At 71.8% G+C, this 57,671-nt stretch carries 40 protein-coding genes (2 of these 40 cut by a window edge); 22 read left to right on the top strand and 18 right to left on the bottom strand.

The window, feature by feature from the left end:
• The 18 genes in view from AC07RM_RS00710 to AC07RM_RS00625 are tightly spaced (at most 59 nt apart) and all read left to right on the top strand, a layout consistent with a single transcriptional unit that may run on beyond the window.
• Positions 1 to 3,604, top strand: partial view of an amino acid adenylation domain-containing protein gene (locus tag AC07RM_RS00710; protein ID WP_495332221.1) — the final stretch only. Its footprint begins 3,626 nt before the window's first position; only the last 3,604 of its 7,230 coding nucleotides appear in the window; its start codon lies off the left edge, out of view; its stop codon occupies positions 3,602 to 3,604.
• Positions 3,601 to 8,610, top strand: a complete 5,010-nt coding sequence (locus AC07RM_RS00705; protein ID WP_495332219.1) for an amino acid adenylation domain-containing protein — start codon at positions 3,601 to 3,603, stop codon at positions 8,608 to 8,610. The genes AC07RM_RS00710 and AC07RM_RS00705 overlap by 4 nt, the downstream gene beginning before the upstream one ends.
• Complete coding sequence (locus AC07RM_RS00700; protein ID WP_495332217.1) at positions 8,607 to 9,392, top strand: 4'-phosphopantetheinyl transferase family protein; 786 nt, start codon at positions 8,607 to 8,609, stop codon at positions 9,390 to 9,392. The genes AC07RM_RS00705 and AC07RM_RS00700 overlap by 4 nt, the downstream gene beginning before the upstream one ends.
• Positions 9,392 to 10,207, top strand: coding sequence for a serine aminopeptidase domain-containing protein (locus tag AC07RM_RS00695; protein WP_296775749.1), 816 nt, complete (start codon positions 9,392 to 9,394; stop codon positions 10,205 to 10,207). The genes AC07RM_RS00700 and AC07RM_RS00695 overlap by 1 nt, the downstream gene beginning before the upstream one ends.
• The gene (locus AC07RM_RS00690; protein ID WP_479669154.1) at positions 10,200 to 11,144 is read left to right on the top strand and encodes an alpha/beta hydrolase family protein; all 945 of its coding nucleotides are present in this window, start codon (positions 10,200 to 10,202) and stop codon (positions 11,142 to 11,144) included. Before AC07RM_RS00695 ends, AC07RM_RS00690 begins: the two co-directional genes overlap by 8 nt.
• Positions 11,145 to 11,171: 27 nt before the next feature.
• A complete protein-coding gene (locus AC07RM_RS00685) occupies positions 11,172 to 12,362 on the top strand; it encodes a polysaccharide biosynthesis/export family protein (RefSeq protein ID WP_495332214.1) in 1,191 nt (396 codons plus the stop codon).
• 59 nt (positions 12,363 to 12,421) lie between these two features.
• Positions 12,422 to 14,713, top strand: a complete 2,292-nt coding sequence (locus AC07RM_RS00680) for a polysaccharide biosynthesis tyrosine autokinase (protein ID WP_495332212.1) — start codon at positions 12,422 to 12,424, stop codon at positions 14,711 to 14,713.
• Positions 14,710 to 15,369, top strand: coding sequence for a sugar transferase (locus AC07RM_RS00675; RefSeq protein WP_093350076.1), 660 nt, complete (start codon positions 14,710 to 14,712; stop codon positions 15,367 to 15,369). The genes AC07RM_RS00680 and AC07RM_RS00675 overlap by 4 nt, the downstream gene beginning before the upstream one ends.
• 51 nt (positions 15,370 to 15,420) lie before the next feature.
• The gene (locus tag AC07RM_RS00670; protein WP_495332210.1) at positions 15,421 to 16,398 is read left to right on the top strand and encodes a GDP-L-fucose synthase family protein; all 978 of its coding nucleotides are present in this window, start codon (positions 15,421 to 15,423) and stop codon (positions 16,396 to 16,398) included.
• Between the two features lie 38 nt (positions 16,399 to 16,436).
• A complete protein-coding gene (locus tag AC07RM_RS00665; protein ID WP_495332208.1) occupies positions 16,437 to 17,747 on the top strand; it encodes a hypothetical protein in 1,311 nt (436 codons plus the stop codon).
• An 8-nt stretch (positions 17,748 to 17,755) separates the two neighbouring features.
• Positions 17,756 to 18,835: a glycosyltransferase gene (locus tag AC07RM_RS00660; RefSeq protein WP_495332206.1), complete on the top strand. Its 1,080-nt coding sequence runs from the start codon at positions 17,756 to 17,758 to the stop codon at positions 18,833 to 18,835.
• The gene (locus AC07RM_RS00655; protein WP_495332204.1) at positions 18,832 to 19,806 is read left to right on the top strand and encodes a hypothetical protein; all 975 of its coding nucleotides are present in this window, start codon (positions 18,832 to 18,834) and stop codon (positions 19,804 to 19,806) included. The genes AC07RM_RS00660 and AC07RM_RS00655 overlap by 4 nt, the downstream gene beginning before the upstream one ends.
• Positions 19,807 to 19,838: 32 nt before the next feature.
• Positions 19,839 to 20,771 (top strand): hypothetical protein, encoded by a 933-nt coding sequence (locus AC07RM_RS00650; RefSeq protein WP_495332202.1) that lies wholly within the window; start codon positions 19,839 to 19,841, stop codon positions 20,769 to 20,771.
• A 22-nt stretch (positions 20,772 to 20,793) separates the two neighbouring features.
• Positions 20,794 to 22,092, top strand: a complete 1,299-nt coding sequence (locus AC07RM_RS00645; protein ID WP_495332200.1) for a lipopolysaccharide biosynthesis protein — start codon at positions 20,794 to 20,796, stop codon at positions 22,090 to 22,092.
• The gene (locus tag AC07RM_RS00640) at positions 22,089 to 23,360 is read left to right on the top strand and encodes a glycosyltransferase WbuB (RefSeq protein WP_495332198.1); all 1,272 of its coding nucleotides are present in this window, start codon (positions 22,089 to 22,091) and stop codon (positions 23,358 to 23,360) included. The genes AC07RM_RS00645 and AC07RM_RS00640 overlap by 4 nt, the downstream gene beginning before the upstream one ends.
• Positions 23,357 to 24,493 carry a UDP-glucose 4-epimerase GalE gene (galE, locus tag AC07RM_RS00635; protein WP_495332196.1) on the top strand — a complete coding sequence of 379 codons (1,137 nt, stop codon included), beginning with the start codon at positions 23,357 to 23,359 and terminating at the stop codon, positions 24,491 to 24,493. Before AC07RM_RS00640 ends, galE begins: the two co-directional genes overlap by 4 nt.
• A complete protein-coding gene (locus AC07RM_RS00630; RefSeq protein ID WP_093350099.1) occupies positions 24,466 to 25,251 on the top strand; it encodes a response regulator transcription factor in 786 nt (261 codons plus the stop codon). Before galE ends, AC07RM_RS00630 begins: the two co-directional genes overlap by 28 nt.
• A 48-nt stretch (positions 25,252 to 25,299) precedes the next feature.
• Complete coding sequence (locus AC07RM_RS00625; protein ID WP_495332194.1) at positions 25,300 to 26,832, top strand: mannose-1-phosphate guanylyltransferase/mannose-6-phosphate isomerase; 1,533 nt, start codon at positions 25,300 to 25,302, stop codon at positions 26,830 to 26,832.
• A gap of 13 nt (positions 26,833 to 26,845) precedes the next feature.
• Here AC07RM_RS00625 and gmd read toward each other — a convergent pair whose 3' ends face one another.
• A complete protein-coding gene (gene gmd, locus AC07RM_RS00620; RefSeq protein ID WP_495315578.1) occupies positions 26,846 to 27,886 on the bottom strand; it encodes a GDP-mannose 4,6-dehydratase in 1,041 nt (346 codons plus the stop codon).
• Between the two features lie 335 nt (positions 27,887 to 28,221).
• On the opposite strand from gmd, the gene AC07RM_RS00615 reads away from it, so the two are divergent.
• Entirely contained in the window at positions 28,222 to 28,893 is a 672-nt protein-coding gene (locus AC07RM_RS00615) for a LuxR C-terminal-related transcriptional regulator (protein WP_495333394.1), read from the top strand.
• Between the two features lie 33 nt (positions 28,894 to 28,926).
• On the opposite strand, the gene AC07RM_RS00610 is transcribed toward AC07RM_RS00615, so the two are convergent.
• Both AC07RM_RS00610 and AC07RM_RS00605 read right to left on the bottom strand, forming a co-directional pair.
• A complete protein-coding gene (locus AC07RM_RS00610) occupies positions 28,927 to 37,155 on the bottom strand; it encodes a glycoside hydrolase family 94 protein (protein WP_495332192.1) in 8,229 nt (2,742 codons plus the stop codon).
• Entirely contained in the window at positions 37,152 to 37,370 is a 219-nt protein-coding gene (locus AC07RM_RS00605) for a hypothetical protein (protein ID WP_398493072.1), read from the bottom strand. The genes AC07RM_RS00610 and AC07RM_RS00605 overlap by 4 nt, the downstream gene beginning before the upstream one ends.
• A gap of 289 nt (positions 37,371 to 37,659) precedes the next feature.
• Between AC07RM_RS00605 and AC07RM_RS00600 the strand changes: the two genes are divergently transcribed.
• The 3 genes from AC07RM_RS00600 to AC07RM_RS00590 all read left to right on the top strand — a co-directional run bounded on the left by AC07RM_RS00600 (position 37,660) and on the right by AC07RM_RS00590 (position 38,656).
• Positions 37,660 to 37,833 (top strand): hypothetical protein, encoded by a 174-nt coding sequence (locus AC07RM_RS00600; protein WP_495332190.1) that lies wholly within the window; start codon positions 37,660 to 37,662, stop codon positions 37,831 to 37,833.
• Positions 37,834 to 37,908: 75 nt separating this feature from the next.
• Complete coding sequence (locus tag AC07RM_RS00595) at positions 37,909 to 38,163, top strand: DUF1488 family protein (RefSeq protein WP_296799659.1); 255 nt, start codon at positions 37,909 to 37,911, stop codon at positions 38,161 to 38,163.
• A gap of 229 nt (positions 38,164 to 38,392) precedes the next feature.
• A complete protein-coding gene (locus AC07RM_RS00590; protein WP_490878715.1) occupies positions 38,393 to 38,656 on the top strand; it encodes a hypothetical protein in 264 nt (87 codons plus the stop codon).
• A 3-nt stretch (positions 38,657 to 38,659) separates the two neighbouring features.
• Here the strand turns inward: AC07RM_RS00590 and AC07RM_RS00585 are convergent, their stop codons facing one another.
• The 15 genes from AC07RM_RS00585 to AC07RM_RS00515 form a co-directional block, all read right to left on the bottom strand.
• Positions 38,660 to 39,370, bottom strand: a complete 711-nt coding sequence (locus AC07RM_RS00585; RefSeq protein WP_495332187.1) for a glycosyltransferase family 2 protein — start codon at positions 39,368 to 39,370, stop codon at positions 38,660 to 38,662.
• Positions 39,371 to 39,569: 199 nt separating this feature from the next.
• Positions 39,570 to 41,567: an acetate--CoA ligase gene (gene acs, locus AC07RM_RS00580; RefSeq protein WP_495332185.1), complete on the bottom strand. Its 1,998-nt coding sequence runs from the start codon at positions 41,565 to 41,567 to the stop codon at positions 39,570 to 39,572.
• Between the two features lie 38 nt (positions 41,568 to 41,605).
• Positions 41,606 to 42,907, bottom strand: coding sequence for an MgtC/SapB family protein (locus tag AC07RM_RS00575; RefSeq protein WP_490878582.1), 1,302 nt, complete (start codon positions 42,905 to 42,907; stop codon positions 41,606 to 41,608).
• A 4-nt stretch (positions 42,908 to 42,911) separates the two neighbouring features.
• Positions 42,912 to 44,516 carry an alkaline phosphatase D family protein gene (locus AC07RM_RS00570; protein WP_495332183.1) on the bottom strand — a complete coding sequence of 535 codons (1,605 nt, stop codon included), beginning with the start codon at positions 44,514 to 44,516 and terminating at the stop codon, positions 42,912 to 42,914.
• A gap of 50 nt (positions 44,517 to 44,566) precedes the next feature.
• The gene (locus AC07RM_RS00565; protein WP_495332181.1) at positions 44,567 to 45,634 is read right to left on the bottom strand and encodes a porin; all 1,068 of its coding nucleotides are present in this window, start codon (positions 45,632 to 45,634) and stop codon (positions 44,567 to 44,569) included.
• 112 nt (positions 45,635 to 45,746) lie between these two features.
• Positions 45,747 to 47,006: an alkaline phosphatase family protein gene (locus AC07RM_RS00560; protein WP_495332179.1), complete on the bottom strand. Its 1,260-nt coding sequence runs from the start codon at positions 47,004 to 47,006 to the stop codon at positions 45,747 to 45,749.
• On the bottom strand, positions 47,003 to 47,803 hold the full coding sequence (locus tag AC07RM_RS00555; RefSeq protein WP_495332177.1) for a phosphodiesterase: 801 nt from the start codon (positions 47,801 to 47,803) through the stop codon (positions 47,003 to 47,005). The genes AC07RM_RS00560 and AC07RM_RS00555 overlap by 4 nt, the downstream gene beginning before the upstream one ends.
• A complete protein-coding gene (locus AC07RM_RS00550; RefSeq protein WP_495332175.1) occupies positions 47,800 to 49,500 on the bottom strand; it encodes a dipeptide ABC transporter ATP-binding protein in 1,701 nt (566 codons plus the stop codon). The genes AC07RM_RS00555 and AC07RM_RS00550 overlap by 4 nt, the downstream gene beginning before the upstream one ends.
• Positions 49,501 to 49,514: 14 nt before the next feature.
• Positions 49,515 to 50,360: an ABC transporter permease gene (locus tag AC07RM_RS00545; RefSeq protein ID WP_057591920.1), complete on the bottom strand. Its 846-nt coding sequence runs from the start codon at positions 50,358 to 50,360 to the stop codon at positions 49,515 to 49,517.
• A 3-nt stretch (positions 50,361 to 50,363) separates the two neighbouring features.
• Positions 50,364 to 51,320, bottom strand: coding sequence for an ABC transporter permease (locus tag AC07RM_RS00540; protein WP_093346069.1), 957 nt, complete (start codon positions 51,318 to 51,320; stop codon positions 50,364 to 50,366).
• 49 nt (positions 51,321 to 51,369) lie between these two features.
• Positions 51,370 to 52,935 carry an ABC transporter substrate-binding protein gene (locus AC07RM_RS00535; protein WP_495332173.1) on the bottom strand — a complete coding sequence of 522 codons (1,566 nt, stop codon included), beginning with the start codon at positions 52,933 to 52,935 and terminating at the stop codon, positions 51,370 to 51,372.
• Between the two features lie 109 nt (positions 52,936 to 53,044).
• Positions 53,045 to 54,490 carry a phosphonoacetaldehyde dehydrogenase gene (gene phnY, locus AC07RM_RS00530; RefSeq protein WP_495332171.1) on the bottom strand — a complete coding sequence of 482 codons (1,446 nt, stop codon included), beginning with the start codon at positions 54,488 to 54,490 and terminating at the stop codon, positions 53,045 to 53,047.
• Complete coding sequence (psrA, locus tag AC07RM_RS00525) at positions 54,487 to 55,584, bottom strand: iron-containing alcohol dehydrogenase PsrA (protein WP_495332168.1); 1,098 nt, start codon at positions 55,582 to 55,584, stop codon at positions 54,487 to 54,489. The genes phnY and psrA overlap by 4 nt, the downstream gene beginning before the upstream one ends.
• Positions 55,585 to 55,594: 10 nt before the next feature.
• On the bottom strand, positions 55,595 to 56,833 hold the full coding sequence (gene phnA / locus AC07RM_RS00520; protein WP_495332166.1) for a phosphonoacetate hydrolase: 1,239 nt from the start codon (positions 56,831 to 56,833) through the stop codon (positions 55,595 to 55,597).
• Positions 56,834 to 57,005: 172 nt separating this feature from the next.
• A protein-coding gene (locus AC07RM_RS00515; RefSeq protein WP_495332164.1) for an amidase crosses the window boundary here: on the bottom strand, positions 57,006 to 57,671 show its final stretch. The gene runs 876 nt beyond the window's last position; the window shows 666 of its 1,542 coding nt (coding positions 877-1,542); its start codon lies off the right edge, out of view; its stop codon occupies positions 57,006 to 57,008.

Raw genomic sequence — 57,671 nt, 5'->3', positions numbered from 1 at the left:
GCCCTTTCGCGTCAACCCGCAACCGAAGCCCTGGCCGCGCGGCGCGACGCTGCGCCGTGCCGGCGTGAGCTCCTTCGGCGTCGGCGGCACCAATGCCCACGTCATCGTCGAGGAGGCGCCCGCGCGCGCGCCCTCGGCGCCCGACGAGGGCATGCACGTGCTGCCGCTGGCCGCGCGTTCCGAGGCCGCGCTGGCGATGGCGACCGAGCGCCTCGCGGCACACCTCGAGATGCATCCCGAGGATTCGCTGGCCGACGTGGCCCACACACTCGCGGTCGGCCGCAAGGCGCATGCATTCCGGCGCGCGGTGGTGGCGGCCCGCGCGGACGACGCGGTGGCCGCGCTGCGCGACCCCGGCTCGCCGTGGCGCGCGAATGGCAGCGTGGGCGCGCGGGTGCCGCAGCTGGTGCTGATGTTCCCGGGCCAGGGCGCCCAGTACGCCGGCATGGGCCGGGCGCTGCACGGTGGCGACCCGGTGTTCGCGGCCGCCTTCGACGACGCCCTCGCGGCCTTCGCGGGCGAACTGGACGTCGACCTGCGCGAGCGCATGTTCTCGGGCGATCCGCAGGCCCTGCTGCCGACCTCCGTCGCGCAGCCGGCCCTGTTCACGCTCGAATACGCGCTGGCGCGCCGCCTGCTGTCGCTCGGCGCCCGGCCGCAGCTGCTGATCGGCCACAGCGTCGGCGAGTTCGTGGCGGCGGTGCTGGCCGGCGTGATGCGGCTCGAGGATGCGGCCCGCCTGGTCGCGCGCCGCGGCGCGCTGATGCAGGCGCAGCCGGCGGGCGCGATGCTGTCGGTGCGCCTCGGCGCGGCCGAGCTGCTCGCGCGGCTCGATCCCTCGCTCTCGCTCGCGGCGGACAACGGCCCCACGGCCTGCGTGGCGGCGGGGCCGTCGGAGGCCATCGCCGCCCTGCAGGCCTCGCTGCTGAAGGAGGACATTGCGAGCCGCGCGCTGCAGACCTCGCACGCCTTCCATTCCTCGATGATGGACGAGGTGGTCGCGCCCTTCGAGGCGCTGGTGCGGCAGGTGGTGCTGCGCGCGCCGCGGATTCCCATCGTCTCGACGCTCACCGGCCAGCCGCTCGGTGAAGTGGAAGCCACCAGCGCCGCCTACTGGGCCCAGCATGTGCGCGGCACGGTGCGTTTCTCGCCCGCGCTGCGCGACACCCTCGCGCGGCTGTCGCAGCCGCTGTTCGTCGAGACCGGGCCGCGCAACACGCTGGCCACGCTCGCGCGCCAGCACACGGGCACGGCGGTGTCGCTGCTGCATGGCGATCCGGCCGACGAGGTGGCGCTGCTGCGGCTGGCCTTTGCGCGGCTGTGGACCTGCGGCGCCGAGATCGAGCTCGCGCGCCTGTCGAACCGAACCGATGCGCGGCGCGTGCGCTTGCCGACCACGCCGTTCGAGCGCCAGCGCTGCTGGGTCGACATCGCGCCCCCTCTTTCCGCTTCCGCCACGGCCGCCACGCCAGCCGCCGCCCCCCTCGTCCCCCCGATCGCCCTGGAGTCCACCGTGACCGTTGCAACGCCCTCGCCCCTTCCTCCCGCGTCCGCGTCCACGCTGGACGCCCGCCTGCGCGCGCTGTTCGAGGACATCTGCGGCCTCGACATGGCGCAGGCCGACGGGCATGCGCCGTTCGCCGAACTCGGGCTCGACTCCTTGACGCTGACGCAGGCCGCGACGCAGATCCGCAAGCACTTCAAGGTCGAGCTGAGCTTCCGGCAATTGATGGAGAAGCACCGCAGCTTCGATGCACTGGGCGCCTTCCTGCGCCAGAGCCTGCCGGACGAGGCGCCGAGCGCCGCCGCGATGCCTGTCATGCCCGCGATCGCGGTCCCGCGGCTCGATGAAAACGCAGGCGCATTCCAGCTGTCACAACTGATTGCGCAGCAAATGGAAATCATGCGCCAGCAGCTCACGCTGCTGTCTGGCGCCGCCTCGATCGCGCCTGCTCCCGCCGTAGTCCCGCACCCCACCGCCGAGGCGGCCCCGGTCGCGAGCCTGCCGCAACGCTACGACGTGGCCAAGGCCTTCGGCGCCATCGCGCGCATCCACACCCAGCGCACGGCCGAGCCCAGCGCGCGGCAGCAGGCGCGGCTCGCGGCCTTCGTGCGCCGCTATGTCGAGCGCACGCGCCGCAGCAAGCAGTTCACCGAGGACAACCGGCCCCACATGGCCGATCCGCGCGTGGTCAACGGCTTCCGGCCGCTGACCAAGGAGATCGCCTACCAGATCGTGGTCGAGCGCTCCAAGGGCTCGAAGCTCTGGGACATCGACGGCAACGAGTACGTCGACGCGCTCAACGGCTTCGGCATGAACATGTTCGGCTGGCAGCCCGACTTCGTGCAGGAGGCGGTGCGCCGGCAGCTCGACGCCGGCTACGAGATCGGCCCGCAGCATCCGCTGGCGGCCGACGTCGCCGGCCTGGTCTGCGAGCTCACCGGCAGCGACCGCGCCGCCCTCTGCAACACCGGCTCCGAGGCGGTGATGGCGGCGCTGCGCATCGCGCGCACCGTCACCGGCCGCAGCACGGTGGTGGTGTTCACCGGCTCCTACCATGGCACCTTCGACGAGGTGCTGGTGCGCGCGGGCCGCAATGCCAAGGGCCTGTCCGCCGCGCCCGGCGTGATGAGCGGCATGTTCGGCGACATCCGCGTGCTCGACTACGGCACGCCCGAGGCGCTGGCCTTCATCCGCGAGCATGCCGACGAGCTGGCGGCCGTGCTGGTCGAGCCGGTGCAGAGCCGGCGGCCCGACTTCCAGCCCCGCGAGTTCCTGCACGCGCTGCGCGCCATCACCGAGCAGCACGGCTGCTGCCTGGTCTTCGACGAGGTCATCACCGGCTTTCGCGTCGCGCTCGGCGGCGCGCAGGCGCTGTTCGGCGTGCGCGCCGACCTCGCCACCTACGGCAAGGTCATCGGCGGCGGCTTTCCGATCGGCGTGGTCGCGGGCCGGCGCGCCTACATGGACGCGCTCGACGGCGGCGCCTGGCAGTACGGCGACGACTCCATCCCGGGCGTCGGCGTCACCTACTTCGCCGGCACCTTCGTGCGCCATCCGCTCGCGCTGGCCGCGGCCAAGGCCGCGCTCATGCACCTGAAGGAGGCCGGCGCGGCGCTGCAGGAGGGCCTGAACCAGCGCACCGGCGCCATGGCCGACGAACTGAGCGCCTGGTGCCTGGAGGTCGGCGCGCCGATCGCCATACGGCACTGCGGATCGCTCTGGCGCGTGCACTGGCTCGAGGAGCATCCGCTGCAGGACCTGCTGTTCGCCATGATGCGCAGCCGCGGCATCCACATCCTCGACAACTTCCCCTGCTTCCTGACCAGCGCGCACGGCGCGCAGGACATCGCGGCCATCCAGGCGGCGTTCAAGGCCTCGGTGGCCGAGCTGCAGGAGTCGGACTTCCTGCCGCGCCGCGCGCCCAGCCCCCTGAGCTTCGACGTGCGCAGGAACGCGCAGGACGGCTCGGTGCTCGCCCGCGACGTCGACGGCCAGCCCTTCTGGTACGTGCCGACCGTCGACGGCGGCGCGCTGCCCGCGCTGCCCGTGCTGGCGGACCCGGCCCCGGCCGGTGGCGCGAACGCGAAGGTGGTTGCATGAACGCCGTGCTTCGCCCCACCCCCGACGCCATCGACACCGCGCCGATCCTCGGCAGCGTCGAGTGCGTGATTCCCACCACCGAATCGCAGCGCGAGGTCTGGCTCGGCGCCATGCTGAGCGCCGAGGCCTCGCTGGCCTACAACGAATCGGTGCTGCTGCGGCTGCGCGGCACGCTCGATGGCCCGGCCCTGTCGCGCGCGCTGGCGCGGCTGGTGCAGCGCCACCAGTCGCTGCGCGCCACCCTCTCGCCCGACGGCCGCAGCATGCTGGTCGGCGGCGGCGATGCGCCGGCCCTCGAGCTGCGCGACCTGCGCACGCTCGATGCGACGGGCCGCGCGCAGGCGCTCGACGCCGCGCACCGAGACGCGGTGTGCACCCCATTCCCGCTCGAGCAGGGTCCGTTGTTCCGGGCTGCGCTGTACCGGCTCGGCGATGCCGAGCATGAACTCGTGATGTCGGCGCACCACGTGGTGTGCGATGGCTGGTCGTGGGCGGTCATCGCCGAGCAGCTCGGCCATCTCTATGCCGACGAGATCGGCGAGGGCCTGCCGCTGCGCGCCGCGCCGAGCTACGCGGCCTTCGCGGCAGAGGAAGCCGCCGAGGCGGCCGGGCCCGCCATGCAGGCGCATGTGGACCATTGGCTGGCGCGCTTCGCCGGTACCCTGCCGGTGCTCGAGCTGCCGACCGACCGGCCGCGCCCGGCGGTGCGCGGCTTCGATTCGCAACGCATCGAGCGCGGGCTCGATCGCGCGCTGATGAGCGCGATGCGCGCCGCGAGCGCGAAGTCCGGCACCAGCCTGTTCGCGGGGCTGCTGGCCGCCTTCGCCGCCACGCTGCACCGCCTGAGCGGGCAGGACGACATCGTGATCGGCATTCCCGCCTCGGGCCAGCTCTCGCGCGACATGCCGGGGCTGGTCGGCCATTGCGTGAACCTGCTGCCGCTGCGTCTCGCGGTGGGTGGGCAACTGCGCTTCGACGCGTTGATGGGCGAATGCGGCACGGCCGTGCTCGACGCCTTCGAGCACCAGTCGCTGACCTACGGCGCGCTGCTCGGCAAGCTCTCGCTGGAGCGCGACGCGAGCCGCCAGCCGCTGGTGAGCGTGATGTTCAACCTCGACCCCGACGTGGCCGGCAGCGCACAGAACTTCGCCGGCCTCGCGGTCACGCAGGACACGGTGCCGCGGCGCTACGAGAACTTCGAGCTGTTCCTCAACCTGCGGCCGGCCGAGGGCGGCCTGTTGGTCGAGGCCCAGTACAACACCGGCCTGTTCGACGAGGCCAGCGTGCGGCGCTGGCTCGACATGTTCGAGTGCCTGCTGCGCTCGGCCGTGCAGGCACCGGACCAGCCCATCGGCCGGCTGGCGCTGCTCTCGCCCGAGGCGGCGCGCGAGCTGCTCGCGCTGCAGCCCGCGCCGAGCCCGCTGGCGGGCCTGCCGTTCGCGCATGCCGGCTTTGAGGCCAGCGCGCTGCTGCAGCCCGATCGCCCCGCGATCCGCGACGGCGCGCGCCGCTGCAGCTACGGCACGCTCGACGCGCAGTCGAACCGGCTCGCGCATGCGCTGCGCGAACGCGGCACGGGCCGCGGCCAGCGCGTGGGCCTGTGCCTGGAGCGCGGCATCGACATGGTCGTCGCGCTGCTGGCGGTGCTGAAGTCGGGCGCGGCCTACGTGCCGCTCGACCCGGGCTTTCCGCAGGCAAGGCTCGATCACTACGCCGAGGATGCCCGCCTCGGCCTGCTGCTCACCACGTCCGACATCGCGACCGCGCCGCGCGGCTGGCGTGCCGATGCCGCCGAGCGCGTGTTCGAACTCGACCGCGACACCGCCTGGCAGCGCGCGCCCGCGGGCGCGCTGCCGCCCAGTGGCGACGATGCCGGCCCCGAGGACGCGGCCTACGTCATCTACACCTCGGGCTCGACCGGCACGCCCAAGGGCGTGTGCGTGCCGCACCGCGCGGTGGCGAACCTGCTGCAGTCGATGCGCAAGGCGCCGGGCCTCGGCGAGGGCGACCGGCTGGCCGCGGTCACCACCTTGTCCTTCGACATCGCGGTGGCCGAACTGCTGCTGCCGCTGGCCGCGGGCGCCGAGATCGTGATGGTCCCGCGCGAGACCGCGATGGACGGCCGCCGCCTGCGCGCGCTGCTCGAGGAGGAGGACGTCACCGTGCTGCAGGCTACGCCCGGCATGTGGCAGCTGCTGCTCGACGCGCAGTGGCCCGGCGCGCCCGGCTTGCGCGGCTGGATCGGCGGCGAGCCGGTGCGCGGGCGGCTCGCGCTCGAGCTGCTCGAGCGCTGCACGCAGCTGTGGAACGTCTACGGCCCGACCGAGACCACCGTCTGGTCCACGGCCTGGAACATGCGACGCGACACGATCGCCGCGCACGGCGTGTCGATCGGGCAGCCGATTGACAACACCAGCGTCTGGATCCTCGATGCCGCGCTGCAGCCCTGCCCCGTCGGCGTGCCGGGCGAGCTCTGCATCGGCGGCGACGGCCTCGCGCTCGGCTACCTCGAGCGGCCGGAACTGAGCGCGGAGCGCTTCGTCAGCGCGCGCATCCTCGGGCAGGCCACCGCCATCTACCGCACCGGCGACCGTGGCCGCTGGCGCAACGACGGCCTGCTCGAGCACCTGGGACGGCTGGACTTCCAGGTCAAGGTGCGCGGCTACCGCATCGAGCCCGGCGAGATCGAGGCGCGCTGCAACGAGGCGGCGGGCGTGTCGCGCAGCGTGGTCGTGGCGCGCGAGGACCGGCCCGGCGACGTGCGGCTGGTGGCCTACCTGGCGCTGCAGCCCGGCGCCGCGGGCGCGGCCTTCGAGCTCGGCGCGCTGATGCAGCACCTGCGCGAAAACCTGCCGGCCTTCATGCTGCCGCAGCACGTGGTCACCCTGCCCGTGCTGCCCACGCTGCCGAACGGCAAGCTCGACCGCGTCGCGCTGCCGCCGCCGGGCGCCATGCCGCGCGCGGTGGTGCAGCGCGGTGCCGGCCCCGCCAACGAGATCGAGCGCAAGGTGCTCGCGGCGATGGAGCAGGTGCTGAGCCTGCCGGGCATGGACATGGGCGACGACTTCTTCACCCTGGGCGGCCATTCGCTGCTGGCCGCGCGGCTGGCCACGCTGCTGAGCCGCGAGTTCGATCTGGCGCTGCCGCTGCGCACCTTGTTCGAGGCGCCGACGGCGCAGCGGCTGGCTGCCGCCATCACCGCCCTGCGCGGCGCGGGCGAAACGCGTCAGACCGCACTGCCCTGCCACTTCGAGCGCGAGCTGGCGCCGATGACGCCGTCGCAGGAACGCATCCGCTTCATGGAGGAGCTGCACCCGGGCCGCTCGGTCTACAACGCGCCCTCGGCGCAGCGGCTGCTCGGCGCCTTCGACGCCGCGCGCTTCGAGGCCATGCTGCGCGAGATCATCCGCCGCCAGCCCGCGCTGCGCACCTGCATGGGCGTGGATCCGGCCAACGGCGCGCCGGTGCAGTCGATCGCCCGCGCGGTCGACTTCTCGCTGCCCGTGATCGACCTGCGCGAGCTGCCGGCCGACCAGCGCGAGGCCGAACTCGCCGAGCGCATGCAGGAGCTGGCCGACCGCCCGATCGACATCCACCGCGCGCCGATGCTGCACGCCGCGCTGTTCCGCATCGACGAGGACGCGCATGTCTTCGTGTTCGTGCCGCACCACCTGGTCTGGGATGGCTGGTCCTTCGACCTGCTGCAGGCCGAGCTGGCCGCGCTCTACGACGCGGCCGAACGCGGCCGCCCGCACACGCTGCCCGCGCTCGCGACCACGCACGGCGACTATGCCGAGTGGCTGGCCGGCTGGATGGCCACGCCCGAGTTCGAGGCGCAGCGCGCGCTGTGGCGCGAGCGCGCCGCCGCCGTGGCCGCGCCGCGCCTGCCGCGCACCGACATGCCGCGCCGCGCCGGCAGGAGCGGCCAGGGCGGTTCGCAATGGATCGCCATCGACCTGCCCGCCACCCAGCGGCTGCGCGAGACCGCGCGCGAACTCGACGTGACGCTCAGCATGTTCACTTTCGCGATCCATGCGCTCGCGATGAGCCGCACCATCGGCAGCGACACCCTCGTGGTCGCCAACCCGGTGCGCGGCCGGCAGCAGCCCGAGACCGAGAACGTGATGGGCGTCTTCAACAACATGCTGCCGGTGTCGCTGCGCATCGACCTCGGCCTGACGCTGCCCGCGTACCTGCGCTACGTGAAGCAGGAGCTGCTCGCGCTGATGGCCTGCCAGCAGGTGCCGTTCGAGCGCCTGGTGGCCGAGCCCGGCGGCCCGGCCCGGGCGGCCGGCGCCTACCAGACGATGTTCTCGTTCCAGGATGCGCGCGAACGCGGTTCGCGCATCGGCAGCCTGCGCACGCAGCAGATGCACCTGCTGCAGCGCGGCGCCACCGACGACATCGGCGTGTGGCTGCTCGACACCCCGCACGGGCTCGAGGGCGCGCTGATCTACAACGCCGACATCTACCTGCGCGAGACCGGCGCCCGGCTGCGCGAGCGCTACCTCGAGCTGCTGCGCCGCGCGGCCGACCGCCCGCACGCGACGCTCGCGCAACTGGCCAGCGAGGAAGGCTCGCCCAGCGCCGCCTACCTGCGCAAGCTCGCGGCCGAGCCGCCCGAAGCGTTGGCACCGCAGGCCGCCGCGGCCGCGCTGCCGCTCGCCGACGTGCTGCCGCCCGAGCATGCGCGGCTGGCGCAGATCTGGGCCGACGTGATCGGCATCGACGTCAACGAGATCCGCGCCAGCGACAACTTCTTCGACCTCGGCGGCGATTCGCTGCTGGTGCAGCGCTCGGTCGAGCGGACCGCGCTGACCCTGGGCCACCGCGTCGAGCCGCGCCGCTACCTGTTCGAGAACCTGGCGCAGCTGGCGGCCTCGCCGCCCTCCGCGGATATCACGCCGGCCGAGGCCGGGGGCCCGAAGCGCGTGCCGCCCCCCGGCCGCACGCTCGGTTTGCTGGGACGCACCCTCAGCGGCTGGCTGCGCGGGGACCGGGCATGAACGTGACAAGCTACGCCCTGTCCATCGACGCGCCCGTGTGCCGCTACGTCGACCTCGACCTGCGGCTGGACCCGGACTGCGAACGCGAGCTGTCCGAGGAGGAGCGCGTGCGCGCCTCGCGCCTGCACTTCGGCATCGACCGCGAGCGCTTCATCGCCGCCCATGTCGCGCTGCGGCGGGCCCTGGCCGAGCAGAGCGCGCTGCGCGCCGACACGCTGTGCCTGGTCTGCGGACCGTTCGGCAAGCCGTGGATGCCCGAGCGCCCGCGCATCCGCTTCTCGCTGAGCCACAGCCATGCGCTGGCGCTGATCGCGGTCGGCACGCGCGGCCCGCTGGGCGCCGACGTGGAACACCTGCGCCCCGTGCCCGACGCGCTGACGCTGGCCGAGCGCCACTTCACGCCCCGCGAGTACGAGGCCCTGCTCGCGCTGCCGGCCGCACGGCGCGGGCTCGCCTTCCTCACCTGCTGGACGCGCAAGGAAGCCTGCCTCAAGGCCATCGGCCTGGGCCTGCGGGTGCGGCCCGACACGGTCGAGGTGGGCCTGCGGCCCGAGCTGCGCAGCGTCGAGGTCCCGCTGGGCGGCCGCATCCTGTGGCTGGTGGTGGGCCCGGCGCCCGCGCGGCCCGGCAGCGTGGCCTCGCTCGCCGAATGGCGCGCGCCCGAGACGCTGTTCGACACGCCCGAGGCGCTGTCGCAGATGCTCGCCATGCAGGCCCTGCGCGCCAACCCGGGCGCGGCCTTCGCCGGCGACCCGGTCCGTGGCGTGGAGGTGGCGCGATGATGGCCCGCCCGCTCATGTTCGGGCCGGCCTCGCGCCAGCTGTTCGGCCTGTTCCATCCCGCCGAACAGGCGCACCCGGGCGACACCGCGGTGCTGCTGTGCCCGCCCTTCGGCCAGGAAGGCCTGCGCACGCACCGCTTCTTCAAGGTGCTGGCCGAGCGGCTCGCCCGCTCGCGCATCGCCACCCTGCGCTTCGACTTCCACGGCACCGGCGATTCGCCCGGCGACGAGCGTTCGGGCGAACTCGACGGCTGGCGCCGCGACCTGTGCTCGGCGCACGAGACGCTGCGCGGGCTGGCGCCCGACGCGCGCATCGTCTGGGTCGGCGCGCGCCTGGGCGCCACCCTCGCCGTGCTCGCGGCGCGCAACGGGCGCTGCGACCCGGCCCGGCTGGTGCTGTGGGAGCCCGTGATCGATGGCCCGCGCTATGCGCGCATGCTGCGCGAGCGGCACGTGGAGGCGGTCGACACCAGCTTCTGCATCCCCGACCTCGGCTGGCGGCGCGGCTACCTGCGCGATGCCCAGGCCGTGCCCGAGGAGGCGTTGGGCGTGTCGCTCTCGACGCAACTGCGCGCCCAGCTCTCGGCGCTCGTACCGGCCTCGCTGCCGCTGACCGCGCTGCACGACACGCTGGTGCTCGCGCGTCCCGACGAGGCCCACACCGCCCAGTGGGCGGCCGAGCAGCAGTCGCGCCACATGCCGGTGCGCCTTGCCTACTTCCAGCACCGGCTCGACTGGACCGCCGATCCCTATCCCAACAGCGCCATGGTTCCGGCCGATGCGCTTCACCGCCTGCAAGGGGCCCTCCATGAGTGACATGACCCAAAGCCCGGTGCGCTTCGGCCACGGCGACGGCCTGCTCGGCATGCTGACCGAGCCCGTGCAATGCCAGCCGCTGCCGGTGTGCTGCCTGATGCTCAACATGGGCGCCAACCACCGCGTCGGGCCGCGGCGCATCAACGTCAAGCTGGCCCATGCGCTGGCCGCCCAAGGCATGAGCAGCCTGCGGCTGGACCTCGGCGGCATCGGCGACAGCGAGGCGCCCGGCGGCGCGAGCGCGGTGCCGCTGGCGCTGCGCGCGGTGCACGACCTGCAGGCGGCCATGGACCTGGTGGAAGCGCGGCTCGGCATCCGCCGCTTCGTGATCGTCGGCATGTGCTCGGGCGCCGAGCATGCGATGAGCGCCGGCATGGTCGATGCGCGCGTGATCGGCCTGTCGCTGTTCGACGGCTTCGCCTTTCCGCAGCGGCGCGCGCGTTGGGAACGCACGCTGCGCCGCGCGCTGGCCGCGCCCGCCCACCCCGCTTTCGCGGGCAAGGTGCGGCGCTGGATCGGGCGGGGCCTGTCGCGCTGGCTGTCGCGCTCCGGCGCGGCGCGGCCGCTGCCGGGCTTCTTCAGCGAGGAGCTGCCGCCGGTCGTCGCCGAAGCCTGGTTCCGCGCCACCATGCGGCGCCTGTGGGCGCGCCAGGTGGCGCTGCACTTCCTCTACTCGGGTTCGCTGCATGTCAGCGACCGCGGACGCGACCAGCTCGGCGCGTTCCGCGACGAACCCTTCCTGCAGGCCGCGCAGTACGACTTCCTGCGCGACCTCGATCACACGGTCTGCACGGCCCGGGGGCAGCAGCTGTTCCTCGGTGCCGTGGGCGACTGGGTGATCGCCCGCGCCCGCGGCACCGCCGCCGAGCGCCGCAGCCCCGGCACCGCCGCGGCCCCGCTCGAGCCGCCCATCGCGGGCGCGCTCGCGCCGCAGTAACCCCTCACGGAATTCCAAGGACACCCCATGACGCCCCTCGTTTCAACCGCCCCCGCCGCACAGCCGGGGCACCGCGCGCGCCTCGGCGTCGCGGCCGTGGCCGCACTGCTCGCGCTCGGCCTGGCCGGCTGCGGCATCCCGGGCTTCAGCTCGCCCGACAGCGGCACCTGGCGCAGCTCGGGCAACGCGGGCAGCACGGGCGGCAGCGGGCCGACCGGCGCGCGCGGCGAACCGCGGATCGTGCCGATCACGCCCGCGCTGGTGCGCGAGCTGGCCGCACGCCAGCCGACGGGGCCGTCGCCCGAGGTCCGCGAACTGTTCGGCAAGTCGCCGGCCTACACGATCGGCGCCGGCGATGTGATCGGCATCGTGGTCTACCGCCATCCGGAGCTGATGCCCAGCCAGGGCGCCGTGATCTCGCAGCAGACCGACGCCACCGGCGTGAGCGTCGCGCCGGGCTTCATCGTGGACGGCGAAGGCGAGATCAGCTTTCCCTACATCGGCCGTACCAAGGTGGAAGGCCTGACCGAGAGCGCCGCCTCCGAGATGATCGCCAGGCGCATCGCGCCCTTCGTCAAGGACCCGCTGGTCAGCGCGCGCATCCAGACTTTCCGCAGCCGCCGCGTCTACGTGGAGGGCGACGTGCGCATGCCGGGCCTGCAGATCTTCACCGACGTGCCGATGACGCTGGCCGAGGCCCTGAGCCGCGCGGGCAGCACCAACGCCAGCGCCGACCGCTCGCGCATCGTGCTCACGCGCGGCGGGCGCGCGCTGACGATCGACCTGCCGGCGCTGCAGGTCCAGGGCTACGACGCGGGCCGCATCCCGCTGCGCAGCGGCGACGTCGTGAACGTCGGCACGCGCGACGACAGCCGCGTCTACGTGATGGGCGAGATCCTGCGGCCCTCGGCCCTGCTGATGCGCAACGGCCGGCTGAGCCTCAACGAGGCGCTCGGCGACGCCGGCGGTCCCGAGCTGCAGACCTCCTCGCCCGGGCAGATCTACGTGGTGCGCAACGCGAGCGGCGACGTGCCCGACGTCTACCACCTCGACGCGAAGAACCCGGTGGCGCTCGCGCTGGCCGACCGCTTCGAGCTGCGGCCGCGCGACGTGGTCTACATCGACCCGGTGCCGCTGGTGCGCTGGAACCGCGTGATCAGCCTGATCCTGCCCGCCGCCCAGGTCGTGAACCTCGGCGGCACGGCGAGCCGCCGCTGATGGCGCGCCGCTCGCCAGGCTCCCCCGCTCCCGCCCCCGACAGACCACGAGGTGAACTCATGAATGCCCGATCGCTCATCGCGGCCCCCGCGCCCGCGGACCCGCCGGCCGATGCTCCCCTGGTGCGCTCGCGCCTGCGGGAACACATCGACCTCTTCCTCGACAACCGCTGGACGATCGCGAAGTTCGTCGCGGCCGCGCTGCTGCTGGGCGCGCTCTACACCCTGTTCGGTCCGCGCGTGTACGAGGCCAACGTGCTGCTGCAGGTGGAAGACGCCGAGCGCTCGGGCGGCACCCTGCTGGGCGAGTCGGCGAGCAGCGCGCTCAACGCCAAGACGCCGACCGCGGGCGAGGCCGAGATCCTCAAGTCGCGGCTGGTGCTGGGCCAGGCGATCGAGGACACCAAGCTCTACATCGAGGCCCGGCCGCTGTACCTGCCGCTGATCGGCGCCTGGCTCGCGCGCGGCGCCAGGGAACTGTCGCAGCCCGGCCTGCTGGGCCTGGGCGGCTACGTCCACGGCGCCGAGCGCATCGTCGTCGCGCAGATGGACGTGCCGCCCGAGCTCGAGGGCTCGCGCTTCCTGCTCACCGCGGGCACGCGCAGCGGCTTCACGCTGACGCATCCGAAGCTGGCCGAACCGATCGTCGGCACGGTGGGGGCGCCGCTCGACGTGGAGACCGCGCTCGGCCCGCTGCACCTGCTGGTGGGCTCGATGGCCGGCCTGCCGGGCGCGCAGTTCGAGCTGGTGCGCCAGTCGAAGCAGCTCACGCTGCTCGCGCTGCAGCGCGACCTGCGCGTGATCGAGAAGGGCAAGCAGTCCTCGGTGATGGACCTGAGCTGGCAGCACGACGACCGCATGCAGCTGGCCACCCTGCTCAACGAGGTGGCGCGGCTGTACGTGCGGCTCAACATCGACCAGAAGACCGCGCAGGCGCAGCGCGCGCTCGACTTCCTGGGCGGCGAGCTGCCCAAGCTCAAGTCGCAGCTCGAGCAATCCGAGGAAGCCTACAACCAGTACCGCAACCAGAACGGCACCATCAGCCTGGACGACGAGGCACGCAATGCACTGACGCAGAACGTGACCCTGCAGGCCAAGCTCTTCGACGCCACCCAGAAGCGGCTCGAGCTGACCGAGCGCTTCACCGCGCGCGATCCCAGCGTGCAGACCATCGACGCGCAGATCGCCGCGTTGCGCAAGGGGCTCGGCACGGTCGAGCTCAGCATCCGGCGCATGCCGCAGCTGCAGCAGAACGCCCTGCGCATGCAGCGCGACATCAAGGTCAACACCGACCTCTACGTGGCGCTGCTCAACAGCTCGCTGCAGATGCGGCTCGCGAAGGAGGGCCGCATCGGCAACGTGCGCGTGCTCGACCCGGCGCTGCAGCCCGAGAAGCCGATCCGCCCCCGGGCGGCGATCGCGATGGGCCTGGCGCTGGTGGCGGGTCTGTTCACGGGCCTGGGCGCGGTGCTGCTGCGCCGCTCGTGGCGCGCCACGGTCGCGAGCCCGGCCGAGATCGAGGCCCACACCGGGCTCGAGGTCTACAGCACGGTGGCGCTGAGCCGGCACCAGCGCCTGCTCGACCGCGCGGCACAGCACGGCCTGCCCGGCGTGCACGTGCTCGCGATGCAGCATCCCGAAGACCCGGCGCTCGAGGGCGTGCGCCGGCTGCGCACCGCGCTCAAGTTCGCGCTGCCGGGCGCGCGCAACAACCGCATCATGGTGTCGAGCGCCACGCCGGGCGCCGGCAAGAGCTTCGTGTCGGCCAACCTGGCGGTGGTGCTCGCCGCCGGCGGCCGGCGCGTGCTGCTGATCGACGCCGACCTGCGGCGCAGCAGCCTGGGGCCGTATTTCGGACTGGCACCGCGGGACGGCCTGGCGGAGCTGCTGCTCGGCGAGATCGACGAACGGGCTGCGATCCACCGCGCCGTGCTGCCGCAACTCGACGTGATGGCCAGCGGCGTGCCGCCGCGCGACCCCACCGGCCTGCTGTGCGGCGATGCCTTCGCGCGGCTGCTCGATCGGCTCTCGCAGCGTTACGACACGGTGATCGTCGATGCACCACCCACGCTGCTGGCCTCGGAGGCGCCCGAGATGGCGGTCCACATGGGCACGCTGCTGATGGTGGCGCGCGCCGGCGACAACGAGCTCGGCGACCTGACGCAAAGCATGAAGGAACTGCGGCATGCGGGCGCGCGCTTCCAGGGCGTGGTGCTCAACGCGCTCGATGCGCGGCAGCGCTACTACGGCAGCCATGCCTACCGCTATGGCGCCTACCGGGTGCGCGCGCACGAGTATCCGGCCCTCACGCCGCCGCTGGCCGCGCCGGGCGCAACGGGGGCGGCCGCATGAGCCTGCTGCAGACCGCGCCGGCCGCGCCTTCGCTCGAGGGGCGCGCGCTGATGGCCGCCAAGCGCGGCGTCGACATCGCCATGGCGGGCAGCTTCTTCCTGCTGTTCGGCTGGGCCTATGCGCTGGTGTGGATCGGCGTGCTGCTGAGTTCGGGCCGGCCCGCGATCTACATGCAGCCGCGCTACGGCAAGAACGGCCGCGTGTTCCGCTTCTACAAGTTCCGCTCGATGGTGGCCGACGCCGACGGAGTGCTGGCGCGCCACCTGCGCGAGGACGCGGCGGCGCGGCTGCAGTGGGCCAAGTACCAGAAGCTGGACCGCGACCCGCGCATCACGCCCTTCGGCGCGATCCTGCGCAAGTACAGCATCGACGAGCTGCCGCAGTTCTGGAACGTGCTCAAGGGCGACATGAGCATGGTCGGCCCGCGCCCCTGCATGTTCTCGCAGAAGGACCTGTACGGCGGCTACTGGGGCCACTACTGCGCGGTGCGCCCCGGCATCACCGGTCTGTGGCAGATCAGCGGCCGCAGCGAGGTGAGCTATCGGCGCCGCGCCGCCATGGACGCCGACTACGTCGCGACGCTGTCGCTGCGCCACGACGTGGCCATTCTGTTCAAGACCTTCGCCGTGGTGGCCGGCGCGCGCGGCTCGGGCTAGCGAAGCCGCCGCAGTCATCGATCCCGGATTCCGAACTTCACGAAAGAACCTATGCGTATCTACGTTGCAGGCCATCGCGGCATGGTGGGCCAATCGCTCTCGAGGCGCTTGCGCGCCATGGGCCACGAGGTCGTCACGCGCGACCGCGAGGCACTCGACCTGCTCGACCAGGAGGCGGTGCGCCGCTTCTTCGCGAGCGAACGCATCGACCAGGTCTACCTGGCCGCGGCCAAGGTCGGCGGCATCCACGCCAACATGAGCTACCCGGCCGAGTTCATCTACCAGAACCTGATGATCGCGGCCAACGTGACGCACCAGGCCTTCCTCGCGAACGTCACGCGGCTGCTGTTCCTCGGCTCGAGCTGCATCTACCCGCGTCTGGCCGACCAGCCGATCGCCGAGGAGGCGTTGCTCGGCGGCCGGCTCGAGCCGACCAACGAGCCCTACGCGATCGCCAAGATCGCCGGCATCAAGCTGTGCGAGAGCTACAACCGGCAGTACGGCGCCTCGCACGGCATCGACTACCGCAGCGTGATGCCGAGCAACCTCTACGGGCCCGGCGACAACTACCACATCGAGAACAGCCACGTGGTGCCGGCGCTGATCCGGCGCTTCCACCTCGCCAAGTCCACCGCCGCGCCCAGCGTGCTGATCTGGGGCACGGGTCGCGCGCGCCGCGAGTTCCTCTACGTCGACGACATGGTCGACGGCTGCATCGCGGTGATGAACCTCTCGCGCGCCGTCTACGACACGCACACCGAGCCGATGCGCGCCCACATCAACCTCGGCACCGGTGACGACCTGTCGATCGCCGAGCTGGCCGAGCACATCCGCGAGGTGGTCGGCTACCGCGGGCGGATCCAGTTCGACACCTCGCAGCCCGACGGCGCGCCGCGCAAGCTGCTCGAGGTGTCGCGCGCCGCCAGCATCGGCTGGCACGCCACGATGCCGCTGACCGACGGGCTGCGGCGCACCTATGCCGACTACAGCCGCGCGGTGCGGCCGGTCGAGACCCTGGCGCCGGCCTGAGCGCCGCCGCCCTCGAACGAACGAACGGCGAGACGCTCATGAGAATCCTGTGCTTCTGGTGCGGCCTCGCCGCGGCGATGCTGTGCGGCCTGCTCGACCCGGTGTGGGGCTACGTGGCGGTGTTCCTGCTGTCGCTGCTGCAGCTTGCGCTGCTCGGCGGCCCGGGCGCGAGCGTGTTCCTGCTCGTGCACTACATCACCCTGCTGACCTACTTCTCGCTCGCGCCGGCGATCCAGATCGCGCAGGACCTGAGCTTCTGGGAAGCCGGCGTGATCGGCACGGTGGCGCACACGCAGGCGCTGATGCTGCTGCTGCTTTACATGGCCGGCGTGGAGGCGGCGCGCTTCGGCGTCGTCGATCCACCGTTGCGCCACACCGCGGGCACCGCGCCGGCGCCCGGCGCGGCGCATCCGCTGCTGTTGCTTGGCCTGCTGGGCGCGGCCTTCGCGGTATTGCTGGCGCGCGCCGACCTCAACTTCGTGGCGCGCGGGCTTCCCGGCGAAATCGAGAATGCGCCGCTGGACTTCATCGTCTATTCGACGCTGCCCAAGCTGGTGGTGCTGATGTGCTTCGTCGCGCTGGCGATCCATGCGCTGCGTCAGCGCACGGCCACTGCCTGGTGCCTGGCCGCGCTGGCGCTGGCCGCGGCCGCCATCGCGGCGAACCCGGTCAACACCGCGCGCCAGATCCTGCTGATCGGCCTGCTGCCGCTGTTGATCCACGGTCTCGGCCGCTCGCGGCGCTGGACGCTGGCCTTTGTGGTCTTCGCCGCCATCGCGGGCCTGGGCCCGGTGTTCAACCTGCTGTCGCGCGGCAGCATGTGGGGCGAGTCGCTGGCGACCTTTCCCTACAGCCCCGACTTCGATGCGATGTACGTGGTGGCCGGCCTGCTGGAGCGCGCGCCGTCGCCCGATCTCGGCTTCGGCCGCTACCTGCTGTCGGGCTTCTCGTTCGTGCTGCCGCGCGACCTGAAGCTGTTTCCCGACTTCGACCCGCTGGGCTGGCCCGCCGTGCTCGGCAACTTCTCGCAGAGCAACCTGTCGCTGGCGCAATTCGCCACCGTCTTCTTCGACTTCGGCCTGCCAGGCCCGCTGGTGTTCGGCTTCCTGCTGTCGAGCCTGTTTCGCCGGGTCGACCGCGCAATCGACACGCACGGCCCGCTCTCGCGCGGCTACCTCGCGGCGCTGGTGCTGCTCGCGGCCTACGTGCCCTTCATGCGCGGGCCGATCCTGGGCTGGGGTCCGTTCGCGGCCTCGGGGCTGATCGCGGCGCTGCTGGTCGGTGCCCTGTGCACCGGCTTCGGTCCCGCGCGCCGCGCGCTCGCACCCCGTCCCGCCACCCAAGCATGAGCCCCACGATGTCCGACTATCTCTTCTACGACACGCTGCGGCTCAACCGCGGCGCCGGCGGCGTGCTCAACGTCTGCGAGGTGCTGCTGCGCAGCATGCGGCTGTCGGCCGGCGAGGCGATCGCCTCGGCCAGCGAGCGGCACCCGCGGCTGTTTGAGCTCGCGCGCCGCACCGGGCTCAGCCGCTTCGTGCTCGAGACGCTGCTCTACAACCTCCACCAGCTGCATGCCTGGCGCGCGGAACGACGGCTGTGCTCGCTGTTCCCGAACTACTTCCTGCCCTTCGCTCTGTTCGGCCGGCACCGCGACGCGATCGTGATCGTGCACGACCTGCAGTACAAGGCCCATCCCGAACACTTCAGCCGCGCCAAGCGGCTCTGGCTCGACTGGAACCTGCGCCGGCTCGCGCGCAGCCACGCGCAGGTGGTGTTCATCAGCCGCAGCAGCCAGCAGGATTTCGAGCGCCATTTCGGGTCTTGCGCGCATTCGACGGTGATCTTCAACCCGGTCGACGCGGTCGCCATGCAGGCCCCGCCCGAGGCCGCGCCCGCGGGCGAGCGCTACCTGATCGCGGCCTACCACTACTACCCGCACAAGAACTTCGGCGGCACCTTGCGGCTGTTCGAGCGCATGAAGCGCGCGGGCCTGGTCGACCGGCTCGACATCACGGGCAACGGCGCGGCCGAGGTGGCGCGCATGGTGGCGGCCGAGACGCCCTCGCTGCGCGGCTGCGTGCGCCACCGCGGGCTGGTGCCGCGCGAGGAGCTGATCGGCCTCTACCGCGGCGCGCAGGCCTTCATCTCGCTGTCGCGCTTCGAGGGCTTCAACCTCTCGGCCGCCGAGGCGGCAACGCTGGGCGTGCCGCTGCTGCTGTCGGACATCCCCGTGCACCGCGAGCTGTTCGGCGGCTATGCCTTCCTCGTCGACGACCAGTGCTGCGACCTGGACGCGCTGGCGCGCCACCTCGCGGCGCACCGGCAGGCACGCCCGGCATGGGCGAACGCGCCGGCCTGCGCGCCCGCGGCGGTGGCGGCGCGCTATCTCGGGCTGCAGCGCACGGCCGCTTCCTTCGAGGCCGCACTGCCATGACCCGCACGCTTCGTTGGTTCCTGGCGCGGATCGTGGCGACGACGCTGTTCGCCGCGACGGCCACCGCCCAAACCACCGTTTCCGCGGAGCCGGCCCTCGCCGCGCCATTGCCCGCGCTGGCACCGCCCGGCTTCGGCGTGATGGTCCACTACCTGCCCGACCGCCGCTCGATCGCCGACATGGCGCGCTTCGACGTCGAAGCCTTCGCGGCCACGCTGGCCGAGATGCGCGCCTCCTACCTGGTGCTCACGCTGGGGCAGAACAGCGGCCAGTACATCGCGCCCAATGCCGCGCTCGAGGCGCTGTGCCCGGCCAGCGCGCGCGACCGCCCGCCGCGCGACCTGCCGCTGGAGATCGGTCGCGCGCTGCGCCGCCGCGGCATCGCGATGGTGCTGTACCTGCCGTTTCGCGCGCCGCAGGACGATCGCTACCTGATGGGCTGCCTCGGCGACGTCTCGGAACAGCAGCCGCCGCCCGCGCGCTTCATCGCCGGCTGGTCGCAGGTGATCGGCGAGTGGTCGCAGCGCTACGGCACGCTGGTGCGCGGCTGGTGGTTCGACGGCACCTACAACACGCGCGACATGACGCCCTCGGACTGGAACGCGCTGTGCGGCGCCGCGCGCAGCGGCGCGAGCGACCGCTGGCTCGCCTTCAACGCGGGCGAAGGGCCGCAGCGCTTCAGCCTCAAGGCCGCGCCATGCCAGAACCTGATGGCCGGCGAGTTCATGGACCCGCCCGCGCAGCTGGTCGCGCCGCCCTCGGACCTGATGTTCCACGTGCTGACGCCGCTGGCCGCCTCGTGGGGCCGCGTCTCCGCGCCGCGCTTCGCCGCGGCCCAGCTGCGCGGCTGGATCGCCGAGGCGGTCGCGCGCAAGGGGCTGTTCACGCTCGACCTGCCGCTCGATGCCGACTTCCGCTTCCTGCCCGCGCATGTCGCGCTGGTGCGCAGCGCGACGGCGCCCACTCCCTGAATTCACCGCTCCCGCCCCAGGCCTCGCCGACCATGACCCAACCGCTTCTTTTCATCGTGGTGGAAGACCGCCAGAACAAGACCCTGGCGCTGTGCCGCGAATCGGCCGCCCGCGCGCGGGAGAACCTGCTGGTGCTCGCGGGCACCGAGGCCGGCGCGGACTACGAGCGCCTGTGCCGCAGCTACGTGCACCTGTCGAGCAACACGCCCGCGTTCGAGAAGATCTGCTTCCGGCGCTACTTCCTGCTGGCGGCCCACCTCGAGGCGCAGCCCGAATGCCGCGAGTTCGTGCTGCTCGACAGCGACGTGCTGCTGTTCCGCGGCCTCGGTGCGCACGTGCGTCGGCTGGTCGGAGAGGCGGACTTCTCGGGCTCGTTCATCGAGCCCCTCGATGGCTGGGACCCGTGCCAGATATCGCCGCACGTGAGCTACTGGAGCGCCGCGGGCCTCGCGGGCTTCGTCGCCTTCGTGCTCGACACCTACACCAGCCGCACGGGGCGCGCGACGCTGCGCGAGATCGCCGCGCGCTTCGCGGCCCGGGGCGAGCGCGGCGGCGTATCGGACATGACGCTGCTGCATCTGTGGGCCCAGGCGAGCGGCAATGCACGGCCGATCAACCGCGTGTTCGGCGGCTGCGTGATCGACCACAACATCAGCAGCGCCCACAACCTGCGCGCCAACGAGTTCCGGCTCTTGGGCGGTGCCAAGCACCTGACCTACCGCGACGGCCAGCCCTGCCTCACGACGCGGGCCGGCGAGACGGTGAACGCGCTGGCCCTGCATTTCCAGGGCCGCGCGAAGCTGGCGATGGCGCATGCGCTGCGCGGCGGCACGCGCCGGGTCGCGCTGCTGACCTACGGGCTGCAGTTCGCGCGCCGGGCCAAGAACCGGGCCTTCGGCATGGGCCTGCTCGCGCGGCGCGCGCCCGCCGCGGATCGGCTCGCCGACCTGCCGCCCTCGAAGTAACGCGCCGATCGCGACACCCACCATGCCGATCCGACCGCTCCGCCTGCCGCCCGCGCTGCGCAGCCTGCCCGCCGCGGGGCTGCTGCGCGCGCTGCCGCTGCACGGGCTGGGCGCGCTGGCGTCGCGCTTCTACGTCTATCTCTCGGGCTTCCTCGCCGTCTTCCTGCTGGCCGCCCACGTGGCGCCCGCGCGCTTCGGTGCCTACTCGATCTACCAGTCGGTGCTCGAGGCGGCGCTGGTGATCGGCACGCTCGGCAGTTCGCTGCTGTTCTCGCGCCACGCCGCCGGCCCGGGCCCGCGCATCCAGCGTGGCGACCTGGTGCGCACGCTCGCGATCGGGCTGCCGATCGCGCTGCTGCTCGCGCTCGGCATGCTGGCGCTGCAGCGCGTGCCCGCGTCCGCCACGGCGCTGGTGCTGGTCGCCGCCACGCTCGCCGTCTTCTCGTTCAACAGCCTGCGGCTCGCCTACAGCCGCGGGCTCGGCCACGCGGGGCTGCTGAATCTCGAATCCGGTGTGCGCTCGAGCATCCTGGTGCTGGGCGTGGCGGGCCTCGCCGCGCTGGGCCATGCGGGCGACGCCCTGGACGTGCCGCAGCTGCTGGCCATCAACCTGTTCGCCTTCGCGCTGGTGGCCGTGGCCATCGTGCGCGCGGGCCGCGCCAGCCGGCCGCCACGCGGGGCCGCCACCTTGGCGCTCTCGGCCCAGGGCGGCGCCACCGTCTATTCGCTGCTGCTGTTCGCGCTGCGCAAGTCCGACCTGCTGGTGGTGGCCTTCTTCATGCCGCTGGGCTATGTGGGTGCCTTCAAGCTCGCGTTCCTGCTGGCCGAGGCGCCCTCGCAGTTCGTGCAGGCCTTCCTCTACACCAAGACCCCGGCGATGCGCACGGCCAGCGCCGAGCAGCTCGACGCCTCGGTGTTCAAGCTCGCACGGCAATCCTTCCTGCTGGGCTGCGGCCTGTTCGCGGGGCTGGCCGCGCTGATCGTGCTGGCCGCGCCGCTGCTGAAGGTCGGCCGCGAGGCGCTCGAGATCTTCCTGTGCATCGCGCCCTACTTCCTGCTGCGCACCTACACCGTGCACCACGAGATGCTGCTCGCGCTGCGCGTGCCGGTGGCCTCGCTGGCACGCTGGGCGCTGCTCGAGGTGGGGCTGCGGCTGCTGTCGTACGCCGTGGTGATCCGGGCCTTTCCGGGCCAGCCGCACTACGTGTTCCTGCTCGCCTGCGTCAGCGACTTCGTGCTCTACGAGCTGCGCATGCGGCTGGAGTTCGGCATATTTCCCATCGCGCGCATGGCGCGCGGCGCATGGCGGAGCCGGCCATGAAGATCCTGCTGCACTCGATGAACTTCGCGCCCGAGCTGGCCGGCGTGGGCAAGTACTCGGGCGAGATGGCGCGCTGGCTGAGCGCGCGGGGCCACGCGGTGCGCGTGATCGCGGCGCCGCCCTTCTTTCCGCAATGGCAGGTGGCCGAGGGCCATTCGGCCTGGGCCTACCGCCGCGGCGACTGGCAGGGCGTCGATGTCTGGCGCGCGCCGACCTGGGTGCCCGCGCGTCCGCGCACGCTGGCCCGCCTCGCGCACCTCGCGTCGTTCATGCTGTCGAGCCTGCCGCTGCTGCTGGCACAGGCGCGCTGGCGGCCCGACGTGGTGATGGTGGTGGAGCCGCCGCTGTTCTGCGCGCCGGGCGTGCTGCTGCTGTCGAAGCTGTTGCGCTGCAAATCGTGGCTGCATATCCAGGACTACGAGGTGGACGCGGCCTTCGGCCTGGGCCTGGTGCGCGGTGGCCGGGTGCGGCGCATGGCGCTGGCGGCCGAGTGCTGGCTGATGGGCCGTTTCGACCGCGTCTCGACGATCTCGGCCGCGATGCTCGCCAAGGCCCGCGACAAGGGCGTGGCGCCGGAGCGGCTCGTGCTGTTCCCGAACGGCGTCGACCTGCGTGCGATCCGGCCGGCCCCACCGCGCGACCCCGAGGTACCCAATCCCGCCGGCGGCTATCGCGCCGCGCTCGGGATCGCGCCCGACGCGGTGCTGGTGCTCTACGCGGGCAGCCTGGGCCACAAGCAGGGCATCGAGCTGCTGGCCGAAGCCGCCGCGCTGCTGGCCGATGCGCCGGCGCTGCACTTCGTCATCTGCGGCAACGGGCCGAGCCGCGCGGCGCTGATGGATGCCTGCCTGCGCCTGCGCCACGTGCACTTCCTCGACCTGCAACCGGCCGAGCGGCTCGACGAGCTGCTCGGCAGCGCCGACATCCATGTGCTGCCGCAGCGCGCCGACGCCGCCGACCTGGTGATGCCCTCGAAGCTGACCGGCATGCTCGCGAGTGGGCGGGCCGTGATCGTGACCGCGCATCCCGACACCGAGCTCGGCCGCGCCGTGACGGGCCGCGGCGTGGTGGTGCCGCCGGGCGACGCGCGCGCGCTCGCCGACGCGATCGCGCAGCTCGCGGCCTGCCGTTCGCGGCGCGAGACCCTGGGCGCGGCCGGCCGCGCCCTCGCCGAGGCCGAGCTGGACCAGGACGCGATCTTCCGGCGCCTCGAGGCCGAGCTGCTGCGCTGCCTCGCGGAACGCAGCGCGCAGCCCGCATCGCCATGAACGCCGCCTTCTCCCCTCCCAAAATCCTCGTGACCGGCGGCGCGGGCTTCATCGGCAGCCACGCCTGCGTGGCGCTGATCGCGGCCGGCTACCTGCCGGTGGTGCTCGACACGCTGGTCAACAGCAGCGCGCGCTCGCTGGAGCGGATCGCGGCCATCACGGGCGTGGCGCCGCTCCTGGTGCGCGCCGACGTGCGCGACGCCGCGGCGCTCGAGCGGGTGTTCGCCGCGCATGCCTTCGGCGCGGTGCTGCACCTGGCGGGGCTGAAGGCGGTCGGCGATTCGGTGGACGACCCGCTCGGCTACTACGAGGTCAACGTGGCGGGCACGCTGGCGCTGGTGCGCGCCATGGACGGCGCGGGCGTGCGCCGGCTGGTGTTCTCGTCCTCGGCCACGGTATACGGCGACACGGCGAGTTCGCCGATCCCCGAGAGCGCGCCGCACGCCGCCGTCAATCCCTACGGCCGCACCAAGGCCATGGTGGAGACGGTGCTGCTCGACCTGGCGCACGCCGACGCGCGCTGGGGCATCGCCTGCCTGCGCTTCTTCAACCCCGTGGGCGCGCACGAGAGCGGCCTGATCGGCGAGCACCCGAACGGCCGCCCCAACAACCTCATGCCCTACATCTCGCAGGTGGCGGTGGGCACGCGCGCGCACCTGGTGGTGCACGGCACCGACTACGACACCGCCGACGGCACCGGCGTGCGCGACTACGTGCACGTGATGGACGTGGCCGAGGGCCATGTGGCGGCGCTGCGCCACGTGACGCGCGAGCCGGGGATCCTGATGGCCAACCTCGGCACGGGGCGCGGCGCCTCGGTGCTCGAGGTGGTCTCGGCCTTCGAGCGCGCCAGCGGCCGCGCGATCGCGCTGCGCCTGGGGCCACGGCGCCCCGGCGACGCGCCGGCCTACTGGGCCGACGCGGGCAGCGCCCAGGCCCGCTTCGGCTGGCGCGCGCGCCGCAGCCTCGACGACATGTGCGCCGACAGCTGGCGCTGGCAGGTCGGCAATCCGCACGGCTTCGACGAGGCCGCGCCGCCGCCGCCATCCCCACCGCTCCCGCTTCCGCTACCCCGAACGCCTTCCACTCAACCAGGGATCCCTTCATGTCCGATACCGTTCCTTCCTCTCTAGAGACGCCGGAGTCCGGCCGGACCTTCGCGCGCCGCGCGAGCTACACCACGGGCGTCTGCCCGCCGGCCGAGCCGCAGTGGCCGCACTTCCTGACCGGGCAGGAGAACGCGCCGGTGCGCGTGCTGCTGGTGGACGACGATGAGTTCATGCGGCGCGTGATCGCGCAGGAGCTGCTGTCGGACATGCGCATCCAGCTGCAGGCGCAGGCCGGCAGCGTGCGCGAGGGGCGGCGCCTGCTGGCGACGCAGGAGTTCGACGTGCTGATGCTCGACCTGCACCTGGGCGACGGCACCGGCTTCGACCTGATCCGCGAGGCGCGCAAGCAGCACAGCTACTGCGAGATCATCGTGGTCTCGGCGCTCGAGGACGACGCCCACGTGATGCGTGCCTTCGAGCTCGGCGCGACCGGCTACCTGCTGAAGAACGCCTGGCTGCAGAGCTTCGCGCAGGCCGTGCTGCAGGTGGTCAACGGCGGCGCAGCGATCACGCCGCGGCTGTCGCGCCGCCTGCTCGCGCGCCTGAGCCAGCAGGCCGGCGATCCACCACCCGATGCGCCGCAGCGCGAGGCCACGCTGACCACGCGCGAGCGCGAGGTGCTGCGCTGCGTGGCACGCGGCTGCGTCTCCAAGGAGATCAGCGAACGGCTCGGCATATCGGGCCAGACCGTCAATGCCCACATCAAGAACATCTACAAGAAGCTGCAGGTGCATTCGCGCGCGCAGGCCGTGAGCTTCGCGACGCACACCGGCCAGCTCTGAGCCGCCGCCCCTCCTCTTCTCCTCCTTTTTCTTTCATCGGACACCCCCATGACCACTTCCATCATCCATCCCGTCGTGCTGTGCGGCGGCAGCGGCACGCGCCTGTGGCCGCTGTCGCGCAAGGCATTGCCCAAGCAGTTCGCGCCGCTGGTGGGCGGCAAGAGCCTGCTGCAGCTCACGCTGGAACGGCTGCGCGGCCTGCATGGCGAGATCACCTGCATCGCCGCGGAGGAACACCGCTTCCTGGTGCGCGAGACGGTGGATGCCGCCCGCGTCGGCGGGTGCCAGATCCTCGAGCCCGTGGGGCGCAACACCGCGGCCGCGATGGCGGTGGCGGCGCTGCAGGCCGGAGCCGACGAGCTGCTGCTCTTTGCACCGGCCGACCATCACATCCCCGATGCCGAGTTGTTCGCGCACACCGTGCACGCCGGCGTCGAGGCCGCGCGCGCCGGTCGCATCGTGACCTTCGGCGTGGCGCCGACCTTCGCGAGCACGGCCTACGGCTACATCGAGGTGGGGGCCGCCTCGGCCGACGGACGCAGCCACGCGGTCGCGCGCTTCCTCGAGAAGCCCCAGGCCGAGGTGGCGGCGGCGCTGCTCGCGCACGGCGGCTTCTGCTGGAACGCGGGCATCTTCCTCGTGCGCGCCGGCACGCTGGTCGCGGCCCTGCGCACGCATGCGCCCGACGTGCTGCTCGCCTGCGAGCGCGCGCTCGCGACTTCGTCGATCGACGGCAGCTTCCGCCGCCTCGGCGCCGAGGCCTTCCAGGCCTGCCGCAGCGAGAGCATCGACTACGCGGTGCTCGAGAAACACCCCGACATCGCGATGGTGCGCTTCGAGGGCGCGTGGAGCGACGTGGGCAGCTGGAACGCGGTCGCGACCCTGCATCCCGCGGACGAAGCAGGCAACCGCACGAGCGGCAAGGGCCGCAGCCTGCGCGCGCGCAACACCTTCATCCATGCGCCGCACCGTCCGGTGGTGGCGCTGGGCACCGAGAACCTGATCATCGTGGACACGCCCGACGCGCTGCTGGTCGCGAGCGCGGGTTGCGTGGAGCAGGTCGCCGAGGTGGTGCGCATGCTGGCGCTCGAGGGCCGGCCCGAGGCCACCGAGCACCGGCGCACGGTGCGGCCCTGGGGCGCGTACGACAGCATCGACAACGGCGAGCGCTTCCAGGTCAAGCACATCACGGTCAAGCCCGGCGCCAAGCTGTCGCTGCAGATGCATCACCACCGCTCGGAGCACTGGATCGTGGTGCAGGGCACGGCCAAGACCACCTGCGACGGGAAGGTCAGGCTGGTGCGCGAGAACGAATCGATCTACCTGCCGCTGGGCTGCGTGCATCGGCTCGAGAACCCGGGCAAGACGACGCTGGAGGTGATCGAGGTCCAGACCGGCAGCTATCTCGGCGAGGACGACATCGTGCGTTTCGACGACAGCTACGGGCGCTGCGGCATCGTGGCGGATCGCGGCGATGCACAGAACCAGGCGCTGCTGTCGATCGCCGGCGAAGGCGCCGTCGCGACGCCGACGGTGGAGTGGAACAGCCCGCGTCCCCTGCCCGAAGCGCAGCCCGCCTGAGGCGGCGCGGCGCTCAGAACGAGAAGCCGGCCTCGTTGCGCCGCAGGTCGGCGTCCACCATCATCTGGCAGAGCTGCTCGAGCGTGGTCGTGGGCGCCCATCCCAGCTGGTCCCTGGCCTTGCTGGGGTCGCCGATCAGCAGGTCGACCTCGGCGGGGCGGTGGAATTTCGGGTTCACGCGCAGCACCGTCTTGCCGGTCGCCGTGTCGACGGCGGTCTCCGCCTCGTCGACGCCCCTGAATTCCACCTCGATCCCCGCGCCCCGGAACGCCAGGCGAACGAAGTCGCGCACGGTCACGGCACGGTTCGTCGCCAGCACGTAGGTATCGGGCTCGCTCGTCTGCAGCATGCGCCACATGCCCTCCACGTACTCCCGCGCGAAGCCCCAGTCGCGCTGCGCGTTGAGATTCCCCAGCTCCAGCACCTCGAGCTTTCCCAGCTTGATCCGGGCCACGGCGTCGGTGATCTTGCGCGTCACGAACTCGCGCCCGCGCAGCGGGCTTTCGTGATTGAAGAGGATGCCGCAGCTGCCGAAGATGCCGTAGCTCTCCCGGTAGTTGACGGTCATCCAGTGCGCATAGAGCTTGGCCACGCCGTAGGGGCTGCGCGGATAGAACGGCGTGCCCTCGACCTGGGGCACGGCCTGTACCTTGCCGAACATCTCGGAGGTCGATGCCTGGTAGAAGCGGATCCGCCGGTCGATGAGGCGGATCGCCTCGAGCAGGTGCAGCGCCCCGATGCCGGTGATGTGCGCCGTGGCCACGGGCTGGTTGAAGCTGACGCCGACGAAGCTTTGCGCCGCGAGGTTGTAGATCTCGTCGGGCTCGGTCTGCTGGACCAGGCTGAGCGAGCTTCCCTGGTCGGTGAGGTCGTACTCGACCAGATGCAGATCGGGATGGTCCTGGATGCCGAGCTCCTGGATGCGCCAGAAATTGACCGAGCTGGTGCGGCGGTAGGTGCCATGGACCACATAGCCCTTGGCCAGCAGCAGTTGCGCCAGATAGGCGCCGTCCTGGCCACTGATGCCCGTGACGATCGCGGTCTTCTTCTTCATCACGGTTCCTTGGTTGACTCGTGATGCAGCGTACAGGAGTTCCGCCGTCGCGGTGGGCAACTTGGGCCTTTCGACTACGTACCCATCACCCCTCGCTTGCGGTATCGACAGCGCCCTGGCCTACATTCAAAGCAATTAGAAAGTACTCCATTCGTGGATTCCGCGACCCCATAAAACATTCAGGTCGCTTTGACACAAGGGAGTTACTCATGACCGACGAAACATCGTCCGATTCCGAGACGTTCGCCAGGCTCGACGGCGGCCGCATCACCCGCTACCGCACCCGTGACGGGACCGGCGTCTGCCGGCCCGGCGAGCCGCAGTGGCCGCATTTCATGACCGGGCAGGACGACGCCCCCGTGCGCGTGCTGCTGGTGGACGGCGACGAGGGCATGCGCCGCGTCATCGCGCAGGAGCTGCTGTCGGACATGCGTATCCGGCTCCAGGGCCAGGCCGGCAGCGCGCGCGATGCGCGGCGCCTGCTCGCGTCGGAAGAGTTCGACGTGTTGATGCTCGACCTGCGCCTGGTCGACGGCTCGGGCTTCGAACTGATCCGCGATGCGCGCAAGCAGCAGAGCCACTGCGAGATCATCGTGGTCTCCGCGCTCGAGGACGACGCCCACGTGCTGCGTGCCTTCGAGGCCGGCGCCACGGGCTACCTGCTGAAGAACGCGTGGCAGCAGAGCTTCGCGCAGGCCGTGTTGCAGGTGGTCAATGGCGGCGCGGCCATCACGCCCAGGCTGTCGCGGCGGCTGCTGGCGCGCATGGGGCGGCATTCGGTGGACGGGCCCGCCCCCGAACCCCATCCCCTGGACATCGTGCTCACGACGAGGGAGCGCGAAGTGCTTCATTGCGTGGCGCGGGGGCAGGCATCGCGGGTGGTGAGCCTGGCGCTCGGCATCTCGATGCAGACCGTCAATGCCCACATGAAGAACATCTACAAGAAGCTCAACGTGCATTCGCGCGCACAGGCCGTGAGCCGCGCGACCCTGACGGGGCTGCTGTGAGCCGGGCGCAGGCGCGAACGCCTGGCCGGCGGCTCAGGCGCTCATGCGCTTCCCGACCCGCACCACCGCCTTCGCGGGCAGCGCCTGCCAGTCGATCCAGTCGCCCTCCCCCGCATGGTGGGTGGCACTGGCAGCGCCCTGCGGCGCGCCCCACTGCAGCGTGAACTCACGCTCCCCGAGCCGCAGTTCGATCTCGAAGGCTGGCCAGTGCGCGGGCACGCGCGGCGCGAGCGACAGCGCGTGGCCCTTCACCGTGAGGCCCAGCAGCGTTTCGACCGCCGCGCGGTGCAGCCACGCGGCCGAGCCGGTGTACCAGCTCCAGCCGCCGCGTCCCACGTAGGGCGCGGCGCCGTAGATGTCGCCGGCCATCACGTAGGGCTCGAGCTCGTAGGCCGGACCGCGCCGCGGATCGCTGGCGCGATGGGCCGGGCTCAGGCCTTCGAAGCTCGCCCAGGCCGCCTCGCGGTCGCCCGTCAGCGCCTGCGCCATCAGTCCCCACACGGCGCCATGCGCATACTGCCCGCCGTTCTCGCGCACGCCCGGCGGGTAGGCCTGGATATAGCCCGGGTTGTTGGCCGACTGCACGAAGGGCGGCGCCAGCAGGCGCAGCAGCCCGGCCGTGTCGTCGTGCAGATGCGTTTTCGCGGCGGCCATCGCGGCGTGGGTGTGGCCTTCGTCCGACGCGCCCGACAGCACCGACCAGGCCTGCGCGATCAGGTCGATGCGGCACTCGTCGTTGGCCGCCGAGCCCAGCGGCGCGCCGTTGTCGAAAAAGGCGCGGCGGAACCAGGCGCCGTCCCAGCCGGCATCGTGCAGCGCGGCGATCCAGCCCTCGCGCGCACGCAGCCAGCGCGCGCTGCGTTCGGTCTCGCCGCGCGCCTGCGCAATCGGCGCATAGCGCTCGACCACGCTGCAGAGGAACCAGGCGAGCCAGACCGATTCGCCGCGGCCTTCGTGGCCGACCCGGTTCATGCCGTCGTTCCAGTCGCCCGTGCCCATCAGCGGCAGGCCATGCGTGCCGGTCGCGAGGCTGCGGTCGATGGCCAGCGCGCCGTGCTCGTAGAGGCTGGCAACGCGGCCGGCATGCTGCGGCGTGTAGTAGGCGTCCTCGGCGCCGGCCGGGATCGCCGCGCCCTCGATGAAGCCCACGCTCTCGTCGAACAGCGTGGCGTCGCCCGTCACCTGCGCATAGTGCGCGGCCGCGAACGGCAGCCACAGCAGGTCGTCGGAGAAATGCGTGCGCACGCCGGCGCCGCCCGGCATGTGCCACCAGTGCTGCACGTCGCCCTCGGGGAACTGCCGCGCCGCGTTGACCAGGATCTGCGCGCGCAGCCGCTTGGGATCGGTGAGCGCGAAGGCCATCGCGTCCTGCAGCTGGTCGCGGAAACCGAAGGCGCCGCCGGCCTGGTAGAAGCCGGCCTTCGACCACAGCCGGCAGGCCAGGGTCTGGTAGACCAGCCAGCGATTGACCATCGCATCGAACAGCGGATCGGGCGTGCGCACCTGCAGCCGGCCCAGCAGCTCGTCCCAGAAGCCGCCGACCTGCGTGAGCGCGGCCGGCACGTCGCGTTCGCGCCAGCGCCGCGCGAGCGCGATGGCGGCCTCGGCGCTGTCGGCATGGCCCAGCACGAAGGTGAAGCTCGCGCTCTCGCCCGCGGCCAGCCTGAATTCGCCGTCGACGGCCGCGCAGGCATCGAGCCCGCTGCCGCCGCGGCGCCCGAGGCTGTCGGGCACCTCGACGATGCCGCGGCCGCGGAAGAACTCGTTGCGGTCGCAGGTCCACTGGGTGGCGCCCGGCAGGCCCGCGAGCATCAGGAAGGCGGTGCCGCCGCCGAAGCCGCCGCTCGATTCACGCTGTTCGCCGAACACGGCCGGCAGGTCGTCCTGCTTCCAGGTCCGCACGCTGCGGCGCTCGCCGCGCGCCGCGCCCAGCTGCCACTCGGCCATCGCGAGCGCGCGCAGCCGGCGCGTGCCGCTGCCTTCGTTGCGCAGGCGCACGTGCACCAGCTTCACGGCATCGTCGCGGTCAGCCAGGAAGGTGGTGCTCAATGACAACCCGCCCAGCCGGCATTCGAAGACGGTATAGCCCTGGCCATGGCGAACGCGATGCAGCAGGTCGTCGGGCGCACCGTCGCCACCGCCGCCACCACCTCGTCCGGCCGGCGTGAGCGGCAGTAGCTCGCGCGTCGACAGGTCCTGCAGCAGGTAGTGCTCGAAGGCCGGGTCCTGCACCGGGTCGTTCGACCATGGCGTGAGCTGGTGCATGCGGCTGTTGCCGGCCCAGGTGAAGCCGTTGCCCCACTCGGAGACCTGGAAGCCGAAGCCCGCGTTGGCGATCACGTTGATCCATGGCCGCGGCGTGCGGCGTGCCAGGCCCACCTCGAAGCGGAACTCGCCGCTCGCGGCATCGAACTCGCCCGCGACGGTTTCGGCCGGCAGGCTCGACGCGACGCCTGCCGCCAGCGGCACGGCCGGCGGCAGCACGGCCTCGGGTGCCCACGGCCCCATGCCGCGCGCTTCGCGCAAGGCGGCCACCTGCACGTCGAGCGCACGCCCGTCGGCGGTGAACACCACGCGCGCCATGCTCGACAGCGCCGCGCGCTCGGCGGCCGACACTTCCTGCTCGTGCAGCAGGTAGAAGCCGGCCGTGTCGTTGCGCGGAAAGCTGTTGCGGGTCTGCTGCAGCACGCGCTGGCGCAAGGTCTCGATCTCGCGCTGCAGCGACAGCAGGTAGGAGGCCGGCTCGCCGTTGATCACCACCAGGTCGCAGGCCACGCCGCCGAAGCCCCACCACGGCTGCGCGCGCAGCAGCGCGTTGACCAAGCCCATGCCGCTCACCGAATGGATCAGCACCAGCACGATCGGCTTGTCGCCCGAGATGCCGAAGCGCCAGATCTGCCGCAGGTCGAACAGGCCGCGCTCGCCCATCGGGCGCGGCGTGGTGTAGGTGAGGATGGTGGTGAGGTCCTGCAGCGCCACGTTCTGCGCGGGCGTGATCGTCAGGTCGCGCAGCCGCACCTGCGCCAGCGTGGCGGCCATGCGCTTCGTGCGTTCCACGTGCATCGGCTCCAGGTAGCGGTCGATGGTGGGCATCAGCGCCTCGATGCTGTCGTCGGCCGCGGTGGCGAAGCCCAGCCGCGCGGTGGCGCCCGGCGCGATCGACAGTCGCACGCGCAGGCAGGCGATGGGGTCGAGGCCGTTGATGGGCGCGCCGGTGGCATCGAGCGGCTGCATGTCGATCGCCGGCGCCGCCAGCGTGCGGTTGCGGCCGACGAAGGCGCGGCGGTCGGTCATGCAGTCGATGGCGATCACGTGGGCATCGACCGAGGCCACGAAATGCACGGCCGCCACCGCCGGATCGCCCTGCAGCCGCGGCCGGCGCGACATCAGCAGCGCGCGCAAGTCCGGGCGCCAGCGCGATTCGACGAACAGGTTGGCGAAGGCCGGATGGGCCTCGTCGGCCTTGGGGTTCGAGAGCACCGGCTCGAAGTACGAGAACAGCTCGAGCGTGCGCGTGCGGTCGCTGATGTTCTGCAGCGTGATGCTGCGCAGCTCGGTGTCGTCCTCGGGGCTGATCAGCACCGTGGTGCGCACCTGCAGGCCCGGCCCGCTGGCATCGAACTGCACCTGGTCGGCGAGGAAGCGGGTGCGGTAGTCCCAGTCGATGCCGGGCGCGGGCAGCGCGGTCAGCGAGACGGGCGTGTCGTTCGCGTCGTCGCGCAGGTAGAAGAAGGTGCCGTAGCCGTCGCGCAGCGGGTCGTCGCGCCAGCGCGTCACGTTGAACGAGCGCCAGCGGCTCACGCCGGCGCCGCTGGCGCGTAGCGCCACCGTGTAGCGGCCGTTCGACAGCAGGTGCGTGGGCTGCGGGCCCGGCGCCAGCGGATCGACCAGCCGCGGCTGGAACATCGGCGGCAGCTCGCCGCGGCTCGGTTCGGGCGGCGAGCGCGGATCGGCGCTGCCGATGATCTGGCGCGGCGTGCGCTCGTGCAGCAGCGAGAGATGCGCCTCCACCACGGCCGCGCTGCCGAACCAGCGGCGCGGCGCGTCGTCGCGCAGCACGTTGCACAGTGCCACCAGGGTCATGCCCTGGTGGTGCGCCATGAAGTTGCGCACCACCGTGAAGGCCTGGCCCTCGTGCTGGCGCGAGGCGGTGAAGTCGACCGCGTCGTGGAAGCCGTAGGCACCGCGTGCGCCCAGCGATTCGAGCAGCCGCAGGTTGTCGGTCGCCTCGGCCGGCGCGAGCACCGCGGCCAGCGCGCTCGCGTAGGGCGCCACCACGCGGTCGGTGGGCGGCGTGCGGCGCAGCGCGAGGCGCGGCACGCCGAAAGGCGCGTACTGGTAGGCCAGCGAATGGTCGCGGCCGTGATAGGCCGACTCCGACACGCCCCAGGGCAGGTCCTGCGCGCGCGCGAAGGCCCGGTGCTCGGCGATGGCGGCGGCATTGGCCACCTGCAGCAGGCCGTCGTCGGGCTCGGGCATCACCAGCGAGGGCATCAGGTACTCGAACATCGAGCCCGACCACGACTTGAGGCCGGGCCGGAAGCCCACCAGCAGGAAGGGCCGGCCCAGCGCCATCCAGTGGCGCCGCGGCACGTCGGCCTTGGCGATCGCGAGGAAGCTCAGCAGCCGCGACTCCGAGGCCATCAGGTCGTAGTAGCTGGCGTCGAGCACGTCGTCGTCCACGCGCAGCCCGATGTGGAACAGGTGCCGCTTCGGGTCGTAGAGGCCGCGGAAGTCCATGCCGTCGCTGAGCGCCTCGCAGCGCCGCGCGAGCGCCTCGAGGGCCTCGCCGTTCGGTGCCCCGGCCGTGCCGCCACCAGCCGCGTCCTGCGCCGCGAAGGCACGGCAGGCCTGCGCCACCGCGATCAGGTGGCCGGCCAGGTTGCCGCTGTCCACGCTCGAGACGTAGGCCGGCGCCAGCCGCTCGAGCGTCTGCGTGTCGTACCAGTTGCACAGGTGGCCCTGGTGCTTGTGCAGCCGGTCGACGCTGCCGAGCGTGGCCGTCAGCCGCGCCACCAGCTCGGTGCTGCCGATCCAGCCGAACTCGCGCGCGCAGGCGGCCGCCAGCAGGTACATGCCGATGTTGGTCGGCGAGGTGCGGTGCGCCAGGGCCGGCTCGGGATCGGTCTGCAGGTTGTCGGGCGGCAGGTGGTTGTCCTGCGCGCCGACCACGTGCTCGAAGAAGCGCCAGGTGTCGCGCGCCAGCGCCTCGAGGTAGTCGCGCTGGCCGGTGTCGAGCGCATCGGGACGCCCGGTCTCGACCCGGCTGCCCCACCAGGCCGCGACCGGCGCCAGTGCCCACAGCACGAACAGCAGCGGGGCCAGCACCGGCCAGTCGCTGTAGTGCGCGGCCACGGCCAGCAGCAGGCAGGCCCCCGCGACCGCGCCGCCACCGCGCAGGAACGCGGCCAGGCGCTGGCTCGACTGGGCCTGCGACTGCGCGGCGGTGGTCCATTGCAGCAGGCGCCGCCGGCTCACCAGCAGCCGCCAGAGCGCGCGCGCCATCGCGTCGAGCAGCATCCGCGCCTGCGCGGCGAGCTGCACGAACTGCCAGGCCGCGCCGGCCAGGGCGCGCAGCAGCTCGACCGCGCCGACGTCGAAGAAATGGCGCAGCTCGATCGCGCGCCGCGTCGGCACCAGCCCGGCCAGCGCGCCGAGCACCGGGCCGATGGTCAGCCCCGCGGCCACGGCCAGCAAGGTCCAGCCCAGCGGCAGCGCATGCGTGAACACCACCAGCACCAGCAGCGCGAACGAGGCCGGCACCACCATCGAACGGCGCAGGTTGTCGCCCATCTTCCAGAGCCCCACGCCGTCGATGCCGTAGTGGCGGGCGCGCCGCATCAGCGGCAGCAGCTGCCAGTCGCCGCGCACCCAGCGGTGCACGCGCGAGGCGAACACGCCCGCGTGGTGCGGGAAGTCCTCCACCAGCACCAGGTCGTTCACCACCGCGCAGCGCGCCATCGAGCCTTCGAGCAGGTCGTGGCTCAGCACCGCGTCGTCGGGCAGCCGGCGGTCGAGCACCGCATGCACGGCACGCACGTTGAGCAGGCCCTTGCCGGTGAACGAGCCGCTGCCGAAGACGTCCTGGTACACGTCGGAGGCACTGTTGCTGTAGGGGTCGAGCCCGCAGGCGCCCGCGAAGATCCAGCGGAACAGCGAGCGCTCCTCGCGCGGCCCGAAGGGCGTGACGATGCGCGGCTGCAGGATGCCGTAGCCACTGACCACGCGGCGGCGCGCGGCATCGACGCGCGGCGCGTTGAGCGGATGCGCGGCGACCGCGACCAGCTCGCGCAGCGCGCCGGGCGGCAGCACGGTGTCGCTGTCGAGCGTGAGCACGTAGGGCGTGCGGCCGGTCGCGAAGCTGCCGGGCGCCAGCGGCAGGAAGCCGTCGGCCTCGCCCTGCGCCAGCAGGCGCAGCAGCATCTCGAGCTTGCCGCGCTTGCGCTCCCAGCCGATCCAGCGCTGCTCGGTGTCGCTCCAGCTGCGCGGGCGGTGCAGCAGCACGAAGCGCGGCAGCGCGCCCTCGGCCGCGGGATGGCGCGCGTTGAGCGCCGCGATGCGCGCGAGCGCGTCCTCGAGCAGCGGCGCGTCCCCGGGCAGCGTCGCCAGCGGCGCATCGACCCAGTCGGTCAGCAGCGCGAACTGGGCGTGCGCCTCGCGGTTGGCGAGCCAGTGCAGCTCGAGGCGGTGCGCGAGCTGCGCGTTGCCCTCGGCCGAGACCAGCATGGCCGGCACCGCGACCAGCACCCGGTGGCGCGCGGGAATGCCGGCCGCGAAATCGAGCCGCGGCAACGCCTGCACGCGCACCGATTCCGCGACGATGCGCTGGACCAGCGCGGTCACCGCTTCCGACAGCGGCCAGGCGAGCAGCACGAGCGCCAGCACCGACAGCCAGTCGCCGCGGTGCGGCAGCCCGCGCGCGGCGGCCAGCAACAGCAGGCCGGTGACCAGCACGACCGCGAAGGCGTACAGCGGCAGCCGCCACGAGCGCGCACCGTGCCGCGCGGCGCGGCGCGCGCGATAGCCCGCGCCGTCGGCGCGCGGGCGCAGCAGCGCATCGAGCGCGGGCAGGCCCTGGCCGAACAGGTAGTAGCCGGCGGTCTCGTCCGCCGGGTCGACATCGGGCTCGCGCGTATCGATGCCGTCGTGCGCGGCCGCCATGGCCAGCTGCACCACGGCCTGCGCCACGTCGCGCTCGGAGCGCCGGCTCTGGCGCGCCACCTGCTCCATCGCATGCGTGATCTGCTGGCGCGTGGGCTCGCTCTCGGCCGCGAAGCTCGGCAGCTCGCGCAGCACGCGCAGCGAGCGGCTCACCGGTTCGATCAGGTCGTTCCACTCCACCTGCCCGACCATGCGCAGCGTGGTGATGATGTTGCCGACCGTCAGGTTGGCGGCCACCTGCGCGTCCTGCGCATCGCGGATCAGCGCCGCGCCGTTCGGGCAGTGCAGCTCGGTCCAGCGCACCAGCGCGGGCATGTTCTCGCCATGCTCGCCCGGCAGGCGCTGCCACAGCTGCGTGAGGTAGCTGTGCTGCAGGCCGTGGCTGTGCAGCGCGCGGAACAGCACGTCGAGGTCGGCCGCGTCGAGCCGCGCGGCCGCGTCCCAGGCCGCGTGCGCGATCTCGCCCGCCACCTTGTTCTCGGCGATGCTCTCGGCCACGCGGCGCAGGTTCTCGAGCAGCACCACGCGCAAGGTGGTGGGCAGGGCCCAGAGTTCGCCCAGCGTGAGTTCGTCGACGTCCTGGTAGGCATCGAGAAAGGCGGTGAACAGCGCCTGGTTGAGCACGCTGTCGGTGTGGGCCACGTAGGCCCAGGCGATGCCGTAGACGCGCGGCAGGCCGGCCAGCGGCGCGCGCGCGAGCTTGGGCAAGCGCGCGTAATAGCTGCGCGGCACGCCGTCCTGGATCTGCTGCAGCTGCGCCTCGACCAAGTGGAAGTTGTCGAGCAGCCATTCCGCGGCCGGCGACACGTAGCGCCCGCTCTGCGAGATCAGCGCGATGTAGTCGAAGGCGCTGCGCAGCGACTCGAGGTTCTCGTGCACGCGCGGGAAGAACGGCGCGCGCTCGCGCGCGTGGCGCGCGCGGTCGTCGTCCGCCACCACCGCCTGCGCGCGCGCGAGGCTGCGCCCGTGCTGTTCGAAACGCTGGGCACCGAACAGCTCCGCGCGGATCGGTGGCGCTACCGGATCGTGCGGGTTGAGCAGCAGGTTGCGCGCATAGGCGCTCAGTCCGTCGAGCCTGTGGACGATGGCCGCGGCGCTCAAGCCGCGAGGAACAGGCCGATGGCCAGCACCACGGCGGCGCATGCCAGGGTCACGATGCGGCCGGCCGCGAGCGCGTGCAGCTGCTGCAGGCGGCCGCGCAGCGACGACCAGCGGCCGTGCGCGCGCGCGCAATGGCGCATGTGGGAGGCGAGGGAATCGACGTCGCTGCCGATGAGGTCGGCGTGCGAAGGGATGGACGAGAGGGGGGCTGACATGGCTACGGCTCCTTGTGACGGATCAAGAGCTGCCGCGCGATCGCGAGAACTGTGTGAACGTCTGCCGACCGTACTCTCTTTCCGGCGCCCGCGCTCGCTTATTCGGCCTGCGCGCGAGAAAGGCCTGTTCGCCTACAAGGCCTCGCGCGCTGCGACTGCATGGCGCGCGGCGCGCACCGAAAGTCGCACGCCTTCCGTCAAACAGGCGTAGCGTGGGCCGGCTGCCTGGCAGCGGACACCCGAACCGGGCGCACCGCTCGACGCCAAGGCTTGCAACGAAAGCGCTCCCATGAATAAGCCCCTCCCCGCCCTTCCCGCCGCCGCGGGCCCGCCGGTCATCGTGCCCGCGACCGCCGAGATGGGATCGCTGCGCGCCGCCCTGATCCTCGCCGGCGTGCTCTACGCCGCCGTGCTGCTCGCGCTCTGGGCGATCGATGCGTATTTCCACGCAGCGCCCCCGTAGCGCCGGCGCGCCGTGACGCCTCTTCGCCTTCCCACCCCCTCCAGGTCGCGCTCGTTCGCGCCAGAAAGTCCATCGATGTCCGATACCCCCTTCTTCCACGACGCCTCGAGCGCGGTCCGCTTCTTCGTCACTGTGGACGGCCAATCGGTGAGCGCCAGCGTCGGCAAGGCGGCCCTGCACTACCACTTCCGCACCGCCGACAACGCCGATCCCCTCGAGACCTATGCATCGCATGCCGAGGAGATCGATGCCGCCGTGCGACGCCGGCTGGCCCAGGGCTCGACACCGCCCGTGATGCTGCGGGAACACGACCTGCGCGTTACCGGGTAGTGGCTGCGATCGCCTTCCGCACGACCGCGCACCCACTGGCGTTGCGCCCGGCATCCCTGGCCCTGCCCGTCTCCTGCGTCGCGATGCGTCGAACACCTACGGCACCAGGGTGGGCCCACTCCACAGACTCGCGGCCTGCATCGGCAGTGGTCGAACAACTTTCAGGAGGCCTTATGGCAGACGATTCCAACATGCTTCGCGACGCGGCGAAGGCCGCCGGAGAGCGGCCATGAGCCGGCTGCGCCGCATCGCGGTGTTCGTCGAGGAAGTGGAGCCCGGTCATTTCCACTGGGTGCTGCACGAGCAGGGCGACGACGCCTCCGAGTGGGTGGAGCTGTCGGCCAGCCCCATGGCCTACGACCTGTGGCTCGACGCCTTCGAGGACGGATGCGCCGAACTCAAGCGCATGGTCCGCGACGAGAACATCGGGCCGCGCACTCCCGGCGAGGACGAGGATGCACCGCCCGTCGGCCCGTTGGCCGACACGGACTGAGCTTCAAGCGACAGCGGCGGCGCCCGAGGGCCCGCCCGCCGCTTCGGCCAGGCGCTGCGCCACCGCATGGAGCAGCGCGGTGGCGAAGCCGCCTTCCGCGCGCGCATCGGTGCGCGCGCTGGTCACGACGCGCGGCAGCGCGCTCCATGCGATCGAGCATCCGGCATCCGCCAGCGCCCGCACCAGCGCGACGTCCTCGCTGCAGGCCAGATGCCGGAAGCCGCCGGCCCGGCGGTAGGCCGCGGCCGAGACGCCCAGGTTGGCGCCATGCACGTGGCGATGGCCCTCGCGATCGGTGTAGGTCGCGCCGAAATGCGCTGCGAGCAGACCGGCGTTGCCGCCATGGGGCGACCAGTCGGCCACCGAGACCGTGCCGCACACCACCTCGGTCTGCAGCGCCAGTTGCGCGGCCAGCCAATCCTCGGACACCAGCGTGTCGGCATCGGTGAACGCGAGCCAGCGTGCGCCGCGCGCCAGCAGGGCCTCGGCACCGACGGCGCGCGCCATGCCCACGTTGCGCGCACGGATCGTCACCGTCAGCGCATCGCAGCAGGCGGCCACCACGCCGGTCGCGTCGGTGCAGGCGTCGAGCACCACGATGGTCTCGACCTTTTCGCCCGCCAGCGCGGGATGCAGCGACGCCCGGCGCGTCGCCGCGAGGCAGGCGCGGATCGTCGCCTCCTCGTCGTGGGCGGGGACGACGATGCCGATCATGCCGCGCCTCGCGCGGCGACGGCGTGGTGGATCGGTGTGGCGGGCGACCGCGCGTTCTTTGGTGGCTGGGTCATGGCGGTGTTCCCGTGCGGGGTGAATGTGGACGCTGCAAGCTAGCCCGTCCGTTCACCGCCCCTTGTAGGACACGCCGCTTCGCTGGCGTCATTGCACCGGCGGCCGGCAGCGCCCGGCGCGTCGCTCAATTCGTCTGCGACAACTGATCGAGGATCGCCGGGTTCTCCAGCGTCGAGGTGTCCTGCGTGATCGCCTCGCCCTTGGCGATGCTGCGCAGCAACCGCCGCATGATCTTGCCGCTGCGCGTCTTCGGCAGGTTGTCGCCGAAGCGGATGTCCTTGGGCTTGGCGATCGGCCCGATCTCCTTGGCCACCCAGTTGCGCAACTCGGTGGCGATCTGTTTCGCCTCCTCGCCGGTCGGCCGCGCGCGCTTGAGCACGACGAAGGCGCAGATCGCCTCGCCCGTCAGGTCGTCCGGGCGCCCCACCACCGCGGCCTCGGCCACGAGGTCGGTCTTGGACACCAGCGCCGACTCGATCTCCATCGTGCCCAGCCGGTGGCCCGAGACATTGAGCACGTCGTCGATGCGGCCCGTGATGCGGAAGTAGCCGCGGTCGGCACTGCGTACCGCGCCGTCGCCGGCCAGATAGATCGTGCCGCCCATCTCCTCGGGGAAGTAGCTCTTCTTGAAGCGCTCGGGGTCGTTCCAGATGGTGCGGATCATCGAGGGCCAGGGCCGCTTGATCACCAGCATGCCGCCCGCGCCGTTGGGCAGGTCCTTGCCGGTCTCGTCGACGATCGCCGCCATGATCCCCGGCAGCGGCAGGGTGCACGAGCCCGGCACCAGCGGCGTGGCGCCCGGCAGCGGCGTGATCAGGTGGCCGCCGGTCTCGGTCTGCCAGAAGGTGTCGACGATCGGGCAGCGCTCGCCGCCGATATTGCGGTGGTACCACATCCAGGCCTCGGGATTGATCGGCTCGCCGACCGAGCCGAGGATGCGCAGGCTCGTGAGGTCCCAGTTCTTCGGATGCACCTTCTCGTCGCCCTCGGCCGCCTTGATCAGCGAGCGGATCGCGGTGGGCGCGGTGTAGAACACGCTGACCTCGTGCTTCTCGATCATCTGCCAGAAGCGACCCGCGTGCGGGAAGGTGGGAACGCCCTCGAACACCACCTGCGTGGCGCCGGCCGCGAGCGGGCCGTAGGCGACGTAGGTGTGGCCGGTGATCCAGCCAATGTCGGCGGTGCACCAGAACACGTCATCGGGACGGATGTCGAAGGTCCAGTCCATCGTCATCTTGGCCCACAGCAGGTAGCCGCCGGTGGCGTGCTGCACGCCCTTGGGCTTGCCGGTGGAGCCCGAGGTGTAGAGGATGAACAGCGGATGCTCGGCATTCACCGGCTCGGGCGCGCACTCGGTGCTCTGGCCGGCCAGCGCCTCGGCGAAGGTCTTGTCGCGGCCCTCGACGCGGTGCCAGGCCGAGGGCGTGCGCTCGAACACGAACACGGTCTTGATCGACTCGCAGCCGCCGAGCGCGATGCCGTCGTCGACGATGGCCTTGAGCGGCAGCTCCTTGCCGCCGCGCAGCTGGAAGTTGGCGGTGATGACCGCGACCGCGCCGGCGTCGATGATGCGTTCCTGCAGCGCCTTGGCCGAGAAGCCGCCGAACACCACGCTGTGGGTGGCGCCGATGCGCGCGCAGGCCTGCATCGCGATCACGCCCTCGACCGTCATCGGCATGTAGACGATGACGCGGTCGCCCTTCTTGATGCCCTGCGCCTTGAGCGCATTGGCGAACTGGCTCACGCGCGTGAGCAGCTCCTTGTAGGTGACCTGGGTGACGGTGCCGTCGTCGGCTTCGAAGACGATGGCGGTCTTGTTCTCGACCGGCGTGCCGATGTGACGGTCGAGGCAGTTGGCGCTGGCATTGAGTTCGCCGTCGCCGAACCATTGGTAGAACGGCGCGTTCGATTCGTCGAGGATCTTGCTGAAGGGCTTCGTCCACTGCAGGTGGGTCGTGGCCTGGCGGCTCCAGAAGCCTTCGAAGTCCTGTTCCGCTTCCTTGCACAGGGCGTCGTAAGCGGCCATGCCGGAAATGCGGGCGCCTTCGGTGGCGCGGGCATCGGGCGGGAACACGCGGTTCTCGACCAGGACGGATTCGATGTTCTTCGAGGGATGGCTCATGGTGTCGGGTTCGAGGGATGGAGGTATCGGTGCGGCCTTCAGTGGCCGATCGGCAGCATCGGCAGGACCACATGCCAACCGGCCAGCCCGAGGGCACCGGCGACGGCGATGCACAGCATGGCCGTGCAAAGCTTCGTGGTGAGGCGGCGTTCGCGCGTGCGCAGCACGAAGGACATGCTGAAGGCGATGCTCGTGAGCGAGGCCAGCACCGCGCCCGTGCCCGCGGTGGTGGCCGACAGGCTGCCCTGCGACGCGAGCGCGGCGGCCGCGGCCACGGCGCTCGCGCTCGACATCAGGCCGCCGACCACGCTCACGAAGTAGAAGCCCGCATCGCCGAACTGCCGCTGCGTGAGGCCGCCGACGATGTGCAGTACCAGGAACACCACGCCGTACTTGAGCGCCAGCGGCAACGAGAACGGCAGGTCGAGCTTGATCTCGGGCACGTCGGGCACGGGGCCGCGCGTGGCGCGCCGGTAGCTCCACAGTACCAGCACCGCGCTCGCGAGCATCATCAGCGCGAAGGCGCCCGAGGCGCCCAGCAGCGCGAGCGGCGCCAGGATCAGCAGCAGCCCGGCATTGCGCACCACCATCGCAGTGGTCGCCAGCAGGATGCCGCGGTAGGCCGTGCCCACGTAGGCGCCGCGCGTGGCGACCACGCGCGAGGCCATCTCGATCACCGTGAAGTTGCTGTTCACCAGTCCGCCGAGAAAGCCCGAGAGCTCGGTGCCGCGCGTACCGTAGAGCTTCCAGAGGATGTAGTTCACGAAGCCGATGCCCGCGATCAGGATCACCGTGACCCAGGCGGCGCGCGGCTCCACCAGGTGCCACGGTCCCACGGCCCCGGCCGGCAGCGCCGGATAGATCACGATCGCGAGGATCGCCAGCAGCAGCGCCGAGCGCATCTCGCTTTCGGTCAGCCCGGCCGAGAAGCCGGCCAGCCGCTCCTTCCACGCCAGCAGCGCGGTGGCCAGCACCATCACGGCCGCGGGCGAGATGGTGTGGCCCTGGCCGCAGAGCACGCCGGCCAGACAGGTCACGAGCATGGCGGCCGAGGTCGTGAGCTCGGCGCCCTGCCCGGCGCGCAGCGTCTGCACGTTGAGCAGCACCGCGAGCACGCCGACCAGCGCCAGGCACAGCAGCGCCACCGGCATGCCGAGCAGGCCGCCGAGCGCGCCCAGCAGGCAGATGAAGCCGAAGGTGCGCAGCCCCGCCTCCTTGCCGCGGCGCTCGCGCTCCAGCCCGATCAGCAGGCCGAGCGCCAGGCTCAGCGCCAGCCGCACCAGGATCTCCAGGTAGGGCCACTCGGCCCCGGTGGTCATGGGGATGGTCTTGTCTGGCATGGGGTCAGACCGCCCGGGGGCCCGGCACGCAGTCGTCGACCGCGAAGCGCGCCAGCGTCGAGATGCCGCTGTCGGGCTGCGCCACGTCGTCGAGCACGCGCAGCGAAGTGAGCCAGCGCCCGGGCGTCACGTCGGCCACCGCATAGCCGCGCCTGTCGGAACGCGCGAGCAGGATGTGCGGGTTGTTGTCGGCGATCTCCTGCGCGCGGCTCTGCGCCGTGCCGCTGGCCGAGGCGATCGAGGTGCCGCAGAACTCGCTCGCGATGACCGGCGACTGCGGCCGCGAGAAGTCGGCCAGCACGCGGCTCACGTAGTTCTGGTGGATGTCGCCGCCGAGGAAGACGGTGTTGCGCGCGCCCGCGCCCTGCACCGCGTCGAGCACGCGCTGGCGGCTCGCGGGATAGCCGTCCCAGGTGCTGGGGTGGTAGCTCTCGGCCGGCAGCGGCTTGTAGTTGCGCTGCGCGAAGATGGTCTGCTGCGCCACCACGCTCCAGCGCTCGCCCAGCGCGGCGTCCTGCGCCAGGCCCTGCTCGAGCCAGCGCTCCTGGTAGCTGCCGAGGATCGAGCGCGCGGGGTCCCGCAGCTCGGGGCAGCCGGTGGGCGTCACCGAGCTCGGCGATTCCTCGCCGGGCACGCGGCAGGGCTGGCGGTCGCGGTACTGGCGCGTGTCGAGCATGTGGAAGCGCAGCAGCCGCCCCCAGGCATGCCGCTCGTGGATGCGCAGGCCGTCGAGCGTGCCGAGCCCGCCGACGCCCTGCGTGAGCACCGAGGCGCGCAGCGGCATGTTCTCGTAGAAGGCCTGGTAGCCGGCGCCGCGCCGCGCGAGGAAGTCGCCCGCCGCGCCGGTGCCTTCGAGGCCTGCGTAGTCGTTCTGCACCTCGTGGTCGTCCCAGGTCACGAGCCACGGGCAGGCGCGGTGCGCGGCCTGCAGCTGAACGTCGGTCTTGTAGAGCGCGTAGCGGTCGCGGAAGTCCGCGAGCGTCTTCGCGGCCGGCAGCGTGTGCGTGCGCACCAGCTGGTAGCTCGGTGGCTTCTTCGGCATCGCGTACTCGTAGACGTAGTCGCCGAGGAACACCACCAGGTCGAGGTTCTCGTCGAGCATGTGGCGGTAGCCCGCGTAGTGGCCCTGCTCCCAGCGCTGGCACGAGACGAAGGCGAAGCGCGTGCGCCCGGGCATGGCGTGCGGGGCCGGCGCGGTGCGCGTGCGCGCCGTCTGCGTGACCGCGTCGCCGTGCATGAAGCGGTAGAAGTACCAGCGGTCCGGCCGCAGGCCCGACACCTCCACGTGCACCGCGTGCCCGAGCTCGGCCAGCGCGTTCGCCTGGCCCGCGCGCACGATGCGGCGGAAGGCCTCGTCCTCGGCCACCTCCCAGCGCACCGTCAGCGCGGCGGGCAGCGGCAGGCGCGGCGTGTCGAAGGGCACGGTGCCGGGCACCGGGCCGTCGAGCAGCCGCGTCCACAGCACGAAGCCGTCGGGGGTCGGCGACCCGCTGGCGACGCCGAGCGGGAACAGGTCGCGCTGGGCCAGCGTGCTCGACCAGCTCCAGCGCGGCAGGGAGGTGGCGGCCGCGGCGGCCGAGGCCAGGCGGATGAGATCGCGACGGTGCATGCTTGTCTCCAATCGTGGATTGTGGGGGTGGTTCAGCCGGACGGGCGCGCTCAGAACGCGTGGCGGATGCCGAAGTTCTGGCCGCTGGCCGCGTGGTCGGCGAGGCCCGCGACATCGCCGCCGACGGTCAGCGCGGCGCCGCGCCGGTTGCGCACATGGGCAACGGTCGCATAGAGCGCGGTGCGCTTCGACAGGTGGTGCACGTAGCCGAGCGCGATCTTGCTGGCGCGCGAGCGGTCGCCCGGGTAGCGGAAGGCTACCTGTCCGTAGCTCGCGCGGATCTCGCCGGGGCCGACCGGCACCGTCACGCCGACGGTCGCGCCTTCGAAGCGCTTGTGACCGAGCGGCATCTCCACCCGGTCTTGCGCGTAGAGCGCCTCGACCGATGCCACGCCGAAGTCGTAGGCGACGCCGAGGCTGGCCGAGCGGATGTCGTGCGGGCGCGTGGTCGGCGCCTTCGGCCCGCCCATGGTCCGGCTGTAGGCCGCGCCCACGCGGAACGCACCCTGCCGGTAGCCGAGGCGCCCGCCGAGGTAGCGCTCCGCGTCGCCGCCGTCGACCGCCTCGGGCAGGCCGTACTGGAACTGGCCCGAGAAGCCGGCCAGGTCACGCGGCAGGAAGTAGCCGACCGAATTGCTCACGCGCACATGCGAGCTCTGCCCCGCGTTGGCGCTGCCGTAGAGGACGGCGCGGCCGCGGTAGACGATGCTCTCGCCGACGCCATTGGTGACCCAGGGCCCGGAGAAGTCCGACTGGATCAGGTAGGTCGGCGTGTAGTCGCGGCCCAGCCGCAGCTCGCCCCAGGGACCGGCCAGGCTCACGGTCGAGCGCCGCGCGAGGTCGAAAGACGTGGGGTTGTCGACGGCGAGCGAGCCCTCGAGCCAGAAGCCCGCGCTCAGGCCGCCGCCCAGGTCTTCCTGGCCGCGAAAGCCCAGGCGGCTGCTCGCGAGCCCGTCGGAGGCCAGCGCGGTCTGGCTGCCCTTGCCGTGCACGCGGTAGTGGGCGACGCCGGTGTCGATCAGCCCGAACAGGGTGACGGTCGACTGCGCGTGGCAGGCGCCGATGGCGAGCATGGCGCCGCCGGCGATGACGGGGGTGAATCTTCTTTGTCTCTTCATCTTTTTCTTCGAGTGGTAGGGGTGACCCGGGGATGGCGACGCGCAGGCGGGCCCCTCACGCGCATGCGTGACGAATCCATCCGGCGTCGGGGGAGCGAAAGACGCGGCGCGTCTACTGCAATGCGCGTCCCTGCATGCCGTCCGCCGCGACGCCGAGGTGGCGCAGCACGGTCGGCGCGATGTCGATCAGCGACGCGGGTTGGCGTCGCTCGCCGGGACGAAACCCTCCCCCTCTCAGGTAGAGAAAGGGATGCTGTTCGTGCTCGCCCAGTCCGCCGTGCTGTGCGCAGCCGACGGGCGATGAATCGCTGAACGGGCTCAGCAGCGAGACGCTGCGGCCCGGCACGCCATGGGGATTGGCGCTCGCGTCATGGCGCAGCGCGAGCGTCAGGCCGAGCGGGCCTTCGGTCGGCAAGCCGATCTCCGCCAGGGCCTGGCCGGCGAACACGCGTCCCGTGAAGTCCTGGTCCTCCAGCCATCGAGTGAGCGCCGGGATCGCATCGCGCGCTTCGTCGGCGAAGTACAGCAGCGCGGCATTGCCATTGGGCGCCACCACCACCTCCTGCGATTCGCGCGACTGCTTCCAGCCGGCCTCGACCAGCAGCGCGTCGAGGTCGATCCTGCGCTCCACCGTCTCCATGCCGTGGTCGGAACAGGCGACCAGCAGGATCTCGTCGCCGGCCGGATCGAGCGCCTCCACGGTGCGCCGCACCTGGTCCACGCAGGCATCGGCGTGGGCGATCATCGCCAGGTGCTCGCTCGAGCCGAGCGGCACGCCGTGCGCCGTGTGGTCGGGCTCCGAGAGCCACAGCACGGCCAGCGCGGGCGCGCGTTCGCGCAGCACCTCGCGGCAGAAGCGATCGGTCATCGCCCGGTCGCCCGCGGCGCCCACCTCGATGGCCAGGCCGTCCGTCAATGCGGCGCCGCCCGGTCCGCGCGACCCGGCGCGGTGGTAGACATGGCCGAAGCCGTCGGGGTCCTGCAGGTAGGCCGCGCCCGGCGACACGTTCGACATGACGATCGCGCCGCCCTGCTGCGCCAGCCGCTCGGCCCAGGTCGGGCGCCGCAAGGTGCGGCCCGTGGCGCGGCGCAGGCGCTCGAGGAAGTCGGGCTTGCCCACCGACAGCCGCACCAGCGCGCCCTGCTCGCGCAGCACCATGGTGTTGCCCAGCAGGCCGTGGGCGGCCGGCAGGCAGCCGGTGGCCATCGAGGCCGAGCTGGTGCGCGTGGTCGAGGGAAAGACGCCGCGCGCCGAAACGAAGTCGGCGCCCTGCGCGCGCAGCGCCGTGAGCGCGGGGGCCGCGTCGGGCGTGACCAGGTCCGCGCACAGGCTGTCGCAGACCACCACGACGGCGCGCCGCCGGCTGCTCATTTCGAAGCGCCCCGGGGCGCCGGGAGCGTGGACTTGTCGAGGTAGTCGTGGAAGTGGACCGTGACCTGGTCCGCCGCGAGGAACACCACCGCATAGGCCGGCGGCTCGTGGCTCTTGGGCACCGGCGAGATGGTGTGCAGGTCGAACGGCACCTGGTGGTTGAGGCCGCGCAGGGTCGAGAACGGGATGCCGCGCCAGCTGCCGCAGACCGGCCGGTGCACATGACCGAAGAACAGGTGGCGCAGGTTGCGCCGGCCCGCCAGCAGCCGGGCGAAGGGCTCGGGGTTCGCGAGGCCGATGCGGTCGAGGCACGGAATGCCGATGTCGAACGGCGGGTGGTGCATGAACAGGTAGACCGGCCGCTCGCCGAGCCGGTCGAGCTCGGCCGCGAGCCAGGCCAGCCGCTGCTCGCAATAGAGACCGCCGTTGCGGCCCTCGTCGAGCGTGTCGAGCAGCAGGAAGCTCGCGTCGGCCAGGTCGAAGCGGCCCTGCACGAAGCCGTTGCCGTCGCTCGGCCCGCCCGGGCATTGCGCCGCCAGCAGCGCGCGGATGTCGTGGTTGCCCACCAGCGGGAAGCACGGCATGGGCAGCCGCGCGAGCTGGGTGCGCAGCGCCGCGTAGGCCGCGCTCTCGCCGCGGTGCGCGAGGTCGCCCGTGATCACGCAGCAGGCCGCGTCGCGGTGGTGCTCGAGGATGTCGTCGATGCAGGCGGCGAGCCGCGCGTACGGGTCCAGGCCGTGCAGGATCTCGCCGGGCGCGACGAGGTGGGGATCGGTGATGTGGATGAACTTGGTCATGCGGCAAGGGTTTCGGGTGAGGCGGTCACGGAATGCAGGGCGGTGGCCTGCAGCAGCAGGCGCGTGTAGTCGTCGGCCGGGGCATCGAAGACCTGGCGCGTGGCGCCGGCCTCGCGGACCTCGCCATGGCGCAGCACCACGACGCGGTCGGCCATGCGCCGGACCACGCCGAGGTCGTGGCTGATGAACAGGTAGGCCGTGCCGGTCTTGCGCTGCAGCTCGAGCAGCAGCTCCAGCACCTGGGCCTGCACCGACACGTCGAGCGCCGAGGTGATCTCGTCGCAGACGATCAGGTCGGGTTCGGCCGCGAAGGCGCGCGCGATGGCAATGCGCTGCTGCTGCCCGCCCGAGAGCTGGCGCGGGTAGCACTCGAGCAGCGCCGGATCGAGGTGCATGGCCCGCATCAGCGCCCGCGCGCGTTCGCGCAGCGCCGGGCCGCGCAGCCCGGTGAACAGGGTCAGCGGCCGCTCGAGGATGGCGGCGATGCGCTGGCGCGGATTGAGCGAGGACAGCGGATCCTGGAACACGATCTGCACCCGCCGGCGCAGCGTCGGCGAGCGGTCGGTGGCCTTCGCGGCCAGCGGCTGGCCGTCGAAGTGCAGCGAGCCGCTGGTGGGAGCCATCAGCCCCGCGACCAGCGAGGCCGCGGTGGACTTGCCGCTGCCCGACTCGCCGACCAGGCCGAGCGTCTCGCCGCGCCCGATCGCGAAGGACAGGCCGGCCAGCGCGGGCCGCGCCGTGGCCGGCGGGGGCTGGAACCAGGCGCGGCGGCGCGCCGGGTACGAGAACGCGAGGTCCTTCGCCACCAGCAGCGCGCCCTGCGCCGGCTGCTGCTCGCGCGCCGGCGGCTCGGCATCGACGCGCGGAATGGCCGCGATCAGCTGCCGCGTGTAGACATGCGCGGGCGCGCCGAAGATGCGCGCGGCCGGCCCCTGCTCGACGATGCGGCCCTGGTGCATCACGATCACCTGGTCGCACATGCGCGAGATCACGCCGAGGTCGTGGCTCACGTAGATCAGCGAGGTGCCGAAGCGCTCGCGCAGGGTGCGCACCAGCTCGAGCACCTGGACCTCGGTGGTCTTGTCGAGCGCGGTGGTCGGCTCGTCGAGCACCAGCACGCCGGGGTCGCCGGCCAGCGCCGCGGCGATCACCACGCGCTGGCGCTGGCCGCCCGAGAGCTCGTGCGGATAGCGCGCGCAGATGCCCTTCGGATCGGGCAGGTTGGTGGCCTCGAACAGCTCGAGCGTGCGCGCCCGTGCCTCGGCGGCGCCGCAGCCGCGCAGGTGGCGCACGGCCTCGTCGACCTGGTCGCCGATGCGCATGTGCGGCGTCAGCGAGCTCAGCGGGTTCTGCGGCACGAAGGCGATGTGCCGGCCGCGCAGCCGGCGCCGCGCCGGCTCGTCCAGGCGCAGGATGTCCTCGCCCGCGATGCGCACCGCGCCCGCGGTGATCACGCCGCCGGGCCGGCAATGGCCCAGCAGGGCGCGCGCCACGGTCGACTTGCCCGAGCCGCTCTCGCCGACGATGCCCAGGCTGCTGCCGGCCTCGACCGTGAACTCGACGCCGCGCACCGCGCCGACGATCTCTCCGTCGGCGCGCCGGTAGCCGATGCCCAGGCCCTGGACCTCGAGCCGTCCGCCGATGCGGCGCGCCGCCTGCTGGCGCCGTGCCAGCGCGTTGGATTCGGGATGCTTCATCGTTGCCTGTTCCTTCATGCCGCGTCCTGGCCGCGCGTGGCGTCCAGTCCCAGGGCCCGTGCCAGCGCCTCGGCGCCGAAGTTGAGTCCCACCACCAAGGTGGAGATGAAGACCGCCGGCGCCAGCACCAGCCAGGGTGCGAACGCGAGCTGGCTCACGCCCTCGGCCACCATCAGCCCCCAGTCGGGCGTGGGCGGCGAGATGCCCATGCCCAGGAAGGACAGCGAGCTCAGCAGCAGGATCGCGTGCGACATGCGGATCGCGAACTCGACGTAGACCACGTCGAGCGTGTTGGGCAGCAGCTCGCGCAGGATGATCGACACCGTGCCCTCGCCGCGCAGCTGCGCGGCCTTCACGTAGCCCAGTTGCACCTGCGTCAGCGCCTGCGCCCGCACGATGCGGATCACGCCCGGGAAGTACACCATCCCGATGAGCACGATCAGCACCGGCAGCGATTCGCCGAAGCCGACCGCGAACAGCGCGACGAACAGGATGCCCGGCAGCGCCAGCTTGAGGTCGACGATGCGCATCATCACGTCGTCGAACAGCCCGCCGAGGTAGGCGGCCGTCACGCCGAGGATGCTGCCGACGCTGACCGCGACGACCACGCCCGTGAAGGCGGCCAGCAGCGCCGTGCGTCCGCCCCACAGCAGGCGCGACAGGTAGTCGCGGCCCAGCACGTCGGTGCCGAGCCAGAACTCGGCGCTCGGCGGCTCGGCGCGGCCGCCGTTGAGCGACATCGGGTCGTAGGGCGCGATCCAGGGCGCGGCCAGCGCGACGGCCAGGTGCAGCACGACGATGCCGATGCCGAACAGGGCCACGGGCCGCAGCAGCGCGTGGTGGTTGATCTTGAACATCATGATTCAGCGGCTCCTGGCGCGGGGGTCGAGGGCGGCCACCGCGAGGTCGGCCAGCAGGTTCATCGAGACGACGGCCAGGGCCGCCAGCAGGCTGATGGCCTGCACGATCGGCACCTCGCGCTTGTCGACGGCCTGCAGCAGGATCATTCCGAGCCCGGGGTAGCCGAACACCTTCTCGACCACCACGATGCCGCTGAGCAGGCCGGCCACGTAGAGCGCGGCCGAGTTGAGCGCCGGGATCACCGAGGCCGGCAATGCATGGCGCAGGATCAGCCGCAGCTCGCCCAGGCCGGTGAAGCGGGCGCGCTCGACGTAGTCGCTGGCCAGCGACTCGATCAGCCCGGTGCGAATCAGCTGCACCAGGTGGGCGATGGAGCCGAACACGATGGTCGCGACCGGCAGCACCGACACGGCCAGCAGCGCGGACGGCGGCGCGTCGGCGAAGGCCAGGATCACGGCCGGGAAGACCGGGATCCAGATCGCGAACACCAGCACCAGCAGGTTGCCCGAGGCGAACTCGGGGATCGAGTAGCCGATCACCGCGCCCATCGAGGCCAGCGTGTCGGGCAGCCGGCCGCGCCAGAAGGCCGCGACGATGCCCAGCAGCAGCGACACCGGAATGGCCACCAGAGCCGTCACGGCCGCGAGCAGCAGCGAGTTCTTCACCGGCTCGCGGATGATCTCGACCACCGGCGTGCCGCCGAGGATGGTCTTGCCGAAATCGCCGCGCATGGCGCCCGTGAGCCATTCGAAGTAGCGCACCGGCGCCGGCCGGTCGAGGCCGAGGTCGTGGCGCTTTCGCGCCAGGTCCTCGGGATTCATCATCGCGATCTCGTCGGCCGTGAGGCTGACTTCGAGCGCGTCGCCGGGCAGCACCTCGGTCGCGACGAACACCAGCATCGAGGCCAGCAGCAGGGTCAGCGCGTAGAGGCCCACGCGCCGCAGGAAGGTCATGAGCATGATGGGTCGCCGTTCGCGCGCGGGTCGGTGAAGGAGATGCGGGGCCGGCTCACGATTTCCAGACCTCGTCGAAGCGCATCGACCAGAACTGCGAGTGGTTGCGCAGGTCGTGCACGTTGGGCTTGTGGATCAGCAGGTTGCGCCGTCCGCCCGCGGACAGGATCGGCACCTCGTCGCGCAGGATCTCCTGCATGCGCACGTAGTTCGCGCGCCGCTTCTCGGTGGAAGGCTCGGCCAGCGACTTCTGGTAGAGCGCCATGTACTCGTCGCAGCCCGCGCCGCGCCAGTAGCCGCTCTCGTTGTTGTCGGGCCGCAGCCGGTACAGGCTCACGCCGGGATTGCGCGGGCCGGCCGGCGTGTAGGCGAAGCGGTGCTTGCGCGTCTTCTCGGCATCCTCGACGCGCCACTGGCGGTAGCCGTCGCTCGGCCGCTGCTCGATCGGCAGCACGATGCCGGCCTCCTTGACCGATTCGGCCAGCACCTGGAACACGCGCGGCACCTCGGGCCAGGTGGGCGCGAAGTAGAAGGTCGGCAGCTTCACGCCGTTGGGATGGCCGGCCTCGGCCAGCAACGCGCGTGCGCGCGCCACGTCGTGCATGCGCTGCAGCGGCTGGAAGGCGGCATTGGCCGGCGTCAGGTGCGAGTCGTTGCCGACCCAGCCGGCCTTCTTGCCGTAGACGATGCGGATGATCTTCTCGCGGTCGGCCGCCAGCGCCAGGGCCTGCCGCACGCGCTTGTCGTCGAGCGGCGAGCCCGCCACCTTGGGGATCACCATCAGCGCCTGGTCGCCGCTGCTCGACAGGCTGTACTTGAGGTCGGGCGTGCGCTCGAGGTCGGGCAGCAGGCCGGGGTCGACGCCGATCACGGCATCGAACAGGCCGCCGCGGAATCCGTTCAGCGCGCCTTCCATGCGGCCGGGCGAGCTCACGACCTCGAGGCGGTCGAGGTAGGGGAAGCCGGCGCGCCAGTACTTCTCGTTGCGCTCCAGGATGATGCGGCGCTTGGGATCGAGGCTCGCGATCCGGAACGGCCCGGTGCCGATGCCCGAAAGGCCGATCGCGTCCTTCTCGGCGGCCGGCATGATCATCAGGTGGTATTCGGCGAGCACGTAGGGGAACTCGCTGTTCGGCGCGTCCAGCGTCATGCGCACCTTCCTGCCGACCTTCTCGACCTTGACGATCTGCTTGGCGTAGCCGGTCGCTGTCTGGTGGAAGCGGTAGGACGACACCACGTCGTCGGCCGTCATCTCGCGGCCGTCGTGGAACAGCACGCCCTCGCGCAGCGTGATGTCCCAGACCTTGAGGTCGGCGCTCGGCTCCCAGGCCGTGGCGAGCTCGGGCTGCACCTCGAGGTTCTCGTCGACCCAGGTCAGCGCGTTGTAGGCGCTGCGGTTGTTGAGGTCGAGCCAATGCTGCGGATGGCGGCCGGTGCGCGCATCGCCCATCCGGTTGTTCGGGTAGGTGTTGGTGTAGACGAAGGTGCCGCCGCGCTTGGGGGCCGCGTGGGCCGCCTGCGGAAAGAGCAGCTCGCCGAGCGAGAGCGCGGCGCCGGCGCCGGCGCCCGTCAGCAATCGGCGGCGCATGGCGTCGATCAGGCAGTTGTCGTTGGGGTTCATCGTGTCTCCTGGCAGTCATCGGGCGCCTGGTCGGCGCTCTTCGGTTCGCGCCGCCTCGCATCGCATGTCGATGCGAGGCGGCGCGCCGTTCAATCCATTGTCGGTGGGCTCACCATGGCAGCGAGAGCGTCTTGCAGTTGGTGAACGACTTGATCGCCTCCTGCACCCCTTCCTTGTAGCCAAGGCCCGAGTCCTTGATGCCGCCGAAGGGCGTGAGCTCGATCCGGTAGCCCGGCACCTCCCAGAGGTTGACGGTGCCGACCTTGAGCTCCTTCGCGAAGCGCATCACGTCGTCCATGCGGTTGGTGCAGATGCCCGACGAGAGGCCGAAGGCGGTGCCGTTCGACATCGCGATGGCTTCGTCGATGTTGGCGAAGCGCAGGATCGGCGACACCGGGCCGAAGGTCTCCTCGCGCACCACGGTCATCTCGGGGCGCACCCGGTCGAGCACCGTCGGCGCGTACAGCGCGCCCTCGCGCTCGTTGCCGGCCAGCAGCCGCGCGCCCTGCGCGACCGCCTCGTCCACCACCGCCTGGAAGCGGCGGGCCGCGGCCTCGTCGATCACCGTGCCCATGTCGTTGCCCGCGTCCATCGGATCGCCGAACTTCCAGGCGCGGGTCTTGGCCACCACGCGCTCGGTGAACGCCGCGGCCACCTTCTCGTGCACCAGCATGCGCTTGACGGCGGTGCAGCGCTGGCCCGAGTTCTTGTAGGAACCCTGCACGGCGAGGTCGCTGGCGCGGTCGAGGTCGGCGTCGTCCATCACGATCAGCGGATCGTTGCCGCCGAGCTCGAGCACGATGCGCCGGTAGCCGGCCTTGTTCGCGATGTACTTGCCGATCTCGACGCCGCCGGTGAAGGTGATCAGTTCCACGTGCCGATGCGTCAGCATCTCGTCGGCGATCTCGCGCGGGTCGCCCGTGATCACCTGCAGCATCTCGGGCGGCAGGCCGGCCTCGTAGAGCAGGTCCGCGAAGTACAGCGCCGACAGCGGCACCTTCTCCGAGGGCTTGAGCACCATGCGGTTGTTGGTCGCGACCGAGGGCACCACCTTGTGCGCCACCTGGTTCATCGGGTGGTTGAAGGGCGTGATGGCGGTGATCACGCCCAGCAGCGGCTCGCGCGTGGTGATCACCTTGCGCTGCTTGCCGTGCGGCGTGAGGTCGCACGAGAACACCTGGCCGTCGTCGCGCAGCGCCTCGTTGGCACCGAAGTTCAGCACGTCGGCCACGCGGCCGATCTCGTAGATGCTGTCCTTCTTCGACAGGCCCGACTCGCTGGTGATCAGCGTGGAGGCCTCGTCGGTGCGCGCGCGCAGCAGCAGCGCGGCGCGGTTGAGGATCGCGGAGCGCTCGTAGCGCGACAGGCGCGGCACGTAGGCGTGCGCGATCTCGTAGGCGCGCCGCACGTCCTCCAGCGTGGCCATGGCGACGGTGCCCACCGTCTCGCCGCTGTAGGGGTTGCGCACGGCGATCGTGCGCGGCGTGTGGACCTTCTCGCCGCCGATGCGCAGCGCCTCCACGCGGATGTCCTGTCTCTCGAGAATGGCGTTCATGCCGCCTCCTTCTGTGGGGTGCCGATGAAGTTCTTGCCGCGCGCGCCGGTCAGCGCATGCGCAACCATCCGGTCGGCCTGCTCGCTCGACACGCCGTAGTCCGAAAAATGCGTCTTGACGCCCAGGCGCTCGATGAAGTCCGAGAGCCGTTGCGGTGCGCGGTCCAGCGGGCCGAGCGCGCGCTCGAGCACCGCGTCGCGGCCGGCGTCCTGCCCGATCGCGCGCCGCAGCACCATCGGCAGCGGGAACGAACAGGCGATGCCGTGCGGCAGGCCGTAGCGCAGGGTCATCTCGTAGGAGATGGAATGCGCGAGCGCGGTGCGGGTGTTCGAGAAGGCCATGCCGGCCTGCAGCGCGGCCAGCGCCATGCGGGCGCGCAGCTCGAGGTCGCCGAGCTTGTCCATCAGCAGCGGCAGGGTCTCGAAGATCTGCTGCACCGCCGCGACCGCGAAGGTGTCGGACAGCGCATTCGCATTCACGTTCCAGATGGACTCGAGCGCATGCGACAGCGCGTCGAGGCCGCTCTGCAGCGTCACCGAGGCCGGCAGCGAGAGCATCAGCTCGGGGTCGACGATCGCGATGCTGGGCCAGGTCTCGGGAAGGTGCAGCGAATGCTTGCGCTGCGCCTCGCGGTCCCAGATCGTGGCCCAGGGCGTGACCTCGCTGCCGGTGCCGGCAGTCGTCGGCACCGCGATCAGCGTCTTCACGCGCGCCGGCACGAAGGGCCCGCCCGCGGCCAGGGCCGCCACCAGGTCGTCGAAGCGGCCGCTTTGCGTGCCGACCATCAGCGCCTTGGCGGTGTCGATCGCGCTGCCGCCGCCGACCGCGACCAGCACCTCGGCCTGCTGCGCATCGCTCCAGAACGCCTCGTAGAGCGCCCGCAGTTCAGCCACGTCGGGGTTCGGCAGCACCGCGTCGATCACGCCGGCCAGGCCGTCGCCGAGCAAGGCCTGCAGCCGGTCGACGAGCCCGAAGCGGCGCGCCTCCGGAAAGGTCACGACCACGGCCTTGCGGCCGGCCAGCAGCTTCGGCAGGGACGACAAGGCCCCTGCCCCGTACACGCTGCGCACGGGATTGAAGAATTCCTGGGACATCTGGATCGCTTCAGTGGGCGGCGCCCGCGTGGTTCAGGGCTAGGTCGAAGACGTCGAAGTTGCGCAGCCGGCGGCGCGGGTCGACGCCCTGCAGCGCGCGGTTGAACAGCAGCGGCACCTTCTGCTCCGAGACGCCGCCGTGCGAGCGCAGCGGCACCGTGAGGCCGCTGAGGTCGTGCCGCGCCGCGCTGGTGCCCAGCACCGTCAGGTGGTCGCCGACCACCACCAGGTCGCCGATGCGGTCGCCCGCGAGCTCGAACTGCCGCACCGCCTGGTCGCGCGTGAGCACCTGCTCCACGCCGGGCAGGCCGGCCAGCGCCTCGTGCACCTGCTCCAGCGGCGCGCGGTTCACGTACACCGTCGCGAACGAGCCGAGCGCGCCGTGGTGCACCACGTAGGGATCGGTGATCGGCAGGATCACGCGCGTGCTGGCTTCGCCGAGCCGCGCATCGAGTTCCTGCTGCAGGTAGAGCACGCGTGGATTGCCGGCCGCGTCGGTCTTGGGGCTCATGCCGTGGTCGGCCGTGAGGCCGATCACCGCGCCCAGTGCGTCGAGGCGCGAGAGGTAGCCGTCCATCATCGCGTAGAAGGCGTTGGCCTCGGGCGTGCCGGGCGCGCACTTGTGCTGCACGTAGTCGGTGGTCGAGAGATACATCAGGTCGGGCTTGCGCGTCTCGAGCAGGCGCACCCCGGCGGCGAAGACGAACTCGCTGAGGTCGGCGCTGTAGACCGAGGGCACGGGCTTGCCGACCAGTTCGAGCACGCGGTCAATGCCGCATTCGGCGACGGTCGCCTTGTCGGCCTTCTCGGCCGAGAAGCAGATGCCGCGCAGGCCGTGGCCGAGCATGGTGCGCAGCTTGTCCTTGGCGGTCACGGCCGCCACCAGCGCGCCGGCATCGGAGAAGGCCGACAGCAGCGTGGGCGCGCGCAGGTACTCGGGGTCGTTCATCATGACCTCCTTGTCCGCCGCCACGTCGTAGAAGAAGTTGCCGCAGATGCCGTGCACCGAGGGCGGCACGCCGGTCACGATCGACACGTTGTTCGGGTTCGTGAAGCTCGGCACCACGCAGTCGCCGATCAGCGAGCTGCCCTGCTTGAGCATGCGCTGCAGGAACGGCGCCGCGCCGGCCTGGATGGCCTGCGTGATGTAGTCGGGCTCGCAGCCATCGACGCACACCACGACCACCGGCGCGCGCGGCTTCGCGTAATGCCGTCCATTGGCCAGGACGGTCTCGGCTTGAAATGTCATCGGGAAGCTCCTTTGGAAATCAGTGCGTTGTCTCGGAGACCTTGTCGTCTCTCGTTGGGTGCACTGTCCGCTCGAAGCTTCTATTCGTCCAATTCAAGTTTTTCGGGCAATGTATTGAACAGAGCTATACATGGCCCGGGAAAGTACAGAGGCGCCGCTCCGTACGCTCCCCTCAGGCGGCCGTGAGCCGCGGCGCCTTGCGATGCCGCGTCGCCGTCTCGTAGTCGTGTGCCAGCGCGAGCAGGGTCGCCTCGCTCCACAGCGGCCCGACGAACAGCAGCCCGAACGGCGCGCCCGAGGCGTAGTAGCCCGCGGGCACCGTCACGCCCGGCAGGCCCGCGATGTTGAGCTCGCCCACCGTGGTCTCCTGGATCGTGCCGCCGCGCGTGACCGGCAGCTCCTCGCGCATCTGCGGGAACACCAGCGCGTCGAGCTTCTCGCGCGCGAACACCGCGTCGACGATGCGCAGGTAGGCCTCCTTGAGCGCGATGAAGTCCGACAGGTCGGGCGGCGTGCCCGGCGACTTGAGCGCGGCCGCGAACTGCGGCAGGTTGTGCAGGTAGCTCAGCACGCCGCCGGGCGCGAAGGCGGATTCCTTCTCGGTCGCCTTCGCGAAATCGGCGAAGGACTTGAGCGCCGCATCGGGGCCCAGCCGCTCGAGGTACTTCTGCAGGTCGTAGGGCACCGACTCCATGCCGCGCGCATCGAAGTTCGTGAGCGGCAGCGTGGGCTGGCGCAGCTGCGCGAAGCCGGTGCCGGCGAAGGGATCGTCGACCAGCACCGCGCCGCGCTGCACGAGCTCCTTCGCGGCACGCGCATAGAGCTCGCTCGCCTCGGC

The sequence above is a fragment of the Variovorax sp. GW821-FHT09B05 genome (assembly GCF_059418265.1).
The sequence above is the reverse complement of the archived record's forward strand: the minus strand, read 5'-3'. Positions and strand labels throughout refer to the sequence as shown.

Bases quoted from the DNA above. Each gene is read 5' to 3' on its own strand.
- AC07RM_RS00705 (WP_495332219.1), top strand. From the start codon at position 3,601: ATGAACGCCGTGCTTCGCCCCACCCCCGACGCCATCGACACCGCGCCG.
- AC07RM_RS00700 (WP_495332217.1), top strand. From the start codon at position 8,607: ATGAACGTGACAAGCTACGCCCTGTCCATCGACGCGCCCGTGTGCCGC.
- AC07RM_RS00695 (WP_296775749.1), top strand. From the start codon at position 9,392: ATGGCCCGCCCGCTCATGTTCGGGCCGGCCTCGCGCCAGCTGTTCGGC.
- AC07RM_RS00690 (WP_479669154.1), top strand. From the start codon at position 10,200: ATGAGTGACATGACCCAAAGCCCGGTGCGCTTCGGCCACGGCGACGGC.
- AC07RM_RS00685 (WP_495332214.1), top strand. From the start codon at position 11,172: ATGACGCCCCTCGTTTCAACCGCCCCCGCCGCACAGCCGGGGCACCGC.
- AC07RM_RS00680 (WP_495332212.1), top strand. From the start codon at position 12,422: ATGAATGCCCGATCGCTCATCGCGGCCCCCGCGCCCGCGGACCCGCCG.
- AC07RM_RS00675 (WP_093350076.1), top strand. From the start codon at position 14,710: ATGAGCCTGCTGCAGACCGCGCCGGCCGCGCCTTCGCTCGAGGGGCGC.
- AC07RM_RS00670 (WP_495332210.1), top strand. From the start codon at position 15,421: ATGCGTATCTACGTTGCAGGCCATCGCGGCATGGTGGGCCAATCGCTC.
- AC07RM_RS00665 (WP_495332208.1), top strand. From the start codon at position 16,437: ATGAGAATCCTGTGCTTCTGGTGCGGCCTCGCCGCGGCGATGCTGTGC.
- AC07RM_RS00660 (WP_495332206.1), top strand. From the start codon at position 17,756: ATGTCCGACTATCTCTTCTACGACACGCTGCGGCTCAACCGCGGCGCC.
- AC07RM_RS00655 (WP_495332204.1), top strand. From the start codon at position 18,832: ATGACCCGCACGCTTCGTTGGTTCCTGGCGCGGATCGTGGCGACGACG.
- AC07RM_RS00650 (WP_495332202.1), top strand. From the start codon at position 19,839: ATGACCCAACCGCTTCTTTTCATCGTGGTGGAAGACCGCCAGAACAAG.
- AC07RM_RS00645 (WP_495332200.1), top strand. From the start codon at position 20,794: ATGCCGATCCGACCGCTCCGCCTGCCGCCCGCGCTGCGCAGCCTGCCC.
- AC07RM_RS00640 (WP_495332198.1), top strand. From the start codon at position 22,089: ATGAAGATCCTGCTGCACTCGATGAACTTCGCGCCCGAGCTGGCCGGC.
- galE (WP_495332196.1), top strand. From the start codon at position 23,357: ATGAACGCCGCCTTCTCCCCTCCCAAAATCCTCGTGACCGGCGGCGCG.
- AC07RM_RS00630 (WP_093350099.1), top strand. From the start codon at position 24,466: ATGTCCGATACCGTTCCTTCCTCTCTAGAGACGCCGGAGTCCGGCCGG.
- AC07RM_RS00625 (WP_495332194.1), top strand. From the start codon at position 25,300: ATGACCACTTCCATCATCCATCCCGTCGTGCTGTGCGGCGGCAGCGGC.
- gmd (WP_495315578.1), bottom strand. From the start codon at position 27,886: ATGAAGAAGAAGACCGCGATCGTCACGGGCATCAGTGGCCAGGACGGC.
- AC07RM_RS00615 (WP_495333394.1), top strand. From the start codon at position 28,222: ATGACCGGGCAGGACGACGCCCCCGTGCGCGTGCTGCTGGTGGACGGC.
- AC07RM_RS00605 (WP_398493072.1), bottom strand. From the start codon at position 37,370: ATGTCAGCCCCCCTCTCGTCCATCCCTTCGCACGCCGACCTCATCGGC.
- AC07RM_RS00600 (WP_495332190.1), top strand. From the start codon at position 37,660: ATGAATAAGCCCCTCCCCGCCCTTCCCGCCGCCGCGGGCCCGCCGGTC.
- AC07RM_RS00595 (WP_296799659.1), top strand. From the start codon at position 37,909: ATGTCCGATACCCCCTTCTTCCACGACGCCTCGAGCGCGGTCCGCTTC.
- AC07RM_RS00590 (WP_490878715.1), top strand. From the start codon at position 38,393: ATGAGCCGGCTGCGCCGCATCGCGGTGTTCGTCGAGGAAGTGGAGCCC.
- AC07RM_RS00585 (WP_495332187.1), bottom strand. From the start codon at position 39,370: ATGATCGGCATCGTCGTCCCCGCCCACGACGAGGAGGCGACGATCCGC.
- acs (WP_495332185.1), bottom strand. From the start codon at position 41,567: ATGAGCCATCCCTCGAAGAACATCGAATCCGTCCTGGTCGAGAACCGC.
- AC07RM_RS00575 (WP_490878582.1), bottom strand. From the start codon at position 42,907: ATGCCAGACAAGACCATCCCCATGACCACCGGGGCCGAGTGGCCCTAC.
- AC07RM_RS00570 (WP_495332183.1), bottom strand. From the start codon at position 44,516: ATGCACCGTCGCGATCTCATCCGCCTGGCCTCGGCCGCCGCGGCCGCC.
- AC07RM_RS00565 (WP_495332181.1), bottom strand. From the start codon at position 45,634: ATGAAGAGACAAAGAAGATTCACCCCCGTCATCGCCGGCGGCGCCATG.
- AC07RM_RS00560 (WP_495332179.1), bottom strand. From the start codon at position 47,006: ATGAGCAGCCGGCGGCGCGCCGTCGTGGTGGTCTGCGACAGCCTGTGC.
- AC07RM_RS00555 (WP_495332177.1), bottom strand. From the start codon at position 47,803: ATGACCAAGTTCATCCACATCACCGATCCCCACCTCGTCGCGCCCGGC.
- AC07RM_RS00550 (WP_495332175.1), bottom strand. From the start codon at position 49,500: ATGAAGCATCCCGAATCCAACGCGCTGGCACGGCGCCAGCAGGCGGCG.
- AC07RM_RS00545 (WP_057591920.1), bottom strand. From the start codon at position 50,360: ATGATGTTCAAGATCAACCACCACGCGCTGCTGCGGCCCGTGGCCCTG.
- AC07RM_RS00540 (WP_093346069.1), bottom strand. From the start codon at position 51,320: ATGCTCATGACCTTCCTGCGGCGCGTGGGCCTCTACGCGCTGACCCTG.
- AC07RM_RS00535 (WP_495332173.1), bottom strand. From the start codon at position 52,935: ATGAACCCCAACGACAACTGCCTGATCGACGCCATGCGCCGCCGATTG.
- phnY (WP_495332171.1), bottom strand. From the start codon at position 54,490: ATGAACGCCATTCTCGAGAGACAGGACATCCGCGTGGAGGCGCTGCGC.
- psrA (WP_495332168.1), bottom strand. From the start codon at position 55,584: ATGTCCCAGGAATTCTTCAATCCCGTGCGCAGCGTGTACGGGGCAGGG.
- phnA (WP_495332166.1), bottom strand. From the start codon at position 56,833: ATGACATTTCAAGCCGAGACCGTCCTGGCCAATGGACGGCATTACGCG.